Origin of the sequence: Kitasatospora cinereorecta (assembly GCF_024172095.1) — a bacterium.
GTDB classification, from domain to species: Bacteria; Actinomycetota; Actinomycetes; order Streptomycetales; family Streptomycetaceae; genus Kitasatospora; species Kitasatospora cinereorecta.
Genome location: NZ_JAMZDX010000004.1, coordinates 168096 through 222349 on the forward strand (window position 1 = coordinate 168096; position 54254 = coordinate 222349).

General features: G+C 73.7%; 57 protein-coding genes, 1 tRNA gene, 2 pseudogenes and 1 riboswitch (2 of these 61 cut by a window edge). Of the genes and pseudogenes, 32 read left to right on the plus strand and 28 right to left on the minus strand.

What is annotated here, in order from left to right; all coding sequences use genetic code 11:
- A protein-coding gene (locus tag FHR36_RS20800) for a hypothetical protein (protein ID WP_253799664.1) crosses the window boundary here: on the minus strand, positions 1 to 1079 show its 5' portion. 436 nt of this gene lie to the left of the window's left edge; the window shows 1079 of its 1515 coding nt (coding positions 1–1079); its start codon is at positions 1077 to 1079; its stop codon lies off the left edge, out of view.
- Positions 1080 to 1300: 221 nt separating this feature from the next.
- Here FHR36_RS20800 and FHR36_RS20805 point away from each other — a divergent pair, with 221 nt between their 5' ends.
- From FHR36_RS20805 to FHR36_RS20815, 3 genes are all read left to right on the plus strand, one after another.
- The gene (locus FHR36_RS20805; protein WP_253799665.1) at positions 1301 to 1660 is read left to right on the plus strand and encodes a DUF6092 family protein; all 360 of its coding nucleotides are present in this window, start codon (positions 1301 to 1303) and stop codon (positions 1658 to 1660) included.
- Positions 1657 to 2232, plus strand: a complete 576-nt coding sequence (locus FHR36_RS20810; protein ID WP_253799666.1) for a nitroreductase family protein — start codon at positions 1657 to 1659, stop codon at positions 2230 to 2232. The genes FHR36_RS20805 and FHR36_RS20810 overlap by 4 nt, the downstream gene beginning before the upstream one ends.
- Positions 2233 to 2298: 66 nt before the next feature.
- Positions 2299 to 2634, plus strand: coding sequence for a hypothetical protein (locus FHR36_RS20815; protein ID WP_253799667.1), 336 nt, complete (start codon positions 2299 to 2301; stop codon positions 2632 to 2634).
- Between the two features lie 25 nt (positions 2635 to 2659).
- Here the strand turns inward: FHR36_RS20815 and FHR36_RS20820 are convergent, their stop codons facing one another.
- Entirely contained in the window at positions 2660 to 3217 is a 558-nt protein-coding gene (locus tag FHR36_RS20820; RefSeq protein WP_253799668.1) for a hypothetical protein, read from the minus strand.
- 383 nt (positions 3218 to 3600) lie between these two features.
- Between FHR36_RS20820 and FHR36_RS20825 the strand changes: the two genes are divergently transcribed.
- The 3 genes from FHR36_RS20825 to FHR36_RS20835 all read left to right on the plus strand — a co-directional run bounded on the left by FHR36_RS20825 (position 3601) and on the right by FHR36_RS20835 (position 5611).
- Positions 3601 to 4122, plus strand: coding sequence for a MarR family winged helix-turn-helix transcriptional regulator (locus tag FHR36_RS20825; RefSeq protein ID WP_253799669.1), 522 nt, complete (start codon positions 3601 to 3603; stop codon positions 4120 to 4122).
- 110 nt (positions 4123 to 4232) lie between these two features.
- Entirely contained in the window at positions 4233 to 4721 is a 489-nt protein-coding gene (locus FHR36_RS20830; protein ID WP_253799670.1) for a hypothetical protein, read from the plus strand.
- Positions 4718 to 5611, plus strand: coding sequence for an NmrA family NAD(P)-binding protein (locus FHR36_RS20835; RefSeq protein WP_253799671.1), 894 nt, complete (start codon positions 4718 to 4720; stop codon positions 5609 to 5611). Before FHR36_RS20830 ends, FHR36_RS20835 begins: the two co-directional genes overlap by 4 nt.
- A 36-nt stretch (positions 5612 to 5647) precedes the next feature.
- Here FHR36_RS20835 and FHR36_RS20840 read toward each other — a convergent pair whose 3' ends face one another.
- Positions 5648 to 6100: a DUF5990 family protein gene (locus FHR36_RS20840; RefSeq protein ID WP_253799672.1), complete on the minus strand. Its 453-nt coding sequence runs from the start codon at positions 6098 to 6100 to the stop codon at positions 5648 to 5650.
- A gap of 179 nt (positions 6101 to 6279) precedes the next feature.
- Here FHR36_RS20840 and FHR36_RS20845 point away from each other — a divergent pair, with 179 nt between their 5' ends.
- The 3 genes from FHR36_RS20845 to FHR36_RS20855 all read left to right on the plus strand — a co-directional run bounded on the left by FHR36_RS20845 (position 6280) and on the right by FHR36_RS20855 (position 11173).
- Entirely contained in the window at positions 6280 to 8103 is a 1824-nt protein-coding gene (locus tag FHR36_RS20845; RefSeq protein ID WP_253799673.1) for a C1 family peptidase, read from the plus strand.
- Positions 8104 to 8157: 54 nt separating this feature from the next.
- Positions 8158 to 10464 (plus strand): hypothetical protein, encoded by a 2307-nt coding sequence (locus FHR36_RS20850; protein ID WP_253799674.1) that lies wholly within the window; start codon positions 8158 to 8160, stop codon positions 10462 to 10464.
- A gap of 73 nt (positions 10465 to 10537) precedes the next feature.
- The gene (locus tag FHR36_RS20855; RefSeq protein WP_253799675.1) at positions 10538 to 11173 is read left to right on the plus strand and encodes a TOPRIM nucleotidyl transferase/hydrolase domain-containing protein; all 636 of its coding nucleotides are present in this window, start codon (positions 10538 to 10540) and stop codon (positions 11171 to 11173) included.
- Positions 11174 to 11202: 29 nt separating this feature from the next.
- Here FHR36_RS20855 and FHR36_RS20860 read toward each other — a convergent pair whose 3' ends face one another.
- On the minus strand, positions 11203 to 11739 hold the full coding sequence (locus FHR36_RS20860; RefSeq protein ID WP_253799676.1) for a GNAT family N-acetyltransferase: 537 nt from the start codon (positions 11737 to 11739) through the stop codon (positions 11203 to 11205).
- 285 nt (positions 11740 to 12024) lie between these two features.
- Here FHR36_RS20860 and FHR36_RS20865 point away from each other — a divergent pair, with 285 nt between their 5' ends.
- Positions 12025 to 12600, plus strand: a complete 576-nt coding sequence (locus FHR36_RS20865; protein ID WP_253799677.1) for a DUF1062 domain-containing protein — start codon at positions 12025 to 12027, stop codon at positions 12598 to 12600.
- 25 nt (positions 12601 to 12625) lie between these two features.
- On the opposite strand, the gene FHR36_RS20870 is transcribed toward FHR36_RS20865, so the two are convergent.
- Positions 12626 to 13627 (minus strand): TIGR00341 family protein, encoded by a 1002-nt coding sequence (locus FHR36_RS20870; protein WP_253799678.1) that lies wholly within the window; start codon positions 13625 to 13627, stop codon positions 12626 to 12628.
- Between the two features lie 234 nt (positions 13628 to 13861).
- On the opposite strand from FHR36_RS20870, the gene FHR36_RS20875 reads away from it, so the two are divergent.
- The 3 genes from FHR36_RS20875 (at position 13862) to FHR36_RS20885 (ending at position 16544) form a co-directional block, all read left to right on the plus strand.
- Positions 13862 to 14899 (plus strand): C40 family peptidase, encoded by a 1038-nt coding sequence (locus FHR36_RS20875; protein ID WP_253799679.1) that lies wholly within the window; start codon positions 13862 to 13864, stop codon positions 14897 to 14899.
- Between the two features lie 572 nt (positions 14900 to 15471).
- Complete coding sequence (locus FHR36_RS20880; protein WP_253799680.1) at positions 15472 to 16203, plus strand: class I SAM-dependent methyltransferase; 732 nt, start codon at positions 15472 to 15474, stop codon at positions 16201 to 16203.
- 44 nt (positions 16204 to 16247) lie between these two features.
- Positions 16248 to 16544 (plus strand): hypothetical protein, encoded by a 297-nt coding sequence (locus tag FHR36_RS20885; RefSeq protein ID WP_253799681.1) that lies wholly within the window; start codon positions 16248 to 16250, stop codon positions 16542 to 16544.
- Positions 16545 to 16655: 111 nt separating this feature from the next.
- Here FHR36_RS20885 and FHR36_RS40515 read toward each other — a convergent pair.
- Positions 16656 to 17178 (minus strand): annotated as a pseudogene (locus FHR36_RS40515) (IS701 family transposase); the annotation flags it as partial.
- A gap of 88 nt (positions 17179 to 17266) precedes the next feature.
- Entirely contained in the window at positions 17267 to 18103 is an 837-nt protein-coding gene (locus FHR36_RS20895; RefSeq protein ID WP_253799683.1) for an NAD(P)H-binding protein, read from the minus strand.
- An 83-nt stretch (positions 18104 to 18186) separates the two neighbouring features.
- On the opposite strand from FHR36_RS20895, the gene FHR36_RS20900 reads away from it, so the two are divergent.
- The gene (locus tag FHR36_RS20900; protein WP_253799684.1) at positions 18187 to 19146 is read left to right on the plus strand and encodes an AraC family transcriptional regulator; all 960 of its coding nucleotides are present in this window, start codon (positions 18187 to 18189) and stop codon (positions 19144 to 19146) included.
- Between the two features lie 100 nt (positions 19147 to 19246).
- Here the strand turns inward: FHR36_RS20900 and FHR36_RS20905 are convergent, their stop codons facing one another.
- The 4 genes from FHR36_RS20905 to FHR36_RS20920 form a co-directional block, all read right to left on the minus strand.
- Positions 19247 to 20203 carry a hypothetical protein gene (locus FHR36_RS20905; protein ID WP_253800756.1) on the minus strand — a complete coding sequence of 319 codons (957 nt, stop codon included), beginning with the start codon at positions 20201 to 20203 and terminating at the stop codon, positions 19247 to 19249.
- Complete coding sequence (locus FHR36_RS20910) at positions 20200 to 20547, minus strand: PadR family transcriptional regulator (RefSeq protein WP_253799685.1); 348 nt, start codon at positions 20545 to 20547, stop codon at positions 20200 to 20202. The genes FHR36_RS20905 and FHR36_RS20910 overlap by 4 nt, the downstream gene beginning before the upstream one ends.
- Positions 20548 to 20610: 63 nt before the next feature.
- Positions 20611 to 23307, minus strand: coding sequence for an FtsX-like permease family protein (locus tag FHR36_RS20915; protein WP_253799686.1), 2697 nt, complete (start codon positions 23305 to 23307; stop codon positions 20611 to 20613).
- A complete protein-coding gene (locus tag FHR36_RS20920) occupies positions 23304 to 24023 on the minus strand; it encodes an ABC transporter ATP-binding protein (RefSeq protein WP_253799687.1) in 720 nt (239 codons plus the stop codon). Before FHR36_RS20920 ends, FHR36_RS20915 begins: the two co-directional genes overlap by 4 nt.
- A 153-nt stretch (positions 24024 to 24176) precedes the next feature.
- Here FHR36_RS20920 and FHR36_RS20925 point away from each other — a divergent pair, with 153 nt between their 5' ends.
- Positions 24177 to 25034 (plus strand): acyl-CoA thioester hydrolase/BAAT C-terminal domain-containing protein, encoded by an 858-nt coding sequence (locus FHR36_RS20925; protein WP_253799688.1) that lies wholly within the window; start codon positions 24177 to 24179, stop codon positions 25032 to 25034.
- A 28-nt stretch (positions 25035 to 25062) separates the two neighbouring features.
- On the opposite strand, the gene FHR36_RS20930 is transcribed toward FHR36_RS20925, so the two are convergent.
- A complete protein-coding gene (locus tag FHR36_RS20930; RefSeq protein WP_253799689.1) occupies positions 25063 to 25638 on the minus strand; it encodes a hypothetical protein in 576 nt (191 codons plus the stop codon).
- Between the two features lie 167 nt (positions 25639 to 25805).
- Between FHR36_RS20930 and FHR36_RS20935 the strand changes: the two genes are divergently transcribed.
- A complete protein-coding gene (locus tag FHR36_RS20935; RefSeq protein ID WP_253799690.1) occupies positions 25806 to 26711 on the plus strand; it encodes a GNAT family N-acetyltransferase in 906 nt (301 codons plus the stop codon).
- Between the two features lie 32 nt (positions 26712 to 26743).
- Complete coding sequence (locus FHR36_RS20940; protein ID WP_253799691.1) at positions 26744 to 27121, plus strand: hypothetical protein; 378 nt, start codon at positions 26744 to 26746, stop codon at positions 27119 to 27121.
- A 21-nt stretch (positions 27122 to 27142) separates the two neighbouring features.
- On the opposite strand, the gene FHR36_RS20945 is transcribed toward FHR36_RS20940, so the two are convergent.
- From FHR36_RS20945 to FHR36_RS20960, 4 genes are all read right to left on the minus strand, one after another.
- Positions 27143 to 28102 carry a hypothetical protein gene (locus FHR36_RS20945; protein ID WP_253799692.1) on the minus strand — a complete coding sequence of 320 codons (960 nt, stop codon included), beginning with the start codon at positions 28100 to 28102 and terminating at the stop codon, positions 27143 to 27145.
- A 140-nt stretch (positions 28103 to 28242) separates the two neighbouring features.
- Positions 28243 to 28776 carry an NUDIX domain-containing protein gene (locus tag FHR36_RS20950; protein ID WP_253799693.1) on the minus strand — a complete coding sequence of 178 codons (534 nt, stop codon included), beginning with the start codon at positions 28774 to 28776 and terminating at the stop codon, positions 28243 to 28245.
- A 183-nt stretch (positions 28777 to 28959) separates the two neighbouring features.
- Positions 28960 to 30153, minus strand: coding sequence for a hypothetical protein (locus FHR36_RS20955; protein ID WP_253799694.1), 1194 nt, complete (start codon positions 30151 to 30153; stop codon positions 28960 to 28962).
- Between the two features lie 147 nt (positions 30154 to 30300).
- Entirely contained in the window at positions 30301 to 30909 is a 609-nt protein-coding gene (locus FHR36_RS20960) for an alpha/beta fold hydrolase (protein ID WP_253799695.1), read from the minus strand.
- A 366-nt stretch (positions 30910 to 31275) separates the two neighbouring features.
- A riboswitch (ZMP/ZTP riboswitch) is annotated at positions 31276 to 31360 on the plus strand.
- Between the two features lie 30 nt (positions 31361 to 31390).
- Between FHR36_RS20960 and FHR36_RS20965 the strand changes: the two genes are divergently transcribed.
- On the plus strand, positions 31391 to 32548 hold the full coding sequence (locus tag FHR36_RS20965; RefSeq protein WP_253799696.1) for a phosphoribosylaminoimidazolecarboxamide formyltransferase: 1158 nt from the start codon (positions 31391 to 31393) through the stop codon (positions 32546 to 32548).
- An 82-nt stretch (positions 32549 to 32630) separates the two neighbouring features.
- On the plus strand, positions 32631 to 33542 hold the full coding sequence (gene bla, locus FHR36_RS20970) for a class A beta-lactamase (protein WP_253799697.1): 912 nt from the start codon (positions 32631 to 32633) through the stop codon (positions 33540 to 33542).
- A gap of 161 nt (positions 33543 to 33703) precedes the next feature.
- Here bla and FHR36_RS20975 read toward each other — a convergent pair whose 3' ends face one another.
- Positions 33704 to 35029 carry an MFS transporter gene (locus FHR36_RS20975; protein ID WP_253799698.1) on the minus strand — a complete coding sequence of 442 codons (1326 nt, stop codon included), beginning with the start codon at positions 35027 to 35029 and terminating at the stop codon, positions 33704 to 33706.
- Positions 35026 to 35664, minus strand: coding sequence for a winged helix-turn-helix domain-containing protein (locus FHR36_RS20980; protein ID WP_253799699.1), 639 nt, complete (start codon positions 35662 to 35664; stop codon positions 35026 to 35028). Before FHR36_RS20980 ends, FHR36_RS20975 begins: the two co-directional genes overlap by 4 nt.
- 119 nt (positions 35665 to 35783) lie before the next feature.
- Here FHR36_RS20980 and FHR36_RS20985 point away from each other — a divergent pair, with 119 nt between their 5' ends.
- Both FHR36_RS20985 and FHR36_RS20990 read left to right on the plus strand, forming a co-directional pair.
- Positions 35784 to 36437 (plus strand): GPP34 family phosphoprotein, encoded by a 654-nt coding sequence (locus FHR36_RS20985; protein WP_253799700.1) that lies wholly within the window; start codon positions 35784 to 35786, stop codon positions 36435 to 36437.
- Positions 36438 to 36452: 15 nt separating this feature from the next.
- Positions 36453 to 36968 carry a DUF402 domain-containing protein gene (locus tag FHR36_RS20990; protein WP_253799701.1) on the plus strand — a complete coding sequence of 172 codons (516 nt, stop codon included), beginning with the start codon at positions 36453 to 36455 and terminating at the stop codon, positions 36966 to 36968.
- A 171-nt stretch (positions 36969 to 37139) separates the two neighbouring features.
- Here FHR36_RS20990 and FHR36_RS20995 read toward each other — a convergent pair whose 3' ends face one another.
- Positions 37140 to 38696, minus strand: a complete 1557-nt coding sequence (locus FHR36_RS20995) for a PE-PGRS family protein (RefSeq protein ID WP_253799702.1) — start codon at positions 38694 to 38696, stop codon at positions 37140 to 37142.
- Positions 38697 to 38960: 264 nt separating this feature from the next.
- Here FHR36_RS20995 and FHR36_RS21000 point away from each other — a divergent pair, with 264 nt between their 5' ends.
- Positions 38961 to 39146, plus strand: a complete 186-nt coding sequence (locus FHR36_RS21000; protein ID WP_253799703.1) for a hypothetical protein — start codon at positions 38961 to 38963, stop codon at positions 39144 to 39146.
- Between the two features lie 93 nt (positions 39147 to 39239).
- On the opposite strand, the gene FHR36_RS21005 is transcribed toward FHR36_RS21000, so the two are convergent.
- From FHR36_RS21005 to FHR36_RS21015, 3 genes are all read right to left on the minus strand, one after another.
- Positions 39240 to 39800, minus strand: coding sequence for a GNAT family N-acetyltransferase (locus tag FHR36_RS21005; RefSeq protein ID WP_253799704.1), 561 nt, complete (start codon positions 39798 to 39800; stop codon positions 39240 to 39242).
- A 114-nt stretch (positions 39801 to 39914) separates the two neighbouring features.
- Positions 39915 to 39988: transfer RNA gene (locus tag FHR36_RS21010), tRNA-Met, on the minus strand.
- Positions 39989 to 40003: 15 nt separating this feature from the next.
- Positions 40004 to 41008 carry a helix-turn-helix transcriptional regulator gene (locus tag FHR36_RS21015; protein ID WP_253799705.1) on the minus strand — a complete coding sequence of 335 codons (1005 nt, stop codon included), beginning with the start codon at positions 41006 to 41008 and terminating at the stop codon, positions 40004 to 40006.
- Positions 41009 to 41171: 163 nt separating this feature from the next.
- On the opposite strand from FHR36_RS21015, the gene FHR36_RS21020 reads away from it, so the two are divergent.
- The 6 genes and pseudogenes from FHR36_RS21020 to FHR36_RS21050 all read left to right on the plus strand — a co-directional run bounded on the left by FHR36_RS21020 (position 41172) and on the right by FHR36_RS21050 (position 44586).
- The gene (locus FHR36_RS21020; protein ID WP_253799706.1) at positions 41172 to 41858 is read left to right on the plus strand and encodes an alpha/beta fold hydrolase; all 687 of its coding nucleotides are present in this window, start codon (positions 41172 to 41174) and stop codon (positions 41856 to 41858) included.
- A gap of 51 nt (positions 41859 to 41909) precedes the next feature.
- Positions 41910 to 42476 carry a GNAT family N-acetyltransferase gene (locus FHR36_RS21025; RefSeq protein WP_253799707.1) on the plus strand — a complete coding sequence of 189 codons (567 nt, stop codon included), beginning with the start codon at positions 41910 to 41912 and terminating at the stop codon, positions 42474 to 42476.
- Positions 42477 to 42589: 113 nt separating this feature from the next.
- Positions 42590 to 42738 (plus strand): annotated as a pseudogene (locus FHR36_RS21030) (VOC family protein); the annotation flags it as partial.
- Positions 42739 to 43411: 673 nt separating this feature from the next.
- Positions 43412 to 43567, plus strand: coding sequence for a hypothetical protein (locus tag FHR36_RS21040; RefSeq protein WP_253799708.1), 156 nt, complete (start codon positions 43412 to 43414; stop codon positions 43565 to 43567).
- 2 nt (positions 43568 to 43569) lie between these two features.
- Positions 43570 to 44256 (plus strand): hypothetical protein, encoded by a 687-nt coding sequence (locus FHR36_RS21045; protein WP_253799709.1) that lies wholly within the window; start codon positions 43570 to 43572, stop codon positions 44254 to 44256.
- Positions 44257 to 44424: 168 nt separating this feature from the next.
- Entirely contained in the window at positions 44425 to 44586 is a 162-nt protein-coding gene (locus tag FHR36_RS21050) for an HNH endonuclease (RefSeq protein ID WP_301330570.1), read from the plus strand.
- Between the two features lie 12 nt (positions 44587 to 44598).
- Here FHR36_RS21050 and FHR36_RS21055 read toward each other — a convergent pair whose 3' ends face one another.
- The 3 genes from FHR36_RS21055 to FHR36_RS21065 all read right to left on the minus strand — a co-directional run bounded on the left by FHR36_RS21055 (position 44599) and on the right by FHR36_RS21065 (position 48179).
- Positions 44599 to 44922, minus strand: coding sequence for a hypothetical protein (locus FHR36_RS21055; protein WP_253799711.1), 324 nt, complete (start codon positions 44920 to 44922; stop codon positions 44599 to 44601).
- Between the two features lie 100 nt (positions 44923 to 45022).
- Positions 45023 to 46228: a hypothetical protein gene (locus FHR36_RS21060; protein ID WP_253799712.1), complete on the minus strand. Its 1206-nt coding sequence runs from the start codon at positions 46226 to 46228 to the stop codon at positions 45023 to 45025.
- Between the two features lie 1492 nt (positions 46229 to 47720).
- Positions 47721 to 48179: a hypothetical protein gene (locus FHR36_RS21065; protein WP_253799713.1), complete on the minus strand. Its 459-nt coding sequence runs from the start codon at positions 48177 to 48179 to the stop codon at positions 47721 to 47723.
- 88 nt (positions 48180 to 48267) lie between these two features.
- Here FHR36_RS21065 and FHR36_RS21070 point away from each other — a divergent pair, with 88 nt between their 5' ends.
- The 3 genes from FHR36_RS21070 to FHR36_RS21080 all read left to right on the plus strand — a co-directional run bounded on the left by FHR36_RS21070 (position 48268) and on the right by FHR36_RS21080 (position 50647).
- Positions 48268 to 48789 carry a hypothetical protein gene (locus tag FHR36_RS21070; protein ID WP_253799714.1) on the plus strand — a complete coding sequence of 174 codons (522 nt, stop codon included), beginning with the start codon at positions 48268 to 48270 and terminating at the stop codon, positions 48787 to 48789.
- Positions 48786 to 49856 carry an NAD(P)-dependent oxidoreductase gene (locus FHR36_RS21075; protein ID WP_253799715.1) on the plus strand — a complete coding sequence of 357 codons (1071 nt, stop codon included), beginning with the start codon at positions 48786 to 48788 and terminating at the stop codon, positions 49854 to 49856. Before FHR36_RS21070 ends, FHR36_RS21075 begins: the two co-directional genes overlap by 4 nt.
- 200 nt (positions 49857 to 50056) lie before the next feature.
- On the plus strand, positions 50057 to 50647 hold the full coding sequence (locus FHR36_RS21080) for an HPP family protein (protein ID WP_308199613.1): 591 nt from the start codon (positions 50057 to 50059) through the stop codon (positions 50645 to 50647).
- 29 nt (positions 50648 to 50676) lie between these two features.
- Here the strand turns inward: FHR36_RS21080 and FHR36_RS21085 are convergent, their stop codons facing one another.
- Positions 50677 to 51909, minus strand: coding sequence for a serine hydrolase domain-containing protein (locus tag FHR36_RS21085; protein WP_253799716.1), 1233 nt, complete (start codon positions 51907 to 51909; stop codon positions 50677 to 50679).
- A gap of 299 nt (positions 51910 to 52208) precedes the next feature.
- Here FHR36_RS21085 and FHR36_RS21090 point away from each other — a divergent pair, with 299 nt between their 5' ends.
- The gene (locus FHR36_RS21090) at positions 52209 to 53918 is read left to right on the plus strand and encodes a serine/threonine-protein kinase (protein WP_253799717.1); all 1710 of its coding nucleotides are present in this window, start codon (positions 52209 to 52211) and stop codon (positions 53916 to 53918) included.
- Here the strand turns inward: FHR36_RS21090 and infA are convergent.
- Both infA and FHR36_RS21100 read right to left on the minus strand, forming a co-directional pair.
- Complete coding sequence (gene infA / locus FHR36_RS21095) at positions 53884 to 54105, minus strand: translation initiation factor IF-1 (RefSeq protein ID WP_253799718.1); 222 nt, start codon at positions 54103 to 54105, stop codon at positions 53884 to 53886. The two genes, FHR36_RS21090 and infA, sit on opposite strands and share 35 nt — an antisense overlap.
- A gap of 77 nt (positions 54106 to 54182) precedes the next feature.
- Positions 54183 to 54254, minus strand: the final stretch of a protein-coding gene (locus FHR36_RS21100) for a GNAT family N-acetyltransferase (RefSeq protein WP_253799719.1). 726 nt of this gene lie beyond the right edge of the window; only the last 72 of its 798 coding nucleotides appear in the window; its start codon lies off the right edge, out of view — the gene reads right to left on this strand; its stop codon occupies positions 54183 to 54185.

Genomic DNA, 54254 nt, shown 5'->3' on the forward strand with positions numbered 1-54254 from the left:
GCCAGCTCGCGGACGATCTGCGCCTGCCGCCCCGCTCGCAGGTCGGGAGCGCGCATCGCGTCGGCGAAGGCCTCGGCCCGCTCGACGTGCCCGTGCCGGGCCAGCATGCGCGCCGCCGCCGTGCACAGGGCGACGGCCTCACCGGACGACGTGCCGCAGGTGGCGAGCAGCGTCTGCGCCCGCTCCGCCAGGGCAAGGGCCGTCTGCGTGGTGGAGCCCGCGGTGGCCGCCTCGAGCAGGTCCGTCATCACCTGGACGTCGACGGATGTCCGGTGCGGGTCGCCGAGCAGGGCGTCCAGCCGGCGCAGGTCGCCCCTGCCGAGGTCGCGCAGCAGCACCGCCGTCAGGGGACGCGGCCGGTCCAGGTCGAAGCCCTGCCCGGAGGCACCCCGGGACCGGGCCGAGCGCTCCAGGCGGTCGGCCAGACAATCCGCCCGCCCGTGGTCGCCGGTGACGGTGGCCACGTCGAGGAGGACGAGGAGAACCCGCGCCGTCAACGGATCGTCGGGGAACAGCATCTCCTCGGCGCGCTCGGCGAACGCGCGTGCCGCCGCGACGTCGCCGCCGTCCGCCGCCGCCTTCGCCAGCAGCGCCCAGGCCGTGCCCCAGTGGTGCGGGTAGCGGATCGCCTCGGCGAGGGCGACCGCCCGGTCCCGCTCGCCGGCCCGCTCCCACGCCGGTACGAGGCCGACCGACCCACGGTCGCGATACTGCCGCAGCGGGATGGCTTCGGCCAGTGCCTGCGCGCCGTCCAGGTCCCCCGCGGCGGCCGCGGCCTGCACCAGTGTCAGCAGCGCATCGCCCTGGCGGAGTTCGTCACCGATCGCGAACGCCGCCTCGGCCGCACGGGCGAGGTGCCCCGCGCGGGCCAGCGCCTCCAGGAACCACAGCGGGACGGACCCGGCGCCGAGGTCCCGCGGTGCGGACAGCCGGACCAGCGTCGCCAGACAGGGAGCGAACCCACTCCGGCCGGCCTCCCGCCCGGAGTCGGCCTCTGGCACGAGCCCGCCCCGTACCTCCCGCACCCGCAGCGGGTACAGCGAACCGCCCCACTGCGCCAGCCCGTCCTGCACCGCCACCGCCACCGCCCCCGTCCGGTCGCGCCCCGGCCGACGCCCGGGAACCACTCCTCAGCGTGACAGGGACCGATGACAATCGGCAGCCGGGACAGCTGGACCCTGGAGACCGTCGGCCCGGCGTCCGGGCCATCGGAGTGCGAGGCGTCCGGGCGCGGGCGAGGCTGGGGGCAGGGACGGCGAGCCGGCGGCCGTCGTACGGCAGCGACGGACGGAGAGTGCCCATGGGCGGCGGCCCCGAACGAGCCGGGCGCAGCGCACTGGTCCTGACCGAGGGCGACGCGGTCGAGCTCCTCGCCTATCTGATCTGCTCCGCCCGCACCCAGGTGGACGAGGCCGCCGAGTACGCACCCCTGCGGCTGCTCACGGCAGCGGGACGGCTCGCCGAGATGATCGAGCCCCACGCGGGTGACCGGCTGCGGGCCCTGCTGCAGGACGTACGGCGCGGGCACGCCGAGACCTCGGTCCGGGCCGGCGATCCGCAGGGCTACGTCGACCGGCTGGACGCACTGTGCCGCACCCTCGCAGCCCACCTGCTCGCCTCACCCGATCTCGCCTCACCTGACCTCGGCGCGGCCTCATGAGCGGCGAGCGGCCCGCGGACGCCCCCGACGCGGGGGCCGTCGACGCGGAGCCCGTCCTGCGGGCGATCCGCACCCGCCGCGTGGTCCGGGCCCTCGCCGAAGCGCCGGTCGACCCCGAGCACCTGCGGGCCGTCCTCGACAGCGTCCGGTACGCGCCGCACGCCGGAAACCGCCGCCTCCACCGGTACGTGGCCGTCACCCGACCCGGCCTGCTGCGGGCGATCCGGATGGTCTCCCCCGGGATGCTGCAGCATCCGGCGGCGGCAATCGTCGTCTGCGTCGACTGGGCCGGGGTGCGCGCCTACGGCTTCCCGGAGAGCAACCCCGGGCCGTACATCGACGTGGGAACGGCCGCGGCGACCATGCTGCTGGCCGCGCACGCCCTGGGACTGGGCGCGGGCCCGGTGACCTCGTTCAGCCGCGCGGCGGTCGCCGTCCTCCTCGGCGCACCGGACGGGGTACGGCCCGAGCTGATCGTCTGCCTCGGCCACCCGTCGCCGCAGCAGCCTCCCCCGGTCCGCCGCACGGGCGGGCCGGCCTGGGACGACCTCGTCCGGTGGGAGCAGTTCTGACCCGAACCTCCGAGGTTCCTCAAGTCCCCTTGCTGTACCGCGAACACGGCGACCACGATGATCACCATGACCGGACTTCTCGGAATGAGCACCAAGCACAACGTCGTCCTGACCATCCGGGACGCGGACACCCTCGCGGCTGCCCTGGACCGGGCCCTCGCCGACGCCCCGCCCGAGGAGCGCCCCGGACTGGAACGCGCCGCCGCACTCGTCCGGTCCACCGCCGCGGCGACCGAGACCAGGCTCCGCGCCGACTGGGTCCGATCCCGCCTCGCCGCCGTCGGCTTCACCGGCGCCCCCGACTCCGTCGCCGCCGTCCGGGCCCTGCGCCAGGCCGAACCGAAGCTCAGCCTGGCGGCAGCTGTACAGCTCCAGCGCGACGCCCTGGCCGAGCCCGCATAGCCACCTGATCGGTGACGCAGCGGGATCAGGCACCGGGTGACGCGGTCACCCAGGTGATCGGCATGGCCGTCCTGCACACCGACTTCGACCGGGTGCACAGCTGCGCCTCCCGGCTGCGGTCGGCCGGGATGGGGCCGAGGACGTCGTCCACCGAGCGGAAGGACACGAAGGAGACGACGAGTCCGTCCGCGGTACGGAAGGTCCGCTGCTGCACCGGGTCGACGACCGGCGTGGAGCCGTCGTAGAGGACCACCTGCTCGGTGGAGTCGACCACCACCGCGGTCCAGTCCTCGCGGTGGCCGCCCGACAACTCGTCACCCAGCACCACCGGGCCGAACATGTCCGGCCAGAAGGCTGCGGTCATGGGTGTCCTGAGGCAGTGGATCTCCGTCGCCCGGTCACCGTCGGCATCCGCTTCGAGCGCGGCGAGGCACATGCGCTTCCGGTCGGACACCCAGGCAGCCCGGGCATTGTCGGCAGAGTCGTCGAGGACCACCAGGTTGTCGGCCGTGGGCGCGGCGTAGCCCTTCGGCACCGGCTGCTCGAGCAGCCGGTCGAGGATCCAGCGGTCGCGCGGTGCCATCGGTTCGCTGCCCAGTACGGGAACCTGGCGGGCATCGACCGTCGCAGGCCCGTTGCCCGCCGGCGGCGGTGCGGGACGCGCCGACGAGTGGCAGGCGGACAGAGCAAGGAGTGCGGCGACAACCGCACATCGGCAGACGAGAACTGTTCGACCCATCGCATCCCCCCGAGCGACGTGGCACCTTCACACAGCTGCCGAGGTGATGCCCGCTCCCCGCCGTCGGGACACCTTCCCGTCTCACCGCCCACGACTGGCACGCCCCCGCCGAACTCGCCCCGCTCGACGGTGCCGAGGACTTCCGGGGCGCGAACGCCGGTACGGTGCGCAACTTATGGCACTCCGTCTGCTTGACCGGAATCTGATGAGGTGCCATATTATTTCTCGTGACCCAGCCCCACGAGACCGACCAAGGCGCTCCCACTCTCGACCAGGCCCGCCGCCAGATCGCCCGCTACGGCCTCACGGCCGATCCGCAGGCAGTCCTGGTCGCGGCCCGGCTGATGGCAGCCGGCGCCCGGATCGCCCAGGCGGGCGAGGTGCATTTCGGCCGCTTCGGTCTCTCCACGGGCCGCTACCGACTGCTCGCCGACCTGGAGGACCACGGCGGCGAGAAGTCGCCCTCCCGGCTCGCGGCCAGCCTCGGCGTCTCGCGGGCGACCGTGACGGGCCTGGTCGACGGCCTGGAGCGGGAGGGCCTGGTGGTGCGGCGGCCGTCGACCGAGGACGGGCGCGGCAATGTGGTGGTCCTGACCGCGCGCGGCGCCGACAAGCTGCGCGACCTGGCGCCGGAGCACTTCACCCGGATGCAGGCGCTGGTCGGCGGGCTCACCCCCGAGGAGCGCGCCACCTTCCTGGACCTGTTGGCCCGGGTGGTGGCGGGCATGGACGCACTCACCGAGGACTGACCCTCACCGGGCGGGCCGCCGGACGGCGACCCGCCTCCTTTTCACCCACATAGTTAGGCACCTAAGCACTAATCTTAGGCGCCTAAGCATCAAGACACAAAGGACAACCCATGAGCAAGAGAGCCGACGGCGCTCCCCCACCCTTCGTCCTGTGGCGCGAGGTCCTGATCGCGTACGCCATGCCCGCCCTGACGGCCGGTCTCGGCGGGGTCGCCACCGGCCGGCATGAGCTGGTCGCGGCGGCACTCACCACCATCGGCGGCACCTCCGCCCTGGTGGCCGCCGCGCTCGGTGCCGTGCTGGAGCGCCGACCGGTCCGCACCGGGCCCGCCCGGACACCGCGTCCGCTCGCGGCCGCCGCCCTGGGTCTGGCCGCCGCGACGCTCGGCCTCGCCGCCGGTCTCGCCGCCGCGCACTGGCTGCCGCACGTCCCGGCGCTCGCCGGCAGCCCGTGGCCCGGGCGACTGCCGATCGACCTCCCGGTCTCCGCGGCGATCGCGGCCACCATCACCACCTGGCGTTGGCGCGGCAGCCGCCCGACCCGCGCCCCGCAGCACCGGATCCGCACCACCCCCCAACCCGAGAGGCAGACACCGTGATCGTCATCATGGGCGCCGCCGGCGCCACCGGCGGCGCCACCCTGCACAGCCTCGCCGCCCTCGGCGTGCCCACCCGCGCCCTGAGCCGCGACCCCGGCCGCCTCGCCGCCACCCTGGCCACCGCACTCGACCGACCCGCACGCGACCGACTGGCACCCGCCCGGCCCGAAATCCGCCCGGCCGACGCCGCCGACGCGCAGTCGCTGCGGGCGGCGTTCCACGGCGCCCGCCAGCTGTTCCTCACCATGGCCAACGGCCCGCACCAGGTCCGGTACGAGCTGAACGCGATCGAGGCGGCCGTCGACTGCGGCGTGGAGCACATCGTCAAGGTCTCCGCCCCCGCCGCCGAACCGGATTCACCCGTCGCCGTCTCCCGCGGCCATCATCTGGTGGAGGAACGGCTGCGCTCCTCCGGCATCCCCACCACCGTGCTGCGGCCGTACGCCTTCATGCAGAAGCTGCTGCTCCTCGCGCCCGGCATCGCCGCCGCCGGGGTGGTGCACAGCGCGATGGGCACGGCCCGGTGCAACTACGTGGACGTCCGGGACATCGGGGACGCCGCAGCCGCCGTCCTCACTCGCCCCGAGCTGTCCGGCGGCACGTACCCGCTGACCGGCGGCCGGGCCTACAGCCACCCGGAACTCACTGCGCTGCTGGGCGAGTTGCTCGGCCGGCCGATCCACTGTGTCGACCTCGGCCCGTCCGAGCTGCACGCCCATCTGACCACCCGGGCCGGGATGCCGGACTGGCTGGCCACCCATGTGGTCGAGATCCAGCAGCTCGCGAGGGTCCGCCGGGAGACGCCGGACGACACCCTCCACCGCCTCACCGGGCGCGCCCCGCGCACCCTGGAGGCCTTCCTCACCGAGAACCTGCACCGCTTCCGGTGACCTGCGCGGCCCGCCACCCCGGGCGGACCACCGCGCTCAACCGGCCGACCAGGTCACGGCCGGCGGGCGGACCGCCGCGCACAGCGGATTCCCCCTGCCGTCGGTGAGCCCCAGCCGGGCGACAAGCACCCCGGACACCACGGCCGCCTCGACGGTCTCCGGTTCGACGGCGTCCAGCATCAGCTTGGCGCGCCGGAACATCGCAAAGCCCCCGGCCCGGTCGACCGAGCCCCAGGACAGGTAGACGAACCGGGCGTGCGGCCCGCCCTGGAGGTACGGTCCGCGCAGGTCGACGCCGCGCGGCGTCCGGACGGCGGCGCACTCGAGCGACCAGGTCGCGTCGGGCGCGTCGCCGGGCCGCAGGCCGAGCAGCTCTCCCGGCCGGCCGCGCCGCTGCACCCCGCCGTGGACCTCGTCCGCGCCGGGAAACCCCGGACCCGGCGCGCAGCTTCGGCCGGGCAGGTCGGTGGCGACGATCCGCAGCTCCATCCCGCCATCCTCCCGCAATCGGGCATCCCCCGGGATCGGCCACGAAGGCTCGGCCATGAAGGAGCGCCGGGCCACGACCCCGACCCCGGCTGGCGTGAGCCGACGGCCCGCCACACGATGGTTCGTGCACGTCTGCGCCGCTCGGAGCGGAGGCGTGGAAGCCCGCGTGGAGAGGACGCATGCTGATGGTGACGTACGGTGAGATCCGGCGCCTGGTGGGAGAGACGGGTGCCGGTTGGGTTGTTGATCCGGGGCCCGCCGACGATGTGGAGGTCGTCGTGCCGTCCGGCCTCGGCCCCGTCCCGGTCGAGGCGTTCCCGATGCCGGGGGTCGAGCCGGCGGACCTGGCGAAGCTGGCGGAGCAGCACCCGGCGGCGCATCCGATGCTGCAGGCCCGCCGGACGGCGACCGGACTCCCGGCCGGCGCGGTCGACTGGCGGGACCGCTGGGGCCATGCGTGGGTGACGCAGGTCCGGGACCAGGGGCCGTGCGACGCCGGCCTCGCCTTCGCCTTCACCGCGGTCATCGAGAGCATGGTGCGGATCGAGCACTGCGTCTGGTGCGTCCGCTCGGAGGGCGATCCGCACGACGGGCTCGGCCTGCGGTGCGCCGACCCCGGGTCCGTCCAGGACTACGGCACCTGGATTTCCAGGAACGGCATCTGCGACCCCGCGTGCTGGCCGTACACCACGACCAACGCGGCGTACCGGCCGACACCCGACCGGCCCGGGCGGACGGTGCTCGCGCCGCAGGGCACCTGGTTCGGCCTGATCCCTGCCGACCAGAAGCGGTGGCTGGACGCCTACGGCCCGGCTCTGGCGCTCTTCCCGGTGTACCCGGACTTCGCCGCCTACTCCTCGGGCGTCTACCGGCACACCGGCGGCGGTCCGCTGCTGGGCAGCCAGGCGCTGGCGATCGTCGGCTACGACGACGGGCAGGGCTGCTGGATCGCCAGGAACTCCTGGGGCACGAGCTGGGGCGAGGGCGGCTACATCCGGATCGGGTACGGCGTGCTCGGCTTCGAGCAGAACGGCATGTACTGCCTGATCAACCCGGAGCCCGACCCGTGGACCATGCGCCGCACCCACAACGGCGGGCTGCTCGCCCGCGGGGGCCCCGTCCGGCACACCGACTTCCAGCTGCTCGCCCCCGCGGCCGACCACCGGATGCGCCAGTGGACGTGCGACAACGAGACGACGCCGTACCGGAGTTGGACACCGGGCCCGGCGTTCGGCGCCGGCGACCTGGCCTACGTGCCGACCCTCACCGCGACCACCTACCGGCGCGACCTCGAGTGCCTCCACACCACCCGCAGCGACCGGCTGCGCCACTGGTACCACGACCCGGCCGCCAAGGTGTGGCGCGACGGCGGGGTCTTCGGTCCGACCGACGCCGCGGGCGTTCCGGGGTTCCTGCAGAGCAACGTCGGAGCGCCGGGGGATCTGGAGGTCGTGGTGCGGCTCGGCAGGTCCGGGCAGTTGCAGCACTGGCGGCGGCCCGCCGGCGGCTCCTGGCAGGTGGCCGCCACGTTCGCGCAGCACGTGAAGTACAGCGGCGCCTCGCTCGTCCTGACCAACATCGGTACGTACGGCACGCTCGACGTGGTCTGCGTCCTCGACACCGGCCGGATGGAGCACTGGCGGCGCGGCGACGCCCCCGGGGGCTGGCAGCCGCTCCACGTCTTCGCCGCGGACGTCCACGGCTCGCCCGTGATGATCGAGAACCAGTCGGTCACCGCGACCGCGACCGCCGTCGGCGACTTCCACCTCTGCGTCCCCTCGCGCGGCACGGTCCAGCACTGGTGTCTCGACAACCAGTCCCCGACCCCGAGCTGGTCCCTGCGGGCGACGTTCGGCGAGCAGGTCGCGGAGGTGCTGGGCCTCACCGAGAGCAGCTTCGACTTCGCCCTCCAGGCCGTCGTCCTGCGCACCGACGGCCGGTTCCAGCAGTACGTCCACCAGGCCGGAAGCTGGCAGGCGGGCAAGGTCTTCGGACCGTCCTGACCTGCGCACCCGCCCCGCACGGGGTTGTCGGAACCGGCTGGCATGATCCACCGCATGGATCTCGCCCCCCTGTTCGCGGACGTCGACCGGATCGACTGGTCGCAGGTGGAGCACGCCTACGGCCCCGCCCGCGACGTTCCCGGTCTGCTGCGTGCCCTGCCCGCCGGGGACGAGGAGGGCGAGGAGGCCGAACAGGAGCTGTGGAGCAGCCTCCTGCACCAGGGCTCGGTGTACTCGGCCACCGCGGTGGCCGCGCCCTTCCTGGCCGGCCTGGCCGTGGCGGGGGTGCGGTCGGCGAGCCTGCTCGACATGCTGGGCGCGGCCGCCGGGAGTACGGACGAGTGCGGCACGCCGCGTCCGGGTGCGGTCCGGGCCGCGGTGGTCGCGCAGGTGCCGACGATCCTGCCGCTGCTGGCCTACGGGGACGCCGAGGTGCGGCGCTTCGCGCTGTACGCGGTGGCCCGGTGCGGGTCGGCGGCGGCGCCGTCTGCCGGGGCGGCACTGCGGCAGCGCTGGACGGCGGAGAGCGATCCGGCGGTCCGGGCGGACGTTCTGACGGCATGCGTCCAGGTCACCGGGGAGGCGGCCGGCGACCTGTGCGACGCGGCCCGGTCCGCGTCGCAGCCGCCGCCGGTGCGGACGGCGGCGCTGCTGGCCCGGGTGGAGACGGGCCGCCCGTGGACGGCGGAGCACACCGCCGCGGTGGTGGCGCTCGCACCCCTGCGGCGGTACGCGGCCGGCGACCCCTGGGGGCGGGACCCGCTCCCGGACCTTGCCGTCGGCCTGCACGCGCACGGCTGCGTGGACGCGGCGATCGAGCTGGTCCGCGCGGTACTGGCGCAGTCGGTGCGCGCGTTGTGCGCCGGTGACGAGGACGCCCGGCCCACCGTCGAGGAGGCGACCTGGGCCGCCGACCGCCTGGTCCTGCGTTCCCGGTCCGCACCGGCCCGGCTGCTGCCGGCGATGCTGCCGCTGCTGGACGATCCGGCGACCGCCGGCGACGTGATCACCGCCCTGCGGGACTGGGCGGTGCCCGCGCCGGAGGCGGTACCGCCCCTGGCACGTCTCGCCGAGGGGGCGGACGGATCGGCCGACCGGGCACTGGAGGCCCTGGTGGCGCTGGGCGCGCCCGAGGCGACGGCGCTCCTCGCCCGGCACCTCGCCGACCGGCCGCTGGCCCTCAAGTCCGCCTTCCTGCGCACCGTACGGCGCCCACCGGCGCCGCTGCCGTACGACCCGGCGCTGCTCGACGCGGTCCGCGCCCGGCTGGCGGCGGTGACAGCCGGCACCGCGACGCCGGGGGACCGCGCACCGTCCGGGCCCGCCAGAACCAACGAGCCGGTGCTGCTGGCCGGTCTGCTCGGCAGCTGGGGCCCGGCCGCCCGGTCCGCGACACCCGAACTGGTGGCGGCGCTCGCGCACCACCCCGTCGCCGCCGGCCGGGCACTCGCCGCCGTGGCGGACGCCGAGCCCCACCCGGAGGCGATGGCCGCGCTGCGGGCCCGCGCGGGGAGCGGCCGGCTCGCGGACCGTCTCAGGGCGGCGACCGAGCTCCACGCCATGACCGGCGAGGCCGCGTCCCTGGTGGCCGTCCTGGGACAGATCCTCGACGAGCCCGACGGCCCGCAGACCCACGGTCTCGACGCCCTCGCCCCGCTCGGCGAGCAGGCCCGTCCGCTGCTCCCCCGCCTCCTCGCGCTGCTCGCCGAACCGACCGGGAGCCCGGCCACCGCCCCCGTGCTCCGGGCACGCCTGGCCGCGGGCCTCGCGGTCCGGGAACTGACCGGCGATCAGGACACCTTGCTCGCCGTGGTACTGGAGAGTCTCACCCTGACCACCAGTTGGTGGGGCGACCCGACGGCGGCCGCTGCGGCGTCGGCCGCCGCGCTCCTCGGCCCCGCCGGACGTACCGCTGCCCCCCGGCTGCTCCCGCTGCTGGACCGGCCCGGCACCGCCCCGGCTGCGGCGCGGGCGCTGGTGGCCCTGGACCCGGGCAGCGACCGCCCCGCCGGCGTGCCGCTGACCGACCTCGCCGACCGGGTCCTCGCGGCCTGCGGCCGGGCGCGTACCGGAACGCCGCGCTGGCCGCCCTGGAGGCGCTCGCCGTCCTGGGCCCGACCGCGTTCACCCCGGCCCAGCTCGCCCACCTGGGCCGGCTCGCCGACGGCGACCGCCGCATCGTGGGCTCGGGCTCGTACAACGAACTCGTGCGCGGCGACGAGGAGTTCCGCGCCGCAGCCCGCGAGTCCCTGGCCGAAGCAACCCGCTGACCGGCAAGGCCGGGCCCGCGACGCGGAGTGCTGCTCACTCCACCTCGCCGGGCCCGGCCCGGCCACCGGGCACGCTACGGCCCGATCATGAGAGCCGTCTGAGTGCGCACGGTCATGCGATAAATCGGGTGCCGTGCCGGCCCGACCGGGAGCAGGATCAGTCCATGACGGACATGCGAGCGTTCCGGGACGCGGTGACCGCCTGGGCGGCGGGCAGCCCCGGCGGTCCGGCCGGGCAGCTGGCCGAGGGGCTGGGGGTGCGGACCGCCGTGCTGCTGGAGGGACCGAGCGACGCCGCGGCCGTCGAGACGCTGGCTGCCCGCCGCGGCCGGGACCTGGCCGCCGAAGGGGTGTGCGTCCTGCCGATGGGCGGGGCAATGAACGTCGGCCGGTACGCCGCGCTGCTCGGGCCGACGGGGCTGGGACTGCGCCTCGCCGGGCTGTGCGACGAGGGCGAACAGCGCTTCTACGAGCGCGGCTTCGAGCGGGCCGGTGCCGGTGCGTCGCGCCACGGGTACTTCACCTGCGCGCGGGACTTGGAGGACGAGCTGATCCGCGCCCTCGGCGTGGCCCGGGTCGAGGAGATCGTCCGGGCCGAGGGCGACCTCCCGGCGTGGCGGACCTTCGTCCGCCAGCCCGCGCAGCAGGGCCGCCCCCCGCACCAGCAGTTGCGGCGCTTCCTCGGCACCAAGAAGGGCCGCAAGATCCGCTACGGCCACCTCCTGGTCGAGGCCCTCGACCCCGCGCACGTCCCGGCGCCCCTGCACGACCTGCTCGCGCACGTGATGCCCGGGCACTGAGGGCGCTGAGGGCACTGAGGGCTCTGACCCTACGACACCGGCTTCCAGTCCCGGGCGAGGAGCCCGAGCAGCACCTCGTCCAGGAACTCGCCCAGCACCCACGCCGAGGCGCGCAGCACGCCCTCGCGGACGAAGCCGTTGTGCTCGGCGGCCCGCAGCATCGCGTGGTTGTCCGCCAGCGTCTCGATCTGCAGCCGGTGCAGGCCGCGTACGACGAAACCGTAGTGGCAGAGCACGGCGACGACGTCGCTGCCGTAGCCCTGGCCGCGGGCGGCGGGCAGCAGTCCCAGCCCGATGTGGGCGGAGCGGTGGTGGGTGTCGATGCCCCACAGCGTCGCGGTGCCGACCAGGGTGTCGGCCGCCAGGTCGACCACGGAGAACTGGACCATTCCCTGGTTGGTGTCGTCCACCACGAGCCGCGGGTCCTTCGAACCGGGTGTGATCGGCCGCCACGGACTGCCCTCGGCCCGCGAGCCGTTGACCACGTCGTCGTAGAGCTCGGTCCGCAGGACCGGGATGTCTTCCTCGTGCCGGGCCCTGAGCCCGACCTTTGTGCCTCTGAGCATGCGAGCTTCCTATCCGGCCGAACGGGCCGACGGCAACCCGATATTGGGTTGCCGTCGGGCCGCGGTGTCGATCACGATCACCCGCATGGACCTGTAACGGCTGCCACGTAGCGAAGACCGACCCGCCGCACCATCGACCCGGAGCCCGACGACTCGGCCCCGGGGCGATGACGTGCGCCCTCGTGTGCATCCGTCCCTGGCAGAAGCAGCGGCCCGTCGCCGCGCTGCTGCCGAGTCCTGAAAGCAACCACACTCATGAATACCGACCGCAAGGCCCATTGGGCCGTGCGTCAGTCCGCGCTGCCCTCCGTCGTCCGGCCCTGCCCGGACTGTCCCGGTACGCGGCACCGGCCCTCGGGCAAGATCCGTGTCAACGCGAGCGGCAAGCTCCTCGACGTCTGGCTGCTGCTGAGCTGTGCGGGGTGCGACCGGACGTCCAAGGTGCCCGTCCACGAACGCGTCCACGTCTCGGCGCTGGAGCCCGCGCGGCTGGTGGCGTACGAGAACAACGACCCGGCCGTGGTGCGGGAGCTGACGATCGATGCGTCGCTCGCCGCGCGGAACGCGTACCGCCTCGACTGGTCCGGCAGCTGGGAACTGGAGACCCCTGCTCCTACCCCGCGCCACGCCCTCGACGCTCTCGACGACCCGTCACCGCTGCGGGTGGTGGTCGGCTTCGAGCTGCCCGCGCCGGTCCGCGTGGAGCGGCTGCTCATGCGCGGGCTCGGCCTCAGCCGGACGGCGGTGCGGCGCATGGTCCGGGACGGGCGGATCCGGCTGCCGCTGGCGCCGGAGGCGAAGGCCCGGCGGGACTTCGCGTTCACCGTCCACGGACCCGGTGCGGCATCAGCGGAAGCGTAGGAACGCGACCGGGCGGGTCGCCAGCTCAGCCGCCGACCCGTCCGGCCTGGATCTGCCGGCCCTCGGTGGTGGTGACCACGACCGGCACCCCGTCGGGTACCTGGCCCTGGAGGTCGGTGAGGAGGGAGGAGATCGGGGGCAGGTCGCCCGGCACCCGGACCTGGATGTAGAGGGTCCGCGAGTGCGCCTGGACGTTGACGACGGATGACCCGGGCACATCGGCCAGCCAGGTGGCGGCGGTGTCACTGGCCCGGGTGGTCCACAGCTGCACGAGGACCATGCCGGCGGTGTTCGCGGCCAGGAGCAGGCCGACCGCGCCGAACAGCAGGCCGAGCGCCAGGTAGGTCCGGCGCTCGGACTTCTCCCCGCGCTGGCGGCCCGCCGTGGCGTACCCGAGGCCGCCGAACACCGTCATGCCGGCGACCACCATGGCCACCAGGTTCGACACGAACAGTACGAACGACCCCAGTGCCAGCCACCACGCACCCTGCCCGGCGCAGACGCCGGTGACCACCAGCGGCGGCACCAACGAGATCGCGATCGCCACGCCGGGCAGGACGGCGGCGACGTCCCGGCGGCTGAGGGCGACGGCTCCGGCGAAGCCGGTGGCGAGCGCGGACACCAGGTCCAGCAGGCCGGGCGAGGTGCGGCTGGAGATCTGGCTGTCCGACAGCAGGTCGTACGAGGCAGGCACCACCAGCGAGGCCAGCGCGCCGATCGCCACCACCAGCAGACCGCCGCACAGGACGAACAGCGCCGCCGTCGAGCGCCGGCGCTGCACGGCGCCGAGGGCGATCCCCATGATCGGTGTCGACAGCGGTGCGATGATCATCGCACCGATCACCGTGGCGGTGGAATCGGTCAGCACGCCCGCGGCCGCGATCACGGCCGCCAGGACGAGCATGGTCCAGAACGCCGACTGCTTCGAGCGCCGGTCCCCGGCGGACAGGTCGAGGTCCTCCTCCAACTCCTCCAGGGACCGCCGCTGGTGGTCCGGGAGCACGCGGTCACGGAGGCTGCTCAACACCGTCCGAGTATCACGCCGGGCGGGCCGCACGCCCGGGTGCCACTCGGCGCCCTCCCCCGGACGGCGCACCTGCCGCGACCGGACCTGACGGCCGACCAGCCCGCGTATTCGGAATAGGAGTTCGTGGGGGCCGGAGTGGACGTCCGCCGGGAAGTTGATTACGGTCAGTCGTCAAACCTGTATTCCGGACCTTCGCTCGAACGAGTGAGTCCAACTGGAAGAAGGAGTTAGACCTTGGCCTCCCACCGCCGTCCGAAGCAGCCGAGCCGGGTACGGGTCTCCCTGTTCACCGGTGCCGCCGCGACCGCGGTCGCCCTGTCGGCCCAGGTGGGTGCCCACGCCGCGCCCGCCCAGCCGAACAAGGACGAGGTCAAGGCTCAGGTCGACAAGCTGACCGAGGAGCAGGAACAGGCCGCCGAGAAGTACAACGGCGCCAAGGAGCGGGCCGACCAGCTCCGCAAGCAGGCCGACCAGTTGCAGGACCAGGTGGCCCGCAGCCAGGCGCAGATGACCGAACTGGCCGCCGGGCTCTCCGCGGTCGCCGCCGACGAGTACCGCTCCGGCGGCGCCGACCCCTCCATGCAGCTGATGCTCTCCACCGACCCGGACACCTACCTGGCCCAGGCGTCCAGCCTCGCCCAGGCGGCCAACACTCAGGCCGACACCCTCCGCTCGCTCCAGGACCAGCAGCGCCGGCTGGACCAGCAGAAGCAGGAGGCCACCTCGGTCCTCGCCGAGCTGGACTCCTCCACCCAGGCGCTCAACGACGCCAAGAACGACGTCCAGAAGAAGCTGCAGGAGGCGCAGAAGCTGCTGAGCACGCTCAGCGCCGCCGACCGGGCCGCGATCCTCCGCGGCACCGACGACACCGCCTCGCGCAGCGCGAGCCGCGTGGACCCGTCCACGCTGCCCCCGGCCAGCGGCTACGCCGCAGCCGCGGTGAAGACCGCCCTCGACCAGCAGGGTTCCCCGTACAAGTGGGGCGCGACCGGCCCGGGCACCTTCGACTGCTCCGGCCTCATGGTCTTCTCGTACGCCAAGGCCGGCGTCTCCCTCCCCCGCACCTCGCAGGAGCAGGCCACGGTCGGCACCAACGTCGGCACCGACTGGCACAACGCCCAGCCGGGCGACCTGGTCATCTACCACAGCGACCGCCGCCACGTCGGCATGTACATCGGCAACGGCCTGGTCGTCCACGCCCCCCAAACCGGCGACGTCGTCAAGACCATGAAGGTCGACGCCCTCCCGATCTCCACCATCCGCCGCGTCTGACCCCGCCGAGCCGCCGCAGGATCAGCCCCCGCGTGGTCGTCGCCGAACGCGCACCCTGGGTCCGTCACGAACCGACTCGGGCGATACGCGCACGGGTGCTCCAGCCGGCCGCTGCGTCGTGGCTGTGGTCGGTCGCCCTTGGAGCCCTTGCTCCTTCGGGCCGGCGGGCGACACCTCCGGTCGTCGGCGGCGCGAAACCTGCCGGTCTGCCCGCCCCGAGAGCGATGCGGGAGGGCGGCCCACGCCGACCTTCTCTTCTCAGGGCTGTCCCGTGACCTCACCGGACGGTGGGCCCCGCTGTGCCCGGGTCGGTGCCGACGGCACCGGCCGAGCGAAGCGAGGGCCCGAGGTCTCCGGTGAGGATGCGGGTGTGTCGCCGCCACCACCACAGGTCGGGTCCGGGCAGCGCGTACCTGGGCTGACGCCACACCCGCAGCGGTGACCCGAATCCGGGTACGCTCACAAGCGTTTCCACCTCTGCGCTGTCCTTTGGTTCCGCGGCCCGCCTGTACGACTCGATCCGGCCCACCTACCCGGTGCCGGCGGTCACTTGGGCCATCGGCGCCGAGCCGGTGCGCGAACTGGACCTGGGGACGGGCACGGGGCTCCTGGCCGGTGTCCTGCGCGCCGCGGGACACGAGGTGATCGCGGTCGAGCCCGACGAGCAGATGCGCGCCGTGGCCGCCGAACGCCACCCGGGCACGCGGGTACTCGCCGGCAGCGCCGAGGACATCCCGTTGCCGGACGAGTCCGTCGACGCCGCCGTGGTCGGTCAGGCATACCACCGGTTCACTCCGCAGGACGCGCTGCCGCAGATTCACCGGGTGCTGCGCAAGGACGGCGCCTTCACCGCGATGTGGAACATCCGTGACGATCGGACCCCGTGGGTGGCCGCGCTTTCCGGCAAAGTCGGCAACGAGGGATACGGCCTGGAACGTGCCTGGCAGTACGGGCCGGTGACACCGGACCTGCGTCTACCGGATGCGGCGGGTCTGATTCCTTGCGTCCGTCGGTCCCCGTGGAGAGACAGCAGCCGACCTGACGCTCTCTGCAGGCCGCACAGACACCATCGCGGCCGGCCTTCGTCACAGCGCTCGCGATTCACGACTCCCTCCATGCAAAGTGGGCGCGGCAGCCACTACGGGTCGGACATGCGCGCCAGATCGCCCGCCCATTCGATTGACGTTCGCCCGCGCAGTGCCAGACGCGAACCCGGTCCGCACCGCCGACCGCAAAACCGCACGTCCGACTCGCGGCTCAACGGCCAGAATTTTCCGGCGACCCACACTAGGATCCGCCTCTAGCATCACTCGATCGACCGTTGCTCACCCAAGCGAAAGCAGGCCCGATGATCGGCGTGCTCGTGACTTTCACGCAGACCGACAAGTTCGATCTTTCAACTGTCGCAAAGATTGCCGGCGAACTCCGAGGACCGTTCGAAGGGATGGCCGGACTTCGCTTCAAGAGTTTCATGCTCGACGAAGACGGCGTTCGGGCAAGGAACTTCTACGTGTGGGACGACGAGGACAAGGCCCGCGCCTTCTTCACGGCGGAGCTCGTCGACAAGGTGCCGGGGATTTACGGCGTCCCGCCCACCGTCGAATTCCTCGACATCGTGGGGTTCGTCGACAACTCCGGCACCTGACGCTCAAAGGACTGTCGGGCACATCCCCGACCTGAGCGACTGGCTGCCCCCGACCCCGCGACGATCGCCGGCTTCCGGGTCCGCCACCAGGAGGTCCTCGGAGGCGTGCGCGTGGCGGATTTCCGGGACGGTCAGGTCGATCAGGTCGGTGCCGCGGGCGAGCCGTTCGGCTGTGCAGCCCTGGCCGGCGTCGCATCGGCCGCGAGGGCGGCCAGGAAGGCCAGGGCGAGCATGGCCAGGGTGATGTGCCGGTGCCAGGCGGTCCAGTGGCGGACCTGGTAGTGGTCCAGGCCGATCTGCCCGTTCGCGGCCTGGAAGGACTCCTCGATGCACCATCTGGTCCCGGCCACCTTGACCAGCTCGGACAGCGGCACCCGTCTGGGGGGCCAGTACAGGTGGAAGGCGAATTCGCCGCTGTGCGGGGTACGGCGGATCAGCAGGTGCCGGTGCCGATCGGCATTGCTCTCGATCCAGGCCCAGTCGTAGTCGGCACGGCCTTTCGCTCCGGTTCCGCCGCTCTGCCGGGCCCCGGACGGAGGCGGGCAGGCGGGCAGGCGGGCAGGCGGGCGGCCACGGCATCCGCGCGAACAGCGGCCCGCCCCTGGTTGATCCGTACTCGTGTGATGCACCCAAGACGGCCGACCTGGCTGTTCTGGATCCGCCCGGCGGTTCCGGTGGCGGCACTGGCTGCCGGGCGGGCCGGCAGCCAGTGGCCCGTCGGGTCAGTTCCAGCGGCCTGCGGCGGCAGCCTCGGCCACGTAGTTCTCGAACGACCTCGATGGCCGGCCGAGCGCCCGCTCAACGCCGTCGGAGACGCCCGCGCCCCGGCCGTCGCGGACGTCGACGAGCAGGCCGGTGAGCAGACGGGCGACACTGACGGGCACACCTTCGGCGACCATGCGCTCCACGAAGGCATCGGGGTCGACGTCGAGGTGACGGGCCGTCCGGCCGGTGGCGGCGGCGATCAGGTCCACCGCCTCGCCGAAGCCGATCGCCCGTGGGCCGGTCAGCTGGTAGGTCTGCCCGCTGTGGCGGTCCTCGGTCAGCGCCGCGGCGGCGACCTCGGCGATGTCCTCGGCGTCGACGAACGGCGTGCGCCCGTCACCGGTGGGCAGGGCGAGCATGCCGGACAGGACGCCCGGCAGCCAGAAGGACTCGCTGAAGTTCTGCGCGAACCAGTCGGGTTGCAGGATGGTCCAGTCGACGCCCGAACCGCGAACGGCCTGTTCGGCGGCCTTGAGCGGGTGGCCGTCGTCGGCCCGGCCGACACCGTGGGCGGACAGCAGCACGAGCCGCCGCGCGCCGGCGGCGACGGCGTCGGCCACCAAGCGCGGGAAGCGCGCCTGCAGGTCCACGCCAGGCTGAAGGTTGGGCTCCATGAGGTAGACGGCGGCGGCGCCGTCGAGGGCGGGCGCCCAGGTCGCCGGGTCGTCCAGGTCGAAGTGGACGTCGCCGCCGGTGCGGGACGCCGTACGGACCGGTCGGCCCTCGGCCGTCAGGCGGCGGGCGATGCGGCGGCCGGTCGTGCCGGTACCGCCGAGAACGAGAATGGTCTTCATGCCTTCCAGACAACCCCGGCGGGAGGCAGACGATCCATGGGAGAACGTCGCCAATCCCTTTGTGATCGTCTAGCGTGGCCGGCATGGACGTCCTGAGCGATCTGCTGCACCGGGCCCGCGCCAGGAACGCGCAGATCCGGCAGTTGATCCAGCGGCCACCGTGGTCGATGACCTTCGCCGACGCCCCTCCGCTCACGGTCGTGGCCACCCTGGGCGGCCACGCGGCAGTCCGGCTCGACGACGACCCGCAGACCGCACCGGCGCTCCTGGCCACCGGGGACATCGCCCTGATCAGCGGCACCCACCAGTACACGATCGCCGACGCCCCGGGCACTCCTCCGCAGGTGCTGATCCGCGACGGAAGGAAGCACGTCATCGACAGCGGGACGGCTGCCTGGCAGAACCTGGCACCCCGCACGTACGGCGACGGACTGTCCGGCGCCACCACCCTGCTTCGGGGTGCCTACGAACTCTGCGGCGACGTGGGCGAGCGCCTGCTAGGCCTGCTCCCGCCACTGGCGGTCGTGCCCGCAGGGCCGCGCAGCCGGGCGGCATTGGAGCTGCTCGCCGCCGAGGTCGCCCAGGAGGAGCCCGGCCAGGACGCCGTCCTGAACCGGCTGCTGGACGTCGTACTGGTGCTGGCGCTGCGCGCCTGGTGCGCCCGACCGCAGGCCGAACCGCCCTCCTGGTACCGGGCGCTGGCCACCCCGGTCGTCGGCGACGCTCTGCGCATGCTGCACGAGGACCCGGCGCACCGATGGACAGTCGCCGAACTCGCCGCGCGGGTCGGCCAGTCCCGGGCGACCTTCGCCGCGCGCTTCACCGGCGTGGTCGGCGAGCCCCCACTCACATACCTCACCGGCTGGCGGATGACCCTGGCGGCGGATCTGTTGCGGGACACCGAGGAGACCGTCGCAGCGGTGGCGCGCGGGGTGGGGTACGAGGACGCGTTCGCCTTCAGTGTGGCATTCAAGCGGGCGCGCGGGGTCAGCCCGTCGGACTGGCGGCGGAACGTGCGGTCGGGATGGCAGGTCGGTTCATGACGGGTGATCGTGCGGGTCAGCGCGATGCCCGCCCGGGCCGCACAGTCGAACCGGCCCGCCCGCGGCACCGACCCGATCGACCTGACCGTCCCGGACAGTACTAGCCCAGCGGTCCGACGGCGGCCGGGCTTGGTTGACGGCCTGCCAGGAGGCGGGCCGCGGCGGTCAGGGCCAGCGCGACGGCGACCGCCCAGGGCAGCAGGCCGAGGACTCCGCCGGCCTGCTGCCAGAGGCTGAACAGGCTGAAGGCGGCGGTCAGCGGCAGCAGGGCGAGCCCGGCGGCCGCGGCGTCGAGTCGGCCGCGGGCCGCGCAGAGCACGGCCGGCAGCAGGGGCGCGAGCAGCAGCAGGAGCGGCCACCAGCCGTCCATCAGGTACCGGGTGTCGTACCCGCCCTGCGCCCGCACCGCGGCGAAGCCGGCGGCTGCGCCGAGACCCACCAGGAGCGGCCGGGAGTGGCGTCGCGGTTCGTCGAGCAGGTCGGGCGGGGCGGCGAGCAGCAGGACGCCGCCGGCGAGGTACGGCATCAGGGCGGTCGCCGTGTAGAGCAGCAGCCAGCTGTCCTGGGTGTCCGCGGCCGCGAGGGCGATCCGCAGGGCGCCGAGCAGGGCGACGGTGCAGGCCAGGACGCGGGCGGCGCGCCAGGCGCCGAGGGCGGCCGCGGCGGCGAGCAGGGCGGGGACGACGGTCAGGCCGAGGACGGCGAGGTGGCCGGGCGTGTCGGTCCAGGGCGGGGTCAGGCCTGCGCGGGCGGCGACGCGGATCGTGTGGGTGCGGGGGTCGGCGAGTCCGGGGACGGGTCCGACGCCGAGCAGGGCTCCGGCGAGCAGGGGTGCGGCGGTGGCGAGCAGGCGGCCGCCGAGGGTGGTGGCGGTCAGGCGGGTGCGCAGCCGCAGGCCGTAGGCGGCGAGGTCGAGCGCTTCGCGGGCGGTGGCGAGCCGGCCGGCGTCGGCGGTGGTGTCGGCGAAGACGTCGGCGAGTTCGGCTCCGCGGTCGCGGCGGTAGTGGGCCGGGTAGGCGGCGATGGCGGTCCGCAGCGCCGCCGTGCGGACGGTCATGCGAGGGCCCGGCGCGCGTGGACGGCGGGGCCGCCGAGGCGGCGCTGGGCCTCGGCGGCGACGGCGCGCAGCCGTTCGGCCTCGGTGGCCAGGACGTCGCGTCCGGCGTCGGTGAGGGCGTAGCTGCGGCGGGCCCGGCCGTCGACGATTTCTTCGGCGGCGACCTCGATCAGGTTCTGCTGGAGCAGCCGGTCGAGCGCCCCGTAGAGGGTGCCGGTGCGCATCGTCACCCGCCCCCCGGAGATCGCGTCGATCTCCTTGATCAGCGCGTATCCGTGCCGGGGGGCGTCGGCGAGGGCGGTGAGCAGCAGCAGGGTGGATTCCTGCATCGCACGTTCTGTCATGCGACTACATATACCGCCGAGCTGCGTATCGGTGCCACCGCGCGGCGGTCAGGCCGCCACCGGCTACCCGCGCCAGGGGCCGGTCCGGTCCCTGCGGGCGGCACCGAGCAGGGCGGCCAGCAGCGGCAGCGCCACGGCGAGCAGGGCGATGGTCGGCCATGGTGCGTCGGCGAGGTGGACCGACGGTGCGCCCGGCTGTCCGGCGGCGCGTGAGCGCAGCAGGGCGAAGGCCGGGACGGCTCCGGCGGCGGTGCCGAGCAGGGCGCCGAGCAGGGCGATCAGGCCGGCCTGGAGGCCGGCCAGGGTGCGCCGGGTGCGCGGGCGGGCGCCGATCGCGGTGAGCACGGCCCGGTCGCGGCGGGCGTCGGCGGCGGCGAGTGCGGTGGCGACCACCGCCGCGCCGAGGACCACGACGGCGGCGAAGGCGCTCAGCGCGACCCCGATCAGGCTGTCGGTCGGCCGGTAGCCGCGTTCCACGTCGAGGGTGGAGTGCGGGGCGAGCCGGGCGACGGTGGCGGCGGCCCGCCGTTCGGCCTTCTCCGGGGTGGGCGCGGAGGGCAGCCAGATCGATCCGGTGGGCGCCACCGACAGGCCGGCCATCCGCTGGACCGTCTGCGCGCCGACGACCAGCGGCACGTAGCGCCGGTCGGCGGGCCGTTCGACCAGGACGGCGTCCAGGCTCTCCTGCCGTACCGCGCCGCCGGCGCCCTGCATCTGCAGCAGCACCCGGCCGTCGTGCAGGTAGGCGGGGTCGGTGACGACGGCCTTCCCTGCGGCGAGCGCGGCCTCGGCGGCCGGGTCGTGCAGGGCGAGCAGGTTGTGCAGGACCGCGGCGTCGCCGACCAGCAGCGGGCTGGTGACGGCCCGTCCGTAGCGCTGGCCGCCCTCGGCGTAGACGGTGGCGCGGCAGCCCTGGCAGAAGACGTACTCGGCCTGGTAGAGGTCGGCGCGTTCGCCGAGGTCGGGCAGGTCCTGGGCGAGCGCGGTGCGCAGTTGCGGCAGGGCGGCCGCGTCGCCGTACGTCTCCAGTTGGACGGAGTCGACCGGTCGCCGGAGTTGGTAGGCGGCCCGGTCCTGGGCCTGCGATCCGGTGGTGTACACGCCGACGGCGACCGCTCCGGCGACTGCGGCGAGTACGGCGGCGACGGCGGGCGCGGTGCGGGAGCGGTGCCGGGCGGTGTCGCGCAGGGCGAGGCGGGGGCCGAGCGGCAGTCGGCGGGCGAGGCGGCCGCACAGGGCCAGCAGCAGCGGGGTGAGCAGCAGCAGCCCGAGTTCGGCGGTGACCGCGCCGGCCAGGACCGAGAGGGTGCGGACGGACAGTCCGGCGACCACCGGCGGCCCGCCGGTCTGTCCGGCGACCGCCCCGTACAGGGCGAGCGCGGCGCCGGCGGCCACGGTCGCCGCGCCGAGCAGCGGGACCCACCGACCGGGTGGGCGGACGGTGTCGCGGCCGGTCAGGGCGGCGAGCACCTCGCGGCGGCCGGCCTGGACGGCGGGCAGCAGGGCCGCCAGCAGCGCGGTGGCCACGCCGGTCGCGGCGATCAGCACCAGGTCCAGCGGTCGCAGGGCCAGGTGGCCGAAGCGGCTGCCGCCGGCCTGCTCGATCCAGGGGCGCAGCAGCGTGACGGCTGCGCAGCCGAGGGCGGTGCCGAGCGCGGCCCCGGCTGCGCCGAGGACGAGGCCGCCGGCCAGCACCACCGCGCGGACGTGCCCGGGCCGTCCGCCCGCCGCGCCGAGCAGGGCGAGTTGGCGCCTGGCCTGCCGGGCGCCGATGGCGAACGCCGGTCCGGCCAGCAGCGCCACTTCGAGCAGTGCCAGGGCGGCGGTGGTGGCCGCGGCCATCATGGTGCGTTCGCGCTGGTCGGCGGCGCCGAACGCCTCCTGGCGGTCCATCGCCGCGGTGGGCGGGTGGAGGGCCACCTGCCGGGCGGCCACCGTGTAGCCGTGGCGGTTGAACTCGCGCACCCGGTCCCAGTCGAGGCCGGCTCCGGCGGGCAGGTCGACCAGCCAGGCGGCCTTGCGGGCGGCGGCCTCCTGCGCCCCGTCGCCGAGCGGCGCGAGGCCGGCGGCTGCCTGGGCGGCGTCGAGGGCCCCGTACAGCGTGCCCGGCCGGGCGACGAGTTCGACCTTCCGCAGGTCGCCGGGGTCCTCCACGGTCCCGGTCAGCGTGAAGGGTGCGTTCTCGAGTCCTTGGAGGGTGACGGTGTCGCCGAGGTGCAGCCCGCTCTCGGTGAGGAACGCGCGGGTCGCGGCGGCTTCCTGCGGGGCGGCGGGCGCGCGGCCGGCCACCAGGTTGATCCGGCCCTGCCACAGCGGGCGGGTCAGGTCGGCCTCGAAGGTTCCGGCCGGCAGCAGGCCACCCGGGGTGTGCACCCCGGTCACCGGTCCGGTGCGGGCGGGCACCACGGTGCTGCCGGGCGGCAGCAACGCGGTCAGCAGCGCGGCGGGTTCGCCGTCCGCCGCGGGCACCTGGCCGGTGCCGGCCGGTTGCGGCAGGGTGCGGACCCCGTCGTCGGGGAAGACCGCCTGTTCGACGGCCCGGCCGGGTGCGTACGCGCCGATCAGGGCGTCCGCCCGGCCCATCAGCCGGTCGGAGCGTTCGGCGGCGGTCAGCTGTCCGCTGCGGTGGACCACGTCGGCGCCGGCGACGCCGAGCACCGGCAGCGCCACCATGGCCAGGACGAGGGCGCTGCGGCCCTTGGCCCGCCGTGCGTCCCGGCGGGCGATCCGCAGCGCAGCCCGCCACGACCCGGCGCTCATCGGACGGCCTCGATCCGCTGCTGCACCGATTCGTCGGTGATCCGGCCGTCGCGCAGGAAGACCACCCGGTCCGCCCAGGCGGCGTGCGCCGGGTCGTGGGTGACCATCACCGCCGCCGCCCCGGCGTCGCAGCGTCCGCGCAGGACCTCCAGGACGGCGTCGCCGGTCGCGGAGTCCAGTGCGCCGGTCGGCTCGTCGGCGAGCACCAGTCGGCGTTCGCCGATCAGGGCGCGGGCGATCGCCACCCGCTGCTGCTGGCCGCCGGACATGGAGTCGGGGTAGCGGTCCGCCAGCTCGCCGATGCCCAGTTCGGTCAGCGCCGCGAGCGCCTCCCGCCGGGCAGTGCGGGCCGAGGCTCCGTCCAACTCCCTCGGCAGGGCGGTGTTCTCGGCCGCGGTCAGGGCCGGGATGAGGTTGTAGTCCTGGAACACGTAGCCCACCGAGCGGCGCCGGACGTCGGCGAGCCGGCGCCGGCTCAGCCCGTCCAGGGGCACTCCCTCGACCAGGACCCGGCCGGTGGTGGGCCGGTCCAGTCCGCCGGCCAGGGCCAGCAGCGTCGACTTCCCGGAGCCGGACGGCCCCATCACCGCGACGAACTCGCCCGCGTGCACCGTCAGGTCGACCTCGCACAACGCGGACACCTCCCCCGCGCCACCGCCGTGCACCCGGCCGACCTTCTCCAGGCGCAGCACTGCCTGCGCATGCGATCCGGACACGACTCCCCCTCGAAACTGTGGAACCTGTTGCATACCGAGTATGTATAGCCGGTTCGCGAGGGATACTCAAGCGGACGAGATAAGTAGTCTACCGACTCATGTGGCCTAGACTTCTTACCGGGAAGACTGGTTCCACCGGGGAGGGGACGGGCCTTGGACGTCGTCGAGCACGAGCTGGCATCGCCCTGGGAGGCCGTGCTGCTGGAGCCGGCCGGGGGCAGTACGACCGGCGTCGTGGTGCTGGCGGGATCGAGCGGCCGGGTGGACCGGCAGCGTGCCCGGCTCCTCGCTGAGCAGGGCATCCTCGCGCTGGCCGTCCGCTGGTTCGGCGGGCCGGGGCAGCCGCCGGGGATCTGCGAGATACCGCTGGAGACGTTCGTCGCCGCCGTCGACCTGCTGCAGGCGCACGGAGTGCGGCGCGTCGGCCTGGTCGGGTTCTCCAAGGGCGCCGAGGCGGCCCTGCTGACGGCGGTTCACGATCCGCGCGTCGACGCGGTGGTCGCCCTCTCCCCGACCTCCCTGGTCTGGGGCAACGTCGGGCCCGGTACGGACGGCCAGGACCGCCCGTACCGCTGCTCGTGGACCTGGCGCGGGCGCCCGCTGCCCTTCGTCCCCCACGACGACACCTGGCTGGAGGGCCGGCAGTCGGACGGTCCGGTGGCGATCCGCGGCTGGTACGAGCAGAGCGAGCGGACCTTCGCCGCGCACCTGGACGCCGCCGCCATTCCGGTGGAGCGGGCGCGTGCCGACCTCCTGCTCATCGCCGGCGGCGACGACCGGATGTGGTCCTCCGTCCGGTACGCCGACCAGCTGGCCGCGCGCCGCCGGGCGGCCGGCGCCCCGGTCCGCGTGATCAGCCACGCGGACGCCGGCCACCGCCCCCGCTTCCCCGGCGAGGCCCCCGCCGCGCCCTCCCCGGTCTTCGACTACGGCGGCACACCCGCCGCCGACGCCGCCCTTGGCGAGGCCGCCTGGGGTCCGGTCCTCGCCCTGCTCCATTCCCGCCGCTGAGCGCCAGGTTGTCGGTGGTGCGAGCAACCTACTCCACGTACGTCGGCATCGGCTCGGACCCCGGGCAGCAGACGGTGTCCTCATCCGCGATCACCGTGATGCAACCCCCGCAGATCCACGCCGTCTCGGGCTCCACCGGCCCCGACGTGGAGACCGTGTTGTCACCGACCATCAACTGCCAGGTGTCCCAGGATTCCTCGCCCTGCGCGTCGATCACACCGTTGAGCACGTGGTCGAAGGTGAAGTGCTCGAACCCGGGCTCGCCCTGGGCCTGGGCGTCGGGCTTCAGGAAGTGGTCGACCAGGTAGGCCATCCACTCGGGGGCGGCGTAGAACTTCTCTGACCCGTTCCACTCGATTGCGGCCCCGTCGTCCGTGGGCTCCCACCGGCACCACAGTCCGGGCTGGCCGGTCGGGGGCTTGTTGAACTCGCGAATGTCCGCGTCGCGGCCCTGTCCCGCGGAGCCGGTGCCGTCGACGTAGTAGGGGCCGTTGTCACGGTTCATGCGCCGGGTGCCGGCGAACTTCCGCAGGTAGGCCATCTCCTGCTCGTTGAGCGGCGGCTCGACGGCGATCCGGCCGGTGAAGGTCGTGGTGTAGCCCATGGCCGGGATCGTAGCCGCGCCGTCCGACACTCCGATCACCCACCAGGCCGGCCGGCGTCGGAGCGCACCCGGTGAACCCGCTCGGTCACCGCTGTCGCCCCCGCGCTCCGGTACCGATCGTGGGCAAATCACGGGCGCGGGCGGGACGTTGCGCCTAGTCTGCCCGCATGTCCTCACCTACGCCTCTGGCCGACACCGCCGACTGGTACCCGACCTTCCGCCGGCGCCACCTCGACACCTACCGGGCGGCCGGCGTGCCGGTGCCCGCCGCGGAGCTGCTGGTCGACCAGCTGCTGGACCCGGCGCACGGCTGGACGGCCGCCGCGATCACCGACCCGGACGGGCAGCGGATAGGCCAGGTCGTGGTCGGCGCCGTCGAACGCGAGGGCCGGACCATCGGCCGGATCGTCGACCTGTGGACCGCCCCGGACACCGACCCGGACGGCGCCCACCGCCACGCGGCCCACGCATGGGCGCGCCGCTGGTGCGAGGAGCACGCGGCGGAGCGGGTGACCGTACGGCTGGCCGAGCCGCACCCCTCGTTCACCGACTACCCGGTCCGCTCGCAGGTCAGGTTCAAGGCCATCGGCTCCGCGCCCGGACCGGTCGACGGCGTGACGGCCCGTCCGATGACCGAGGCCGAGTACCCGGAGTGGGTCCGCGAGGAGCAGGACGGCTACGTGGCCGACATCGTCCGCTCCGGCTCCCGCACGGCCGAGGAGGCGCGCACCCAGGCCGAGCAGGAGTTCCGCGAACTGCTCCCCCAGGGGCTGGGGACGCCGGCCACCACGGTCCTGGTGATCGAGGCCGAGGGATCGAGGGTCGGGGTGGCGTGGCTGAACCACGGCTACCTCCCCGGCGTCAGCTACCTCTACTCGGTGGCGGTCGACCCGACCCACCGCGGCCGGGGGTACGGTCGCGCGGCGATGGCCGTCTCGGACGCCGCGACCCTGGCCGCCGGGGACCGGGCGCTGATGTTCAACGTCTTCGGCGGCAACGACGTCGCCATGGGCCTGTACACCAGCGCCGGGTACCACGTGCTGGAGGAGAGCCGGTCCGTCGACCTCGGCTGACGCCCGACGCCTGACGGCATAGGATGCCGCGCATGCGTGCGGTGGAGCGGTTCGAGGCCCTCGTCCAGTCCCTGTCCTGGGTCGAGATCGAGTTCGCGCGCCCCGACGTCCGGGCCGAACACATCGAGGACCTCGTCCGCCTCTACTGGACGCTGGACCACTGGCCGCAGCGCGTCGCCCTGGTGCAACTGGTGCAGGACCGGGACCACCCGGCCCTGCGACCCGTCCTGCTCGACCTGCTCCGCGCCCCGCTCGCCGAGGACACCGAGAATGTCGAGCTCACCAAGGCTGCCGCGCTGCGCCTGATCGACCCGCGCTACGACACCTTCATGACCTTCTACAACGACCGGGCGGCGCTGCACGCCGCGGTCCGCGAAGTCCTGGACGCGCACGGGGCGGCGCAGGAGTAGCCGCCCCGTGCGCACCGCCGGTCAGCTCCGGGCACCCTTGGTGTACGCGGCGATCCCGGCCCGCTTCAGCCACTGCTGGCACTGCTCGCAGGGCGTGCGCACCTCCCACGTCCCGGGGTGGTGGGCGGTCCGGTCGTACAGGCAGACCGTTCCGATCAGCATGCCCCTGAGCGCGCCCTGGTCGATGGCGGTCATCGCAGCAGCGGCGGAGCCGAAGTTGGCCTGGACCAGGTAGCGGTCGAGCGCCGCCACCTCGGCGCAGCCGGTCTCGGTCCACTTCTCCAGCCGGTCCACCAGCTGCGGGACCAGCGCCAGGGTGAGCGCCGACAGCTGGCCGCCGCGGCCGTTCGCCCCGTGGTACTCGGCGCCGTTCACCACCAGCACGGACTTCACGTCGCCGGGCAGCCGCCGCTGGTCCGGGTCGAACGCCGGACCGGCCTCGGCCCGCTTGCGGCGGATCGCCTCCTGGAGGATCTCCTCGTCGGTGCGCACCCGCGGCTGCCGGGCGGCCGCCTGGCGGGCCGCCAGCGCCTGCGCGGCGGCCGCCGCATCGGCGACCCGCTGCCGCTCGCGCGCCACCAGGGTGTCGACCAGCGCGGCCACCAGCCGGCCGGGGTCCGCCCCTTCCCCCTTCGCCCACTGCTGGAGCGCGGTACGCAGCTGCGCCACCGATCCCCCGGTCGCCTCGGCCTCGGCGACGCGGGCGGTCAGCTCGCGGACGTAGGCGGTCAGCCAGGCGAAGTGCGCGCCCGGGTCGGCGTCCGAGATCAGATTTCCCTCGCGCACCTCGTTCAGCGCGTACCGGGCGATCTCCAGCCTGGACTTGACGTTGGCCAGCGCCTCGGCGTCGCTCGGCGCCGGCGGCTGCGCCCAGGCGCCGAGCTGCGCCCGCTGCTCGATCATGGTCCGCGCGGCGGTGGTCAGTCGCTGCTCGATCCGGCGCAGCGTGCCGTCGATCCCGTTGGTTCCCGTGTCGGCCACGGCGTTTCTCCCCCCAGTTCAACCGGGACGGGGGCCCGCCCGGCCCCGGTGCGGTTGTTCTCCCCGTCCGCACGGTAGGCGTCCGGGGGCGCCTCCGACAAGGGATTCCGCCGTTTCTGCGACGATGTGGTGACGGTGCGTCAGTCGAGCGGCCTCAGGTAGACGGTCCGGCCGGTGGAGCGGGCGGCTGCGGCGGCGTACAGGATGCGGCGGCCGCGCCGGTCGGCGTGGGCGGCCCACTCGTCGGCGCCGGTGAGGCTGTACGCGCTGTGCTCGGTCGGGTCGAGGGTGATCCGGCCGATCTCGTGGTCGGTGAGGACGCCGCCGTCGAAGAGCGCGCCGACCCGCCACGGCCACGGCGGCCTGGGACCGGTGAAGGACAGCACCAGCAGCTGCGGCTCCCGCCGTTCCACGCAGGCGGGCAGGAAGCCCAGTTCCTCGACCGTCTCGCGGCGGGCGCATCCGTAGAGGTCCTCGCCCGGGTCGAGGAGGCCGCCCGGCAGGTCGAGCGCCCCGGGGTTCACCACCGGACGCAGCGTCAGCACCCGCTCGGCCCGGTCCCGGAACAGCAGGGCCGCGTACGCGATGCCGTGCGGCAGGGTCGGGACGAACTCCTCGGGCGGGATCCAGCCCGGCGGTGGCAGCCCCATCAGGCGGCGCCCGGGAGAGCCCATCGCATGGACTCCTCCTCGGCGGTGGGTCGTGGGGCGGTCGTGGTGCTCCGACGTGGGACGGGGCGGCGCGGGCGCCGTTGCCCGCGCCGCCCCGGTCCAATCGATTGCACCTCGACCCCGGCCCGCCGTCCCGTCATTCACCCGTCCGTGGGCGCCGGGCGGCAAGCCGGACGAGGGGTCCGGTCAGCTGTCGGTGACGCGGGTCCAGCTGAACGGCCCGAACGAGGTGGCGGTCGTCGGGTGCTGCGCCCCCGGGGTGACGGTGAGCTTCAGCCACTCCAGCGGCACGGTGCTGCCGTGGACGACGATGCGGTGGAAGTTCGGCACCTCGTGGTTCGGGTGGCTGTTCCAGGCGTCGTACGAGCAGACGCCCTGGTCGCCGGTGCACGGCGCGCCCTGGCTGAGCGGGTTGTCGGAGCGGTAGACGTGCGAGTCGCCGACCAGCAGGAGCACCGGCTTGCCGAAGGCGGTGGTGTGCGAGGCCAGGCTGTCCACGATCGGCTCGTAGTTCGCCAGGTGCGCGGTGGTCTTCCCGTCCAGGTCCCACATGTCGGCCTGGGTGGTGACCACGACGCTGGAGATGCCGCCCAGGTGGGCGAGCGCGAAGGCGGTGTCCAGCCAGCGCAGGTCGGCGGCGGTGCGGTGGGCGGCCTCGTCGAGCTGCGGCTGGGACGCGGTCGGCGCGCCGTACCAGGGGTCGGCGTCGTTGTTGGAGCCGCCGGGCACGTTGACGGTGACGAACAGGGTGCCGTTCTTGACCCACAGTACGTTCTCGACGTACTGGGCGTCCTCGGGGTGCAGCGGGTGCGGCAGCTGCGCCTGCGACAGGACGCGCAGCGTGCCGCTGCCGAGGGTGTGACCGGGCGTCGGGAAGAAGGTCCGACGGACCAGGTCCAGGTTGGCGACCGGGTTGCCGGCCGCGTAGTCCACCGCCTGGCCGGTGGCCGGGTCGAGCACCGGGTCGATCTGTCCGGTGGCCGCGTTGTACTTGCCGCCGCCCTCACCGGCCTTGTGGCAGTCGGCCCACTCGTTGTCGCCCGGGGTGTAGACCAGCGGGTCGGCGAACGTCTTCCACAGCGCGGCGATGGACTGGTCGTACGCGGCGGTGCAGTACTGCTTGCCGGAGTGGATGTCGCCGACGTGGATCACCGTGCCGACGTTCGGGTCGGCGTTGACCGAGGCGATGAACGCCGGCGTCGCGTCGAACTCGGTGGTGTCGGTCGGCGTGGTGCCGTACGGGGCGTCGCCGTACACGGCGAGGGTGAACGGCGCGCGGGCGCCGCGCGTCGGACCGTCCTCGTCCGCGGTCGCGGCCGTGGCCGGCACCACGGTCATCGCGAGGGCGAGGCCGGCGGCCGCGTAGAGCCTTCTGGTCATTGCTGTCTCCCGGTGTGCGTCATCTCGGTGCCCCGTGCGGGCAGCAGCGTGCACCGTCCCGGAAACGGCCGGGTGAACGGGAGTTCAAGAGCGTCACCGAACCTGGAGGTCGTTGTGTGACGGCCCGTCGCCGGGCCGGCCGGGAGCTCAGGTCCGGCGGGCGCAGGTGGCGGCGAAGGCCGTCAGGTCGGCGGCGGTACGGGCCGGTTCGTCCCAGTGGACGACGTGGCCGGAGCCCTCGTGGACCAGCAGGGTGGCCTGCGGGAAGGCGGCGGCCAGCCGTTGCTGGTCGGAGCGGGGCAGGATCCGGTCCCGGTCGCCCCACACCACCAGAACGGGAGCGGTCACCGCGTCGAGTCCGGTCGGCGGCGGCTCGTCGAGCAGCCCGTGGACGGTCTCGCGCCAGACCCGGGCGGGCACCCGCAGGTTCTCCCGCACCATCTGCTCGGCGAACTCCTCGGGCAGGGGCCGGCTCACCAGCGAGTCGACCAGGGCACGCAGGGCTGCCGGATCGAGCGGGTCGGCGAGCGCGTCGGCCCACGCCCGGATCGCGCCTGCCCCGGGTGTGTCGGCGAGCCGGGCCGGTGAGCCCAGGAACACCAGACCGCCGACCCGGGCGGGCTGCGCCGCGGCGAAGCGGCATGCGGTGAATCCCGCACTGGACGCCGCCACCAGGACGGCACGCTCGACGCCCGTCCGGTCCAGGAACTCCGCCAGGTCGGCCGCGAAGTCCGCCGGCCGGTACCCCGCGGGCACGGCGAGCCCGCCCCGCCGTGCCCGCGCTGGCTCGGTGCGATGACGTGCAGGGTCTCCGGGAGCCCGGCCATCAGTGGCCCGAACGAGCGCCACGAGTCGCCGACGGCGTGCAGTAGCACCAGCGGCAGCGCAGTGCGCGCGCCCTGTTCGGCGTACGGCAGCAGCAGCCCGGCCCGCGGCAGCCGAACCGTCGCGCCGTCGCCCGGCTCGTCGTCGCTCGCGCCCATCGTGACTCCCGTCGTCGGGACCGTCCCTCCTGAACGGTCGGCCGAAATCGCGGATCCCTCAAGTCGGCCCGCCGACCGTACCCGCCGACCCGACCCGACCTGCCGACCCGCCCCAGTGCGGCGTCCTGCCGCTAGAGTTGTGCCCGGCCGCGACTGGCGAGGGTGGACCACCACCGGGGAGCGGCCGTGTTCCGATGCGAGCGTCGACCGCCTGGGCGCATCCGTCAGCGACATCCCGCTGAGGAGGCCAGGACATGGAACTGCGCTACGGAACCAACCCGCACCAGGCAGCCGGACCCGCCGCACCGCTGACCGCCGACCGGTGGCCGCTGCGGGTGCTGCACGGCCGGCCGTCGCTGATCAACCTGCTGGACGCGCTCAACGGCTGGCAGCTGGTGCACCAGGCGAGCCGTTCGCTCGGGCGGCCGGCGGCGGCCTCGTTCAAGCACGTGTCGCCGGCCGGCGCCGCCGTGTCCGGGCCGATCGACGAAGTGACCGCCGGGCTCCACGGCGTGGGCGACTCGGTGGTCGGCGAGCTGACCAGCGCCTACCTGCGGGCCCGGGACGCCGACCCGAAGTCCTCGTACGGCGACTTCGCCGCCGTCTCCCACCCGGTGGATGCCGAGCTCGCCGAGCTGCTGAGCGGCGTGGTCTGCGACGGCATCGTCGCCCCCGGCTACGAGCCCGGCACGGTGGCGACGCTCGGCCGGAAGAAGAACGGCCAGTTCCTGGTCCTGGAGGCCGACCCCGCGTTCACCCCTCCGCCGTACGAGACACGGGAGGTCTTCGGGCTGCGGCTGACCCAGGAGCGCGACCACGCCCCGCTCACCACCGCCCTGTTCGACTCGCCCGTCGTCGGTGCGCTGCCCGACTCGGCGGTGCAGGACCTGCTGCTGGGGGCGGCGGTGGTGCGCTACACCCAGTCCAACTCGGTCTGCTACGTGCGGGACGGCATGACGCTGGGGATCGGCGCCGGCCAGCAGTCCCGGGTCGACTGCACCCGCCTGGCCGGCGCCAAGGTCGACACCTGGTGGCTGCGGCGCCACCCGGCGGTCCGCGCCCTCGACTTCCGGCCCGGGACGCGGCGCCAGGAGCGGATCAACTGGCAGATCCGCTTCATCGAGGGCGATCTCACCCCGGACGAGGAGCAGCGGCTGGCCCGGGCGCTGTCCACGTCCACCTATCTGCTGACCCCGGACCAGCGCGAGCTGTGGCGCCGGCGTCTGACGGGCGTGGCGTTCGTCTCGGACGGCGCGCTGCCGTTCCGCGACAACGTCGACCACGCCCACCGCCACGGCGTCCGGTACATCGCCGAACCCGGGGGGTCCATCCGCTCCGACGAGGTCCAGGACGCCTGCCGCGAGCACGGGATCACCCTCGCCCGCACCGGCCTGCGCCTGTTCCACCACTGACGGTCGGCGCGCCGGGCGAACCGGATCGGGCTCAGCGGTGTCCCTCTCCGATGGGGAACGAACTTTTGGAGAGGATTCCGGCATGACGACGAACGAGGGACGCATGAGCCGCCGGGCGGTCCTGGGCATGGGCGCCGGCACGGTGCTGGCCGTCACGGTGCCGACCGGCGGGGCGGCCCGTGCGGACGGCGGCGCGGCGACCGTCACCGCGCTGGCCGACCTGGAACGCGAGCACGGCGCCCGGCTGGGCGTCTTCGCGCGCAACACCGTGACCGGCACGCAGGTGCGTTACCGGGCGCAGGAGTTGTTCCCGATCTGCTCCGTCCACAAGATCGTGACGGCGGCCGCCGTCCTGCGCGACCTCGACCGTGACGGGGAGGTGCTCGCCCGGCGCGTCCACTACACCGCCGCCGACGTCGCCGAGGCGGGGTACGCGCCGATCACCGGTACCCCCGAGCATCTGGCGGGCGGCATGACCATCGCCGACCTGTGCGCCGCCGCCCTCGAGTACAGCGACAACGCCGCCGACAACCTGCTGCTGCGCGAGCTGGGCGGGCCGCAGGCGGTCACCCGCTTCTGCCGCTCCCTCGGCGACCGGGTGACCCGACTGGACCGCTGGGAGCCCGCGTTGAACTCCGCCGAGCCGGGACGGGTGACCGACACGACGACGCCGGCCGCCATCGCCGGCACGCTCGAGCACCTCCTCCTCGGCCGGGCCCTCACCCCGGGCGACCGGCGGCAGCTGACCCGCTGGATGCTCGCCAACACCACCGGCGCCGCCCGCCTGCGGGCCGGCCTCCCGTCGACCTGGAGCCTGGCCGACAAGACCGGCACCGGAAGCTACGGGACCACCAACGACGTGGGCCTCGCCTGGACCCCCGACGGGACGCCACTGGTCCTCGCCGTCCTGTCCACCGGGCCCGCCCCGGACGCCCCCGCCGACGAGGCACTCGTCGCCCGCGCCGCCGCCCTGGTGGCGCCGGCCCTGCACTGAGAGGCTCCGCGCCCGGCAGCCGGCTGCTGCTGGAGATGGGCCGGCACGTCGCCGCCACCCCGCAGGACCCGGCCGCCGAGCACGGCCGCCCCGGCCCGGACCGGACCCGCAGCAGGTTCATCGAGGCGCGGCGCACCGCCGCCTGAACCGGTGTCAGCGGTTCAGGGCGCCTTCCGCGCCTCCGCGTCGGCCGGCGAGCGCAGGCCGGGGATCGGCGACGGCAGCAGCCACAGGAACGAGGTGAGCGCCCCGATCCCGGCCACCCAGAGCGCCGGCCGCAGGCCCAGCGTGCTGCCGAGCAGTCCGCCGAGCAGCGAACCCAGCGGCCGGATACCGTAGTTGACCGCCTGGTACGCCCCGGCGACCCGGGACCGGAGCCGGTCCGGGATCACGGCGGCGAAGAGCGAGCCGATGGTGATGTCGAGGATCATCACGCCGATCCCGGAGAGGAAGACGGCGGCCAGCAGCAGCGCGACCACCGGCAGGGTGCCGCCGTGCGCCGCCGGCACGAGCAGCAGCGGCGCGGGGTAGGCGATCAGCCCGAGCACCAGCGCCCGGCCGAGGCCGATCCGGCGGCTGATCCGGCCGGTCAGGGCGGCGCCCAGCAGGCCGCCGACCGCGCCCGCGCTCAGTACCGTGCCGAGCAGGCCGGCGGACAGGCCGAGTTCGGTGGTCGCGTACAGGACGAACAGCGCCGCGATCATGAACGTGAAGAGGTTCAGCGTTGCCGTGCCCAGCAGGGCGGCCCGCATGATCGGGGTGGTGGTGATGAACCGCAGCCCCGCCGAGATCCGGCCGGGGGCGCGCGGCTCGGGCGGCGGCTCGGTGGGCCGGATGCCGCCGAGCGCGAACGCTGAGGCCACGAAGGAGAGCGCGTCGGCCACCAGGGCGAGCGGCGCGGCGAGCACCTGCACCAGGGCGCCGCCCAGCCCGGGCCCGGCGGCCGAGGACATCGCACGGCTGCCGTTGACCAGGGAGTTGCCCTCCACATAGCGCCCGTCCGGGACCACGGCGACGAACAGCGGCGCGTTGCACACGTCGAACAGCACCGAGAAGCTGCCCATCACGAAGGCGACGGCGAACAGCTGGGTGAGCGTCAGCACGTCCAGCAGGTACGCCACCGGCACGGTGAGCAGCAGCACCGCGCGGGCGAGGTCGGCCGCGATCATCACCCGGCGGCGGTCGGACCGGCCGTCCGCCCAGGTGCCGGCGTGCAGGGCGAAGAGCAGGCTGGGCAGCCAGCCCGCGGCCGTCAGCAGGCCCATCCACCCGGCGTCGGCGTGCAGCGTGCCGACCGCGACCAGCGGCAGTACGATGCCGGTGACCTGGTCGCCGACCGCCGAGATGGTCTGGCCGGTCCAGTAGCGGCGGAACTCGGCGACCCGCAGCAGCGCGGGTATCAGCCGGCGCCCGGCGTCCTCGACGGGGGCCTCGGCCGGGGCGGGATGCGGTGCGGGATGCGGTGCGGACTCGGTCGTGGCGCTCACGGCGACTCCTTCTCGGCTTGCTCAGGCTCCTCGTCGGCTCCGGACGGCAGGTCGGTCGGCAGCGCCATGCGGACCAGCAGCACCGGGCGGCTGCCGGCCGGGCGCTCGGCGCCGGCGCCGAGCCGGGCCAGGTACGGGCGGGTCAGCTCGTCCATCCGGGCGCCGAGCTCGGCGAGTTCCCCGGCGGTGAGGTGCAGCACGGTGTCGCCGACGCCCGCGGCCGCGCGCCATGCCGGGGACTCGCCGCGCTGTACCTCCAGCCACCGCTGGGCGAGCGCGGCGTACCGCTCGACCACCGTCCGCTGGAGGGCGCCGGCGGCCTCGGCGGCGGCCGGGTCCTCCGCGGCCGTGTCCCAGCTGGTGAACAGGGCGGTGGCCCGCCACGGCTTCTCCCGCCCGCGGCCGCCGCCCGCCTCCTCCACCAGCCCGTACTTGGCGAGCTGGCGCAGGTGGAACGAGCAGCTCGCCACCGACTCGCCGATCAGCGCGGCGGCGTGGGTCGCGGTGAGCGGGCCCTCGCGGCGGAGCAGGCCGACCAGCGCCATCCGGGTGGGGTGGGCGTAGGCCCGCAGCGCGCGCGGGTCGCTGAGCCGGACGGTGGGTGGCACCTCGGGTACCGGACGCTCCTCTGTCATGCATCTAAAGCTATCTTTAGAAAGAACTCTTTACAACCGCGGAGTGCTCCTTCAGGTGGATGGGCGGGTGGTCCTGTCGGTTGATGGCGGGCGCCCCGTCCGCCCGTATCGTCGAAGCCATGAGCCGAGGACTGCATCTGGCCGCCTACCTGCTGGCCTTCGACACCCGGGCCCAGTCGCTGCAGGACCGCACCCGCGCCGGCTACCTGCTGCGCGCCGCCGCCCTGGCCGACCTGGCCCACCGCGGCGCCGCCACCGAGAACGCGGCGGGCCGGGTCGAGGTCGCCTCCGCCGAGCCCACCGGGGACGGCGTCCTGGACGCCCTGCTCGCCGAACTCGCCGATCGACCCCGCACCTGGAAGTCGTGGATCAGACGCGGCCGCGAGGACACCCTCGAAGCCGCCGAGGAGCAGCTCGCGGCCCTCGGCGTGATGACCATGCCGGACCGCGACCCTTACGGCCCGGTCGCCCCGCACCGGACGGTGGCGATGGACGACCCGCGCGAGGCGCTGGACCTCCAGGTGCGGATCGCCGAACTCGTCCGCGGCCACGGCCCGGTCGCCGCGGCGCCGTTCGCCGACGCGACGCTCGCCGCGCTGGCCGCCCACGGACACCTGCGCCTCGTCCTCTCCCGCCAGGACCGCAAGGCCCACGCCGAGCGGATCACCGCTCTCACCGACCGCCTCGCCGACCACGCCCCGGGCCTCGCCAGAGCGGTGGCCGGACTGAACCTCACCATGATCGCCGGCCAGGGCGGCATGGGCGGCGGCTGACTGCTACGGTGCCGCGTGACCCACGACGAACCGGTGACCGTCCTCCGCGACGGCCGACTGCGGGCGGCGGGAATCCGCCGCGGGAGCGTCGTCGCCTACGACTGGGGCTTCCACCAGGACGGGACCGACCACGTGCAGCGCACCTTCGTGCTGCTCGACGACCACATGCAGATCGACCAGCCGGTGGCGTTCCCGCCCGGGCAACGGGGCTGGTGGTACTGCGACCTGGTGTCGCTGGAGTGGGCCGCCCCCGGCCTGCTGAGGACTGACGACCGGTGGATCGACGTGATCGTCGGCCCGCCCGACCACCCGTACCGCCTCCTCGACCTGGACGACTACGCCGCCGCCCTCGCGGACGGCCGCCTCGCGCCGGCCGAGGCCGCCGACGGGCTGACCCGCGTGCAGCGCTTCCTCGACCACCGCCTGAACCGCCGCCACGACACCACCCGGACCTGGCCCGCGTTCCCGCCCGCCGAGATCCGGGACCTCGGCACCGCCGACCTGCCACAAAACTGGAACCTGCTCGCCTGACGCCCGGGCCCGCAGCAATCCGCCCGCGGGCGCAGCGCGGCCCGGCCGCACGGGGGGAGCGGCCGGGCCGGCACCGAGGAGCGCGGCAACCGCCGACGCCCTGCACCACGACGATACGACCCCACCCGCCCAACGAGCCGCCAACCCGCCGTCACAACCCCGCCGACGCCCTCAGTCCGCGCCGGCGACCAGGTCGATCATCCGGTGCGCCACCGCCGCCGGAATGGCCGGGTTGGCGGCCGCGTTCTGGGCGGTGTCCGGGTCGCGGAGCAGGCCGATCAGGGTGGGCACGGGCAGTCGGGGGTTGCGGATGGCCGCCGCGCGGATCCGATGGGTGGCGGGGACGGGCAGTCCGCGGGTGCTGCGGAACTCCTCGAAGTCCCGGTCGGTGGAGGCGAGCAGGCGCAGCACGGTGGCGGGCGACAGGCGCGGGTCTGACGCGGCCCGGAAGCGCACCCCTTCGTCGGGGTCGTCGGCGAGGCGCTCGGCGAGGTCGGCGGTCGCGTCGGGGGCGTACAGGGCGAGTCGGCGCCGCATGGGGTCCGGATCGTCCCCGAGGCCGCTGAGCCCGTCGAAGGGGAAGTCGGGGCGGTTCAGGACCGGCCACGGGTGCGGCCAGCCGAACGCGGCGTCCAGCAGCATGTCCACGGGGGCACGCTCGTTGTGGCCGGCGAGGGTGGAGCGTACGGAACTCTCGGGGTCGCGGGCCAGGCGATCCAGGACGTCCGGCGGCAGTCGGCGGGCGCGCGCGACGGAACGACGGATGGCGATGCTCGCGGAGGACGCAAGGCGTCGCATCGCGTCGGGGTCGTCGTGGAGGTCCTCGACCCACAGCACCCTCGGGTGGGGATGGTTGGCCGGCAGGCCGGCGGTGACCTCGGCGCGGATCGTCTCGGTGGCATCGGGCCGGACCGCGACCTCCGCCCGCACGCGGTCGTCGCTGTCCCGGGCCAGGGCAGCGACCAGGTCGGCCTCCAGCCACGCGTTCTCGGCGAGGGTGGCGCGCAGCCCGTACTCGGGGTACCGGAGGAGGTGCCGTGCCAGGCCGGGGTCGAGGTGCTGCTCGCGGGCCGCGAGCCACTGCTCCGTCGTCCCGAGGGCGTCGTACTCCTCCAGCGCCATCGGCCGGTCGAGGCCCGCCCGCTTCTGCGCGGCCTCCCGGACCTGCGGTACGGCGTCGCTCTCCAGCGCGGAGCGCCGCTCGGCGTCCAGGTGCGGCCAGGCCTCGCGGCAGGCAGCGGTACGGACCTCGGGGTCGGGGTCGGCGGCGAGGGCTGCGGCCACGTGTCCGGGCAGGCCCCGGAACCAGAGGGCCCGCAGCCGGACCTGCGGGTCCGGGTCGCCGGCCCAGCCTTCGAAGTCGGCCTCTGACGGGCGGGGGCAGTGCCAGGCGGCCATCGCCCGGATGCGCCGGCGGTACACGCCCTCGGGCTCACTGGCGATCAGCCGGACCCACTGGTCGAGGCTCATGCCGCGCTGGTGCTCCGCCATGCGCATGCGCACCCGGCGGTGGGGGTGGGCGATGCCGGCCTCGACGGCCTCCACCGGGAGCTTCTCCATCTCCAGGCCGGTCACCAAACCGAGCAACCGCACCAGCACGTCGCCCGGCTGGCCGTGGCTCAGGCCGGAGGGCCAGGCCGACCGGATCCCTGGCAGCGCGGCCACCGCCTCGATCCCCACGAACAGGTCCTGCCACTCATCGGGTACCCCGCCACCACGCATCGCCATTCGAACACCGTAGCGGCCGCCTGTCCGACGATCGGTCACCGCGTACGCCGGGCGCACACCGTAAGGACGGGTACCGCACTCGTCCGCCCTGTGCGCCTCCAGGCCGCCAAGTGACCCGTGACCGCGGCGGGGACGGTCGGGCATGCTGGTCGGCAACGGTGTGGACCGAGGGCGAAGGGGTTGTTCGGAGTGCCGATCGGAATAACGGTGAGCGCTCCCGTCCACGCAAATCACGGAAAGCTGGTACGGCACCGCCACAACCGGATGACCGGAACGATCGCGGGTCAACTGGTCGAGCGTGAACGCGACACCGGCCGCCTGGTCTCGCACCGCGTCTTCGTCCGCCCGGTGGGCGGCGGGATCGAGTGGGAGGCGGCTCCCGGAGACCTCGAACTCGTCGACGAGCCGCAGCCCGACGCTCCCGGGCAGGCTGTGCGCCGCCCGCGCTGACCCGCCGCTCGACGCGCCCGCCGGCCGGCGAACCGAGCCGGATACCTTCCGGGCGAGCCCGGAGCCCGGCCGTGAACACTGGGTGACGGCGGGTCAGACCGGAACGTCCGCCTGCCGGCGGGTCAGCCGCCAGATCTGGTCCTCGCCGGTCTCGGCGGGGGCGAGGCGCTCGACCGGGCGGCGCAGGTGTTCGGTGAAGCCGAGGCGGGCCGGGATCGCGCCGCTGGCGTGGTTGGCGGCGTCGTGCACGACCTCGACGTACTCGACGCCGGGGAGGCGGAAGGCCTGGTCGACCAGGGCGCGGGCGGCCCGGGTGGCCACGCCGCGGCCGGTGGCCGCCGGGTGCAGCCAGTAGCCGATCTCGCGGCCGCCGGCGGGCGTGTCGGCGTGCCGGAACAGCTGGCAGGCTCCGACGATCGCCCCGTCCAGGACGATCGCCCAGGTGCACTCGTCGCCGCTCGCCCAGCGTTCCGCGCGGCCGGCCAGGAACTCGGCGGTCGTGGCCGGGCTGTGGTCGGCGACCCACGCCATCCACGGGCGCAGGTGGTCCAGCGACTCGTCGATGACGCGGACGAGCTCGGCGAGGTCCGCCTCCGCGTCGAAGGGGCGCAGGGTCAGGTCGTCCAGCTCGATCACTCGCTGTGGGAGGTCCATCCCAGGAGGATCGTGGGCGCCTACCTCCACCGGCAACCGGATTTCGAACGCCGCCAGCCGCACGAAAAGAGACCGGGCCCGGTACGTCTCACGCGTACCGGACCCGGCCTTCAGTAGCGGGGACAGGATTTGAACCTGCGACCTCTGGGTTATGAGCCCAGCGAGCTACCGAGCTGCTCCACCCCGCGTCGGTGAACCAGACTCTACGGTACGCCGGGCACTTCGCGCGAATCCGTTTCCCGAGAGCGGCCCACGGCGGCCCCGAGGCGGGCGGCCAGCGCGGCGACCGCCTCGCGCAGCTCCGTCCCGCCCTGGACGTGGAAGGGGTACGGCACCGCCGCCAGCCACTCCCCCGCGTACATGACCGGGTTGCGGGTGCTGCCGACGAGTACGCAGTGCTCTCCGGCGTCCCCGGCCGCCTCCAGCCGTCCCATCGGTGGCCCGACCCACGGGGCGACCTGCGCCATCGGCGCCTCGAACAGCACCCGCACGGGATGGGCCCACCCGGCGCCCAGGTTCTCCTCCAGCAGGGCGACCGGGTCGAGGTCGTCCGGCATCCGGAACCCGGTGGCGGTCTCCTCGGCCGCCAGCACCCGGTCGATCCGGTAGGTGCGGACGGCGTCCGCGCGGTGGGAGTGGCAGAGCAGGTACCAGCGGGCCCGGCGGACGACGACCGCCCACGGGTCCACCTCGGCCTGCCAGCGGTTGCCGGCCCCGCTCCGGTAGGTGATCGCCACCCGTCGGCGGGCGGCGATCGCGTCCACCAGGGCGCTGGTGACGGCGGGATCCGGGTAGGCGGCGCCCGGGTCCGGCGCGGCGGCGGCGTGCTCGCGCAGGGCGGCCGCCTGCCGCCCGACCTCCTCGGGCAGTGCCTGGACGACCTTGCCGAGGGCGGAGCCGACCAGGTCGCCGGGCTCGGTGGCGGCGGGCCTGCCGTCGAGGACGGCCATGACCAGGCCGATCGCCTCGCCCTGGGTGAAGGCCACCGGGGGCAGCCGGGTGCCGCGCCGCAGCCGGTAGCCGCCGTACGGGCCGCTCACCGAATCCACGGGGATGCCGGCCTCGCGGAGGATCGCGACGTAGCGGCGGGCGGCGCGATCGGTCACGCCGAGCCGCTCCGCCAGTTGCTCGGCGGTCGTGCCCGGCCGGGTCCGCAGGATCTCGAGGGCGCGCAGCGCGCGGGCGGTGGGGCTCGTTCCGGTCGACACCCCGCAGAGCGTAGACGGCCCGCCCGACAACCAGGAAGCAGATCGTCCGCAACCGCTCCTAGCATGGGAACACCCCGGCCGGGCGCGTACCGGAACGCCTCTCCGGACGCGTGTTCTGCCACCGCTCCCCTCGACTCCCCTCGACCCGAAAAGGGACCTCACTGTGGACATCCTGCTCATCGGCGGCCTCTGGCTGGACGGCACCGCCTGGCACGCCGTCACTCCCGCCCTCGAGGCGCTCGGGCACCGCGCGCGGCCGCTGACCCTCCCCGGCCAGGGTGACGGGCGTACCTCGGCCACCCTCGACGAGCAGCTCGCGGCCGTTGTCGCCGCCGTCGACGCCTCGGCCGAAAAGCCCCTGCTGGTGGCTCACTCGGCCGCCTGCACCCTCGGCTGGCTGGCCGCCGACGCACGCCCCGACGCGGTGGCCGGGCTGGTGCTGATCGGCGGCTTCCCGCATGCGGACGGGCAGGCGTACGCCGACTTCTTCGAGATCCGCGACGGCGTGATGCCGTTCCCCGGCTGGGGCCCGTTCGCCGGTCCGGACAGCGCCGACCTCGACGAGGAACTGCGCAGCCGGATCGCCGCCGACGCGATCCCCGTACCCGAGCAGGTGGCCCGCGGCACGGTCCGCCTGACGGACCCTCGCCGCTACGGCGTCCCCGTCACCGTGGTCTGCCCCGAGTTCACCCCGGAGCAGGCCCGCGCCTGGATCGCCGCCGGCGACGCCCCCGAACTCGCCCGGGCCGAGCACGTCGACTTCGTCGACCTCGACTCCGGCCACTGGCCGATGTTCTCCGCCCCCGCCGAACTCGCCCGCGTCCTCACCGCGGCGGCCTCCCGGGCCTGACCGCCTTCCGCCGTCCGCCCTCAGCCCTCCGCCCGAACGGGGACCTCGACCATGAGCCTCACCGTCCGCCCCCTGTCCGCCTCGACCTGGGACGCCTTCGCCGAACTCGTCGAACGCAACAACGGCATCTTCGGCGGCTGCTGGTGCATCGGCTACCACCCCGAACGCGGCCGGCCCGGCATCGACCACCGCACCGTCAAGGAGCAGCGCGTCCGCACCGGCCGGGCGCACGCCGCGCTCGTCCTCGACGAGGACGGCGCCGCCCAGGGCTGGTGCCAGTACGGCCCGCCCGACGAACTCCCCGCCATCAAGCACCGCCGCGCGTACGACCAGGACGCGCCCCCGCTCCCGGACTGGCGGATCACCTGCCTGTACGTCGACCGCCGCCACCGCCACCAGGGCATCGCCCGCACCGCCCTGGAAGGCGCCCTCGACCTGATCGCCCACGCCGGCGGCGGCCTGGTCGAGGCGATCTCCGAAACCACCCTCGGCCGCCGGGCCCAGAGCGGCTTCCTCTTCAGCGGCACGGTCGAGCTGTTCGAGGAGCACGGCTTCACCCGCGTCCGCCAGATCGGCAAGCACGCCTGGATCGTCAGCAGGCAGGTGGCCCCGGCCTGAGGATGCGCCCGACCATGCACTCCGGCAACGATCGACCTCCCGAACCGCTGTTCACTCCGGCAGGTACCGACGCCTGCGGCGGGCGTTGCGCTGCGGGCGGCGCGTAGCATCGCCGGGTCCACCTCGACCCAGCCACCGGCTCCGCCGCCCATCGGGCGGATCTGGTCGCGCGCCTGCGGGCGCTCGGTGCGACGCCCGTCGACGTGGGCCAGGGCGATACGTGCCGTGGACGGTCCTCGCCGACCCCAACACTCCGGACTACCAGTTCTGGAGTGACCCCCGGTGCCGACCGCCACCCTTACCCGTGACCAGCGGAATTCGTCCCCCTCTCCGGAGGACATGACTACTGGCAGCCTGCCCGGCACGGAGGGCACCGTCTTTACCGGGACACTGCGAGGCGTCCGAGCAATCCGGTTGTCCAAGGAACACGGCGGGGTCGGCCATGGGCCGAGAGCGCGGCGGCAAGACGGGCAGCGCCAAGGGACAACACGTCGTCCGGACCGTGTTCAAGTGGACCCCGAGCGTCATTACCAGGCTGCTGCGGAGTGAGACGCTGCTCGGCCGGAAGCTGCACCGGGGCAAGCCGGTCCGGGACGCGCGGGCAACCCGATCACGGCGACGGAACAGCCGATCATGACCCGCGAGGAGTTCGACCGGATCGGGGCGTTGCTGGACTCCCGCAGCATCAACAACGGGGACCGGCACGACGACACTGCAAGTGTGGAGAAAACCTGATTCACCCTCTCCAACGTCACCCCATCACCACCCGGGAATTCGTCCCCCTCTTCTACTGGCGACCCCGAAAGACAAGGGTCTCTGCCATCGACAGACAGAGGAGCACCGGTGAGCACCGTCAGCCGATACCAGTACACCCACGATGACCGGAAACCAAGCGGCTCCGTCTCCGCGCCGACGAGTTCCAGCTCAGCGCCACCATGGAGCGGCTCGCCGATATGAAGCGCAACCGTCCCGACCAGTACGACCAGATGGGCGCGATCGCGCATCTGTCGCTCGGCCACTACGAGGCGGCCAAGGCTGCTGCGAAGCAGCTCGGCCGCAACGTTTCCGCCCCGGCCGATCGTGAGGCCTGAAAATGAGCACCGACGTTTCCAAGGCCGCTGACACGGTCGCCAAGCTGCGCGCCCAGGCCGACAAGTTCGCGGCTCCGCTCGCCGAAGCCGAGGCAGCCTTGGCAGTTGCGCAGGACACCCAGCAGGCTCGTTGCGCCGAGCGCGCGGCCGAGCATGACCAGGAGTTCCTCACGACGTGGTCGACACAGGCCGCTGACCGGTCTGCCCGCGGCAACGAGTTGCACACCGAGTTCCTTGAACTCCTCTCCGCCGAGCAATGGCTCCGCGCTTACGTCGCGCACCGCGCCGAGCGATACAAGCGCGAGAAGGTCATCATCGCTGCGCAGAACGCGCAGGCCTCGGCGTCCCGCGGACTGTTCCCGAACAGCGCTGGTACGACCTGCGCATCATCGAGGTCATCACCAGCGCTGTTGACCACGCCGCTGCCGCGATTGGTGCCGCCCTTGCGGAGGAACTTGAGTCCAAGCGGAACGCCTACATTGAAGCGGCGGACTGACATGACGCTGGACGCGCTCGACCCCGGCCCGGACGGGACCTATCCGCACTTCCCCGCGACGCACAGGGGCGGCCGGTATGGTCGGACTCCCCAACTGGCCTGCCGGTGCTCAACGGTGGAGCGCCGATGCCGCGCGGAATCCAGCCGATGCGCGACCCGGGGAATCCCGGCCGACTGCTGGCTGTGGACGTGACACCTCGGCTACCAGATGGCAGCCCAATTGAGCCACCGGTGATTCAGCCAGAGCCCTAAGGCCGAAGCTTCACAGGTCCCTCGTATCGGCAACTCAGTAGAGTCGCTGATACGAGGGAGCTAAAGGGCCGCGCGCGGTGGCGCCGAGCGGGGCTCCGCGGTCTGCGGGCTGTGCGGCGAGACCTTCCCCGCCGAGCTGGTCGACGTGGACCACCGGACCCCGCTCGCCCTCGGCGGCGAGGACACCGACGAGAACGCGTGGCTACTCTGCCGCCCGTGCCACAGGGCGAAGACCCGACGCGACTTCGACCGCCGGCGTCCGCCGTCATGACGTGCTTGGGTGTCAGTTGCCGTTTACGTCGATGAAATTGATCGGGTCGTTCTTGCTGAAGGTGTACTGGTTGAAGCTGGAAGGCATGAGGTCGTCCAACTCCAGGGGCTGGAACCGCGCGGCAGGATTGCCGGACGCATCCACTACGGCGAGCGCAGCGGGAATCACGCTTCCGCCGCTGACGACGATCACGGGCCCGCCGTCGCGGTACTCGATCGACAGTGTGCCGATGTCCTCCGGGGCGACCTTGTCCGCCGGGATCAGCACGGGCTCGGTCGTCTCGGGCGTGTACTGAACCGGGGCCGGTCCCTTTGAGTTGGGCGTGGTCTCGGACATGGCTGTCTCCTGTGCGGGTCGGGGGGTGAGGTGTGCTGACGCGGACGGGAGCATTCACCGTTCTCCCGCCCGCGTCACAGATCGAGGAAGCGTGGGGCTTTCAACGTTGCCTGGGGGAATCATCTCGCGGAATCTCGAACAGTGCGGGAGGTCCCATCTGGTACTTCGTGACTCGCGTACTCGACCCATCAACCACAGTGAGCCCCGCCGGGATGGCTGTCCCGCCGCTGACAACGATCACGGGCTGACCGTCGCGGTACTCGATCGACAGTGTACCGATGTCCTCGGGCTTGACCTGGTCAGCTGGGAGAAGTGTCGCGTCGGCGATCTCGGGCGTGACGACGGTCGACGGGATCTCTCCCAAGCCGGTTGCCTCGGGCTCAATCTGCGCCGGCCCCGTGCTCCGTCCGGCCGTATCCATGTAGAGATTGAACGTGAAATCGTCCTGCTCGGCCGACCCAACTTTCATGTAGTCCGCAAGAAGTCCCGACGCCGCCCCTGAGACAACTACACCGGCAGCGATTAGACGGGCCGTCGCCACGGGTGTCCCAGACGTGTTGTCAACTGCGAGTTCCGCCGGAACGTACGTTCCGGCACTGACCACAAGGTGGGGTTGATTGTCCACGTAGCGCAGGCTGAGCGCGCCGATGTCCTCGGGGTTGACCTGGTCCGCCGGGATGAGCGCGGATTCGGTCACGACAGTCTTGTAGGCCGCTACAAGGTTTCCCGCCCCGTCAACGACCGGCAGCCACGTCGGAACGTACTGCCCGACGCCAGCGACGATGGCAGGCAGGTTGTACCGGTAGGTCAACGCCAACCGCGCTACCTCTGCGGGATTGACCTGATCGGCCGGAATGCGTTCCAGCTCACCAGTCTGTTCGAGGTCATTGCCCCCGACTCCCTCAAAACGCCTGTACGTCTCTTCGGGCGAAAACTCGGGGTCTCGCAGGTCCACGATTTCCAGCGCGAGGGTGCGTGAGTCGTGAGGGTCCTCCAGCTTCGCCGGAATGTACTTCCCGCTGCTGACGACGATCAAGGGCTGACCGTTGTCGTAGCGCAGGCTGAGCGTGGCCACGTCCTCGGGGTTGACCTCGGCGGGAGAGGTGAATTCGAGGCCAGTCACCTTGGCGGCCTTGAGGCCAGCGTGCACCGTCACCCACTTGGCTTCGGGCGTGTCCTGGACCGGGGCCGGTCCCTTTGAGTTGGGCCTGACAGCCGCCGTCTTCATCGCCACGGCAATGATGTCTCCGTCGTTGGCTCCGGTCTGGAAGTTCGAGATTGCGGAGTTCCACCGCTCGTCAGACATGCCTGTCTCCTCACTGGCCGGCTCGCTGCCGACGCGGCGTGGATCTTCCCATGACGGAGCGTCATCAAACCGTTACCCCTGGGCAGATCGGGACCGGCGAGACCGTCGGTCCTGAGCCCAAGGGAGGCGGGCACCCCCTTGCCCTCCCCGCCTGGCGCGGCAGGGAGGGAAAGGACTCTCGCCGCAGGTAGAGCCGTTTGCGCGGAGCGTGACAGATCAAGAGAAGGGGGCAGGGCGGGGCCTTTCTGCATTTGGGGAGATCGATCCGGCGCCAACGCAAAGCGCAGGCGCTCACCGTCTCAGCGCGGGGCCGCCGGGAGGTGAGCGGCCGAACGCTTGGCCGCATCACGCGCGCGGAATCCGAAGCTGATGAGGATCATGCGTTCTCCGGCACCGAGGGGAGTCCTTCCGTGCGGGGTGATCGCCCCATCGAATACAACGCACTCGCCGGCTGCGAGATCGCACGCACGGTAGCCGTCAGCGCCGATGAAGACGGTAGTGCTCACACTGGGAGCTGCGGCGGGACGCTCGTGCTTGAGACACAGGATCAGATTGGCCTCACCGAACCCGAACTCGTCCACGTGGAAGTCGAGGAACTGCCTCTCCTCCAGATAGGCGATGAGGAGCTGCCGACATGCGTCACCTTGTCGCCCGTGCCCTACGGGCCGCCCTGCGCCTGGTCCTGCCGGCTCGGGGCCAGCACCGCCGACCCCGCCCCCTGGTCGTAATCTTCGGCCCCACCGAGCCTGTACAGCTCGCAGTGCCGAAGCGGGTCATCTGCGCCCCGACTCGGCCGGTTCCGGCGCACGTGCTCGCCCGCACGATGCCGCTGCCTCCGGCCGCTCGGCTGGTCCCGCTCTGGTTGGAACAGTGGGAGCGCACCCCCGAGGCGCAGCTGCACGCCGAGCGGGCCCGACGGGCCGAGGCGGCATGGCCTCGGTGGCAGAAGACGTACCACGGGGAGATGATCCGCCGGAAGGATCGTGCGGAGAACCAGGAACAGGCTCGCGGGTCCGGCGGGTGGCCCTGTTCGCAACGGCGTATGACCTGCCCGACCCAGCCGTGTGCTGGGCAGAGCTGACCGACGACGCGCCTGCCCTCGCCGGGGCGGTGGCGTGATGGGGCGGCCCTTCATGAAGGAACTCGCCGATGGCACCCGCCGGGGCAACACGAAGGGCCTGCGGCAGTGCGAGCGGGACGGGTGGCAGATCCTCGCCGGAGCCTGATACGCGGTCCGCTACGACCCCCGTACGCCGAACGACTGTCGACCGTGGACCGTGGACCGACGGGCTTACCCGGTTCTGGTCGCGTGACTGCTGGGCAGTGCCGCACCACCGCACCGCGAATTGGTACTCTCTCGCCCCGTCCGGGACCGACCCGGACGGGGCACTCTCGGCCCTGTCGTAGAACCGCTAGTTCCGTGTCTCCGGAGACCCCGAGGGCCACGAGTTCTCTGTCCTCGCCCCGTCCTGACGCACAGCCGGAGGTGCCGCTACTGCTCGATCCGCAGGGCCCACCGCACGCCCGCGGACGCCTCGACGCTGACGCCGACGTCCTGGCGGGAGTCGAGGCGATGGACGTTGTGGAACGGGGTGACGGCCCCGGTCGGGCACGGGACGGTCGCGGTGGACACCGGATCGAGGTGGACGACGACCTCGCCGCCGGTGCAGACCAGGGTGAAAGCGAGGTCACCGGGCTGGGCGGTGACCGTCCCGACCGTGGCGCCGGCCTCGCGGAGCGGGGCGAGCAGCAGGGTCCGCCGCCCCGGCTCGGCGGGCGGCACGTCGGGGATCGGTGGCGGCGCGGCGGCGGACGGCTGCGCGGCGACGGCAGCGGAGGGGGGCGGCGCGGGCGCGGCCGGCGCCGGTGACGGCCCGTCCCCGGCCGAGCAGCCGGAGAGGAGCAGGACCGTGGCCGCGCCGAAGGCCGGCACCACCCGTGCGCGATTCATCCCGAGCCCCCCGTGATCTCGCTGCGTCCAGTTGACCGGTTCCCCAAGGGCGGGTCAAGACCGTCGACTGCCATACGACAATCAGCTCATGACGTTTCTGCAGGACAAGGTGGAGCGGAACGACCTGCTCAGACTCACCGTCACGGGGAAGCCGGCCCCGCAGCACTTCACCGCGCTCGTCGAAGAGGTGTACTCGTCCCGGGTCTTCGACGGCAGGGCGGGGTCCGAGATCCGCTTCGTCGGCAAGCCGGCCCACTGGGGCCAGCGTCCGCTGGAGGTCGGCGGGCGGGCGCTCGTCTTCGTCAGCCGGATCTCCGGCCGCTGGTACGAGGACGCCTGGGAGGGTGACCTGCCGATCGAGGAGATCGACGGCGTCGAGTACGCACTGCACCGGGTCGCCCACGAGCGGGTCCTCGGTTTCGAGGGGCTGCCCGAGGCGCTCAGGCGGAGCTGCCGGCCGCATCCGACCCTGCCGATCACGACCTGCTTCGACCTCGCTGCGCTGGAGGCCCATCTGAACCGGCTGATCGACCAGGTCCACCCGAAGCAGGGCGGCCCGCGCACCGTTCGGGACCTGATGGGACGACTGATCGGACCGCGGAACACATGACCAGCGCACCCGGCCGGGTCCTCGTCGTGGATCCGGCACTCGGCGAGGACGCCCTGACGGAACTCGCCGCGCTCGACGCCCTCGGGCTGACGCCGACGGTGAACCTCCGGCGGGTGGCCGACGCCGCCCTGCGCGACCGGATCGCGGCCGCGTGGGAGACCGTCGACTTCGACGGGTTCTCCGAGCCGGAGCTGGCCCGGCGGTTGGAGGACGGCGGTCGCGGCTTCCAGGCGCTCAAGTGCCGGGCGGGAATCCCGCTGACCCGCACGGTGCTGGAGCGCGCCACCGCCGACGGCCTCCGGCGGCGCCTGCGGCTGGTCGGACGGGCCGCGGCGGGCTCGGACACCTTCGACCACGCGGCGGCCCGCCGCCTCGGGGTGGCGATCCGCACCACGCCGGGGGCCAACGCCGGCGCGGTGGCCGAGCTGACCGTCGCGCTGATGCTGGACGCGCTGCGCGGGGTATCCCGACGCGACACCGCGCTGCGCGCCGGCAGTTGGGACGCGGCGGTGGCGGATCTGCCCGCACCCGGCCTGGCGGAGGCGCGGGTGGGGCTGGTGGGGTCCGGGGCGGTGGCCCGGCGGGTGGCCGAGCTGGTGGGCGCGTTCGGCGCCGAGGTGTGGGTCTTCGGGTCGCCGCGGTTCACCCGGGAGCGGGCGGCCGGTTGGCCGGGACGTCGGGCGGGGTCGCTGGACGAGCTGCTGGCGGGCTGTGACGTGGTGTCGGTCCACGTACCGGCCACTGCCGAGACGGAGGGCCTGATCGGGACGCGGGAACTGCGGCTGATGCGGCCGGGGTCGGTCCTGGTGAACACGGCCCGGGCGAGCGTGGTCGGCGAGGCCGCCCTCGACCGGGCGCTGCGGGATCCGGCGTCCGGACCGTGGCGGGCGGCCGTGGACGTCTTCGACGCGGAGGGCGCCGGATTCTCCTCGCTGCTGGCGGACAATCCGCACTGCACCCTCTCCCCGCACGTCGCCGGCATGACCCGGTCCGCGATGCGGGCGGCGTCGCGTCGGCTCCTCGCGGAGTTCGCCCAATTCACGGCGGAGATCGGGACGGACGGCTGACCTCTGGCCCTTGACCCCCGTGGGGGCCGGGGCGGCCGTCCCGGGTAGATTTCCTTCCCGAGGACTGCGCCGCCCGGGATCCGACGGTCGGCGCATGGCCCTGCCGCGTCGACCACGCGGGCGTTGCTGCCGCCACGGGCGGACAGCGGAGGCCGTTCCCGCTTCCCCGCCCCTCCCTGTCCGCGTACCCGCGTGTCCCCGTGTCCGCGCGCCCGCGGCCGGGCCGATCCGTCGCGCCCGACGTCCTCCGGAGTTCCACGATCAGCACCGACCGGGCCGCCCGCCCACGCACCGCCCTCCACCTCCTGACCGGCCGCGCCCCGGCCCCGCCGTCCGCCGGATCCCTGCTGCACGCCGCCGGCGTCTCCAGCGCGATGCTGCTGCTCCTGGTCTCGGCGGGCGCCCTGCTGCACCGCCCCGCCCTGATCCCGCCGCTGGCGGCGAGCGCGGCCCTGATCCACGGCAGTCCGACCATGCCGCTGGCGCAGCCCCGCAGCGTGGTCGGCGGGCACCTGGTGGCCGCGGCCACCGGCTACGCGGTCCTCACCGTGCTCGGCGGCTCGATGTGGGCGGCCGCCCTGGCGGGCGGACTGGCCCTGGCGGTCATGATGGTCACCCGCACCCCGCACTCGCCGGGCGCGGCCACCGCCGTCATCGTCGTCCTCCAGGCGCCGCGGCCCGTGCCGTTCCTGCTCACCCTCGCGGCCGCGACCGTCCTGCTCGTGCTGGCCGGCACCGCGACCTCGCGGGCCAGGCGCACCGCGCCCTGCTATCCCGCGTACTGGTGGTAGTCGGCTGGTGGTCGGCGCTCCCCGCGCCCTCAGCCGAAGTCGGGGATCGGGTGGTCGGGGGCGAGGGCGGCGGCGATCCGCTGGGTGATGATGTGCGCGGTGTGGCCGTCCGGGGCGTTGCGGCCCTTGGTGGTGGAGACGGCGATCGCCAGGTGTTCGCACGGCAGGTACGCCTGGGCGGCGGAGTAGCCGAAGAACAGCGGGTGCTGGGCGATCCAGTCGTTCACCACCAGCACGCCCATCCCGTAGTGCGTGGCCTCGGTCTGCGCGATGCACACCGTCTGCGGGCATTTGGCGGTCGGTGTGCCGAGGCCCACCGTCCCGGGGTTCAGCAGCTCCTGGTACGAGGCCGGGGAGAGCAGTTCGCCCGAGCCGATGCCGACCGCCGAGCGGGCGAGGTCGCAGATGTCGGTGGTCTCCACCGCGCCGGGGGCGGTGGTCCACGAGGGGTTCCAGAAGGTGGACTCCTCGTAGGTGCCGCGCTCGGCGGTGAAGGCGTGCAGGACGGGGGTCGGGATGTCGGGTGTGTAGCTGTTGGCGGTCTCGGTCAGGCCGAGCGGGCCGAGGACCTTCTGCTGGAGCAGCACGTCGAGCCGGGTCCCGGTGATCTTCTCGATGGCGGCGCCGAGCAGGACGAAGTTGGCGTGCGAGTAGTTCCAGTTGGTGCCGGGGTCGTACCAGCGGTCCTGCCGGGTCGAGATGGCGACCAGTTCCTCGGCCGACCACTGCCGGAACGGGTCCGCGTACACCGACTCGCCGAAGCCGGGGCTGGTGACGTAGTCGGCCAGGCCAGTGGTGGAGTCGCCGAGCATCCGCAGGGTGATGCCCTCGGAGTTCGGCAGGTCGGGCAGCCAGCGCGACACCGGGGCGTCGAGGTCGACCGCGCCCTCGTCGACCAGCCGCAGCAGGAGCGTGCCCAGGTAGCTGATCGCGATGTTGCCGTTGCGGAAGTGCATCGCGGGCTCGGCCGGTACGCCCGTCATCGACTCGCCGAGCGCGCCCGTGACGACCTCCCGTCCGTCGACGGTGACCCGCAGGATCACCGACTTGAGGTCCATGTCCGTCTTCGCCTGCTCGGCGATCCGCATGATGTCGGCCGCCCGGCCGTGCGCGGGCAGCCGGGACGCGACGCACGGCCGTCGGTGGCTGTTGTCGTCGCCCGCGGCGGCGGCGGTCGTCACCGGGGCGACGAGGGCGACCAGGGCGGTGAACGCGGTCGCCGCGGCGAGGCGCGGCACGGAGGTCGAACGGACGGATCTCATGCCCGCAGTCTCGGCCGCAACCCTCCGCCCGCCTCGCGCTCGCACCCCCGACCCGCACGAAGATCACCCGTGAGGCCCGCAGTCGACGCCCTGCCGTCCGCCGACGTACGGAGGGTGACCACCGCGTGCGGCACCTCGCGGCGCCGACCGTACGGTCGCGGGGGCCGGGCGGTGTCCGATATGCGACTGCGGAGGCGGACGGGTCGGGGGCACCTGTACTGTGCTGGGACGAAGTGACGGCCGGGGGGCGGGCGGGCAGGGAATCGGCACGGGGGCGCGACCCGAAAGAGAGGGCCGACGTGGACCAGGATCGGGTGATCGCCGGCCGGTACCGCTTGCTGGACCGCATCGGCAGTGGCGGCATGGGCACCGTGTGGCGGGCCCGCGACGAGCTGCTCGGCCGCGACGTGGCGCTGAAGGAGCTGCGGGTCCGCCCGGAGCTGTCCCCGGCCGAGACGGCGACGGTGCTGGAGCGCACCCGCCGTGAGGCGCGCAGCGCGGCCCGGATCAACCAGCGCAACGTGGTGGTGGTCCACGACGTGGTCGAGGACGGGGGGCTGCCGTGCGTGGTCATGGAGTACGTCCCGTCCCGGACGCTCGGCGACGCCCTCGCCGAGTGCGGTCCGCTCTCCGCGGCCGAGACCGCGCGGCTGGGGTGCGAGGTGCTCGCCGGGCTGCGGGCGGCGCACGCGGCGGGGGTGCTGCACCGCGACGTGAAGCCGAGCAATGTCCTGCTCGGGCTGGACGGGCGGGTGGTGCTGACCGACTTCGGCATCGCCAGCACGGCGGACGACTCCACGCTGACCAGGACCGGCGAGCTGGTCGGGTCGGTCGACTACCTGGCGCCGGAGCTGATCCGGGGCGGCCGACCGAGCCCGGCCTCCGACCTGTGGGCCCTGGGCGCCACCCTCTACCAGGCGGTGGAGGGGACGCCGCCGTTCCGGCGGCCGACCGCGATCGAGACCGCGATGGCCGTCGCCTCGGATCCGCTCGAGCGGCCACTGCGCGCCGGGCCGCTCGCGCCGCTGATCGAAGCGCTGCTGGCGAAGGAGCCGTTCGAGCGTCCGTCGGCGGAGGCCGCCGGGCTGCTGCTCCGCGATGCCGCCGGGGAGCGTACGGCGGTGCTCCCGGTCGCGGACCTGGCCACGACCGTCGCGAGCCGCCCGACTGCGTACACGTCCACCGGAGCGTTTCCTCAGGTCGGGACCCTGGCCGACGCCGGCGGCGACGGACCTCTCGCGGTGGCCGGCGGGACGGCGCTGCTGCCGAGGCCCACCCCTTCCCCCGACCCCGTACCGGCTCCCGCCGCGGCGCCCGGGCGGCAGCGGACCGGCCGCCGGACTGCGGCCCGGCGGGCCGTCGTGGTGGCGGTGGTGCTGGCCGCCGCGATCGCCGGCCCGTCCGCCCTGGACCTCGGCCGCAAGCACGGCGGCGGTGAGGCGCAGACGCAGCAGCAGACGCCGACCGCGACCGGTTCCGCACCGGCCACGCCCCGCGAGGGCTACCGGTCGGTCCAGGAGAGCGGCCTCGGCGCCGCCTTCCTGGTCCCGGACGCGTGGATCCGCAAGCCGCTGGCCGACCCCGACCTGACCGGCGGCATCAACTACGTCGATGCCGCCGGCCAGGTCAGCCTGCGCCTGGGTCTCGTCGCTCCGGCCGACGCCCCGGCGCTGGAGCACTGGGAGGGCGACGAGGCCCGCTCGACGGCCGCGGGGAGGCTCCCCGGGTACCGCCGGTTGCGGATGGAGCGCACCACCTACCAGGGCCTGCCTGCGGCGGTGTGGGACTTCACGTTCACGGGCAAGACCCGCGAGTACCGCGTGTCCTGCCTGGCGGTCGAGCGGGGCGGCACCCTGTTCTCCGTCTACCTGTCGGCGCCGAGTGCGGACTGGGCCCGCAACAGGGCGGTCCTGGACGCCGTCCTCGACAGCCTCCGACTGTCGCAGGACGGGCCCGGGCCCGGTGCGGGGCCGGTCAGCGGAAGCGGTAGCGGATCCGGCCTCGGGTGAGGTCGTACGGGCTGAGCTCCACCAGGACCCGGTCCTGCGGGAGGATCTTGATGTAGTTCTTGCGGATCTTCCCGCTGATGTGGGCGAGCACGGTGTGCCCGTTCTGGAGCTCCACCTTGAAGGTGGCGTTGCGCAGGCACTCGACGACGAGGCCCTCGACTTCGATGCCCCCTGCTGTTTTGGTCATGGTCTCTCACTTCTCCGTTGGGTGGCGGTGTCGCCGGGGTGGGGATGGGGAATCGGGGATGGCGGCGGGGCCGGGCGTCAGCCGCGGACGTACTCCACGCTGCCACCGGCGGGCCGGGCGCCGGCGCCCTCGAACAGGGCGGCGGCCGC

Excerpts from the sequence above, each read along its gene's own strand:
- FHR36_RS20805 (WP_253799665.1), top strand. The coding sequence starts at position 1,301 with ATGGGCGGCGGCCCCGAACGAGCCGGGCGCAGCGCACTGGTCCTGACC.
- FHR36_RS20810 (WP_253799666.1), top strand. The coding sequence starts at position 1,657 with ATGAGCGGCGAGCGGCCCGCGGACGCCCCCGACGCGGGGGCCGTCGAC.
- FHR36_RS20815 (WP_253799667.1), top strand. The coding sequence starts at position 2,299 with ATGACCGGACTTCTCGGAATGAGCACCAAGCACAACGTCGTCCTGACC.
- FHR36_RS20820 (WP_253799668.1), bottom strand. The coding sequence starts at position 3,217 with ATGGCACCGCGCGACCGCTGGATCCTCGACCGGCTGCTCGAGCAGCCG.
- FHR36_RS20830 (WP_253799670.1), top strand. The coding sequence starts at position 4,233 with ATGAGCAAGAGAGCCGACGGCGCTCCCCCACCCTTCGTCCTGTGGCGC.
- FHR36_RS20840 (WP_253799672.1), bottom strand. The coding sequence starts at position 6,100 with ATGGAGCTGCGGATCGTCGCCACCGACCTGCCCGGCCGAAGCTGCGCG.
- FHR36_RS20845 (WP_253799673.1), top strand. The coding sequence starts at position 6,280 with ATGCTGATGGTGACGTACGGTGAGATCCGGCGCCTGGTGGGAGAGACG.
- FHR36_RS20850 (WP_253799674.1), top strand. The coding sequence starts at position 8,158 with ATGGATCTCGCCCCCCTGTTCGCGGACGTCGACCGGATCGACTGGTCG.
- FHR36_RS20855 (WP_253799675.1), top strand. The coding sequence starts at position 10,538 with ATGACGGACATGCGAGCGTTCCGGGACGCGGTGACCGCCTGGGCGGCG.
- FHR36_RS20860 (WP_253799676.1), bottom strand. The coding sequence starts at position 11,739 with ATGCTCAGAGGCACAAAGGTCGGGCTCAGGGCCCGGCACGAGGAAGAC.
- FHR36_RS20885 (WP_253799681.1), top strand. The coding sequence starts at position 16,248 with ATGATCGGCGTGCTCGTGACTTTCACGCAGACCGACAAGTTCGATCTT.
- FHR36_RS20895 (WP_253799683.1), bottom strand. The coding sequence starts at position 18,103 with ATGAAGACCATTCTCGTTCTCGGCGGTACCGGCACGACCGGCCGCCGC.
- FHR36_RS20900 (WP_253799684.1), top strand. The coding sequence starts at position 18,187 with ATGGACGTCCTGAGCGATCTGCTGCACCGGGCCCGCGCCAGGAACGCG.
- FHR36_RS20905 (WP_253800756.1), bottom strand. The coding sequence starts at position 20,203 with ATGACCGTCCGCACGGCGGCGCTGCGGACCGCCATCGCCGCCTACCCG.
- FHR36_RS20910 (WP_253799685.1), bottom strand. The coding sequence starts at position 20,547 with ATGACAGAACGTGCGATGCAGGAATCCACCCTGCTGCTGCTCACCGCC.
- FHR36_RS20915 (WP_253799686.1), bottom strand. The coding sequence starts at position 23,307 with ATGAGCGCCGGGTCGTGGCGGGCTGCGCTGCGGATCGCCCGCCGGGAC.
- FHR36_RS20930 (WP_253799689.1), bottom strand. The coding sequence starts at position 25,638 with ATGGGCTACACCACGACCTTCACCGGCCGGATCGCCGTCGAGCCGCCG.
- FHR36_RS20935 (WP_253799690.1), top strand. The coding sequence starts at position 25,806 with ATGTCCTCACCTACGCCTCTGGCCGACACCGCCGACTGGTACCCGACC.
- FHR36_RS20940 (WP_253799691.1), top strand. The coding sequence starts at position 26,744 with ATGCGTGCGGTGGAGCGGTTCGAGGCCCTCGTCCAGTCCCTGTCCTGG.
- FHR36_RS20950 (WP_253799693.1), bottom strand. The coding sequence starts at position 28,776 with ATGGGCTCTCCCGGGCGCCGCCTGATGGGGCTGCCACCGCCGGGCTGG.
- FHR36_RS20955 (WP_253799694.1), bottom strand. The coding sequence starts at position 30,153 with ATGACCAGAAGGCTCTACGCGGCCGCCGGCCTCGCCCTCGCGATGACC.
- FHR36_RS20965 (WP_253799696.1), top strand. The coding sequence starts at position 31,391 with ATGGAACTGCGCTACGGAACCAACCCGCACCAGGCAGCCGGACCCGCC.
- bla (WP_253799697.1), top strand. The coding sequence starts at position 32,631 with ATGACGACGAACGAGGGACGCATGAGCCGCCGGGCGGTCCTGGGCATG.
- FHR36_RS20980 (WP_253799699.1), bottom strand. The coding sequence starts at position 35,664 with ATGACAGAGGAGCGTCCGGTACCCGAGGTGCCACCCACCGTCCGGCTC.
- FHR36_RS20985 (WP_253799700.1), top strand. The coding sequence starts at position 35,784 with ATGAGCCGAGGACTGCATCTGGCCGCCTACCTGCTGGCCTTCGACACC.
- FHR36_RS20995 (WP_253799702.1), bottom strand. The coding sequence starts at position 38,696 with ATGGCGATGCGTGGTGGCGGGGTACCCGATGAGTGGCAGGACCTGTTC.
- FHR36_RS21000 (WP_253799703.1), top strand. The coding sequence starts at position 38,961 with ATGACCGGAACGATCGCGGGTCAACTGGTCGAGCGTGAACGCGACACC.
- FHR36_RS21005 (WP_253799704.1), bottom strand. The coding sequence starts at position 39,800 with ATGGACCTCCCACAGCGAGTGATCGAGCTGGACGACCTGACCCTGCGC.
- FHR36_RS21025 (WP_253799707.1), top strand. The coding sequence starts at position 41,910 with ATGAGCCTCACCGTCCGCCCCCTGTCCGCCTCGACCTGGGACGCCTTC.
- FHR36_RS21040 (WP_253799708.1), top strand. The coding sequence starts at position 43,412 with ATGGAGCGGCTCGCCGATATGAAGCGCAACCGTCCCGACCAGTACGAC.
- FHR36_RS21045 (WP_253799709.1), top strand. The coding sequence starts at position 43,570 with ATGAGCACCGACGTTTCCAAGGCCGCTGACACGGTCGCCAAGCTGCGC.
- FHR36_RS21055 (WP_253799711.1), bottom strand. The coding sequence starts at position 44,922 with ATGTCCGAGACCACGCCCAACTCAAAGGGACCGGCCCCGGTTCAGTAC.
- FHR36_RS21060 (WP_253799712.1), bottom strand. The coding sequence starts at position 46,228 with ATGTCTGACGAGCGGTGGAACTCCGCAATCTCGAACTTCCAGACCGGA.
- FHR36_RS21065 (WP_253799713.1), bottom strand. The coding sequence starts at position 48,179 with ATGAATCGCGCACGGGTGGTGCCGGCCTTCGGCGCGGCCACGGTCCTG.
- FHR36_RS21070 (WP_253799714.1), top strand. The coding sequence starts at position 48,268 with ATGACGTTTCTGCAGGACAAGGTGGAGCGGAACGACCTGCTCAGACTC.
- FHR36_RS21075 (WP_253799715.1), top strand. The coding sequence starts at position 48,786 with ATGACCAGCGCACCCGGCCGGGTCCTCGTCGTGGATCCGGCACTCGGC.
- FHR36_RS21085 (WP_253799716.1), bottom strand. The coding sequence starts at position 51,909 with ATGAGATCCGTCCGTTCGACCTCCGTGCCGCGCCTCGCCGCGGCGACC.
- infA (WP_253799718.1), bottom strand. The coding sequence starts at position 54,105 with ATGACCAAAACAGCAGGGGGCATCGAAGTCGAGGGCCTCGTCGTCGAG.